Raw genomic sequence first — 57671 nt, 5'->3', positions numbered from 1 at the left:
TTTCCGCTGTCCGTGAGCACTTTGGTGAGAAGCTGTTTGACACTGTAATACCACGTAATATTAAGGTTGAGGAGGCTCATAATCAGATTGCCTGTCTTTTCGATTATGCTCCTAACAGCACAGGCGCCCAGGCGTACAACAAACTGATACAGGAGGTGCTAAGACGTGCCGAAAGAGCCTAAGAAATTTATTAACCCTCTCTTGCGCCCATCATCGGTTGCCGATCGTAGTGAACAGGCAGAGGAGAAGCCTGCGCGTAAACATCAGGCTGAGACACCTATTTTACCCTCGCCATCACCCACTGAATCGGCAACTGGTACTCCTGATCAGGAAACCAGGTCTGGGGAAGGGCGTGTGACTGAACAGGTCTCTATGGCACCAGTACGAGCTAGCGGAAAACGGGCTTCCAATTCACGAATAGAGGATGAGCATAAGGTGGAGACTCCTAATGTCCAGCCCTCGCCAAGACCTGTGAAAACAGATACGCAGACATCATCAGATACGTATACGTTTACTGATGATGCTGAGCATCATCAACGCGTAAATGCTCTTCCTCACCAGGATGAGGAGGCACCCTTGCCTCAGCGTAGTAAGGCTCAGACTTCCAGGCGAGGAACAACGCTGGCAAATGTGCTAGATTCCTCATCACAAACCGTTCCTTTATATAGTGATCAAATCGAGCCACAAAATCAGGTTGAAATTCCGTATCAGCGCATTGTTGATGAGTATCGAATGATACCTCAGAGACAGGCACCAAATGATGAGGATAATTTCTCAATTGAGCCGACTGCTTCTTCCCCATTTGCTCCTGCCGCCAATGGGCAATATCCGCGAGACTTGCTGGATGGCACGACATTTTCTGCTCAAGGTGCTGTCCGCCGCCGCCGTGGTGCTCAAACTTTTGAGAGAACACATGAACGTATCACGCTTTGGATTGATAAGCGCTTGAAACAAGCGTTTGATGAGCTTGCTAACGACAGAGAGCTTCCTAAGACGGCTCTGTTGAATGAGGCTATAGCGGACCTCTTACGCAAGTATCGTTCTTAAGAGTGGTCTCTTATGTGGCCCTGTAATCCTACCCCCTTCTCATAGCGCAGGCTGAATTGTACAATTTAGTCTGCGCTCTTTTACTCAGTTTTAAATTGAATGAATTATCTTGACTTTATCCATCCGAGATTTTCTACAGCAGGTATATGAACATTCTCCATATTTACTGTGTAATCTAAATTTCTGCTCGTTCTTACGAATACGTCAATCGCTTCATCCGCTTAAACGTATACGTTTACGAAAACAAATGTGTGTACATTTATCCCACCTTTTTCATATATCGTTAGCTTGCCTATGCCTCTCATCTTGCTATATAATACGCATCTGAGGCTAAATATACTTTTGGTATGCTTGCAGCTGTTTATGTATACGTAGACGTTTGCACAGACGTACCTGGCTACGTTGTCGACCATATTTTTTTACATATCTATTTGACTACATGTAAGTACACGTAAACGTACACGTTGCTGTTTACCAAATCGTAGATGTAAGTGTAAACATACACCCCAGCATCATCAGGTACGCAATCATAAACATATTTGTTGCTGTAAATGAATATGTAAACGTAGATGTTAACACTACCGTAAACAACAACGCGTACGTTTACGTATGCATTAATGTTTACGATAACGCAACATCTACAACGATGTAAATGTAGACAATGACGTTTATATCAATGTAAACGAAAACAAAAACGCCTATGAAAACGTTGTTGTAGGTGACTACGTTAACGTAGACGTAGACGTCTACAATTAAACGATGTATCCAAATACGCACCTGTCTACAGATATGTACTTGTTAACATCTTCGTAATCATCCACATCTACGATATCGTAGATGTGGATGATTACGAACACACACACACAAATGTAAACGTACACGTAAACATATGAGAATTACGATGACGAGTGCGAAGCGGTAATCATTGTCGAAAACGTTAACGAATGCGCAAATGTAAACGTGAGTGGTTATGAAAACGTACACGTAAAAGTCTGTGCAGATGTAAACGTATACGTAAATATCTCAGAATAAAAAGTATTTAAAGAAAGATATAGAGTACGCTAATCAGTATAAATACGTAAACGTACACGTAAAAGAATGCAGCGAATTGACTTGGAACAGAGAGGCTAATATACCATCTGGACGATTGCTAGTGCTGACATGCTCAGATGTTCGCGCAAGGTGCGTGCACTAGCCATGACAGCGGCGTTGTTTTTCAGATAAGAGTCAGGTGGAAAGGGAGAGAAATCTTTCTTGAGATATCCCAGGTGAGGGCGCGCTGATGCGTAAAAGTAAATACGTAAACGTATACGTTTGTGTAGTTGTATAATTATTAGCGAAAATGAAAGGCGAACGACCCTTTGGCGTTGGATCGTTCGCTGAATATGCTCTCGGCGAATTGGTGTAGCTGCGATTTGTAGAGACTGGGGATAGTCTCTACTCCCCATCATCGTAGTGACTCAAAGTAGTGTCCCTTCGTTAAGTCACCCCAAGAAGTCCTGGAGCCTGCGGTCACGACAAGGATGCCCCAGTTTCTTCAATGCGCGGAATTCCATCTGGCGTACTGCCTCGTGGCTTAAACCCATTTTCTTACCTGTCTCTGTCAGGCTATGTTCTCCATTACCGTTTAAGCCAAATCGGAGTTGAAGAACTTTCTTCTCTCGGGGTGTCAGACAATTCAAGATATCCTGTACCTGTTCCTGGAGGGTCTGGGTGAGCACAACACGTTCCGGTGAATAGATTGGATCATCTTCCAGTACCTCGCTTAATGAGATTTCGTCGTCACCTCCTTTGCGTGGCATGTCCAGGCTAATAGTTTCCTGATTCGTTGAAAGCAGAGATATGACCTCGGGTACGCTAATTTCCATTTGAACCGCTAATTCTTCAAGGGTGGGTTCTCCTGCCTCTCCCTGCTGCAACTTGCGTTTGATTCTTCCTAAACGTTTGATCTCTTCGATTTTATAAAGTGGTACACGGATCATATGGGCTTGCTCCGCCAGGGCGCGAGTAATGTACTGGCGAATCCACCATGTGGCGTATGTGCTAAAGCGATAACCCTTTTTGTAATCGAACTTTTCGACAGCATGCATAAGCCCCAGATTACCTTCTTGTATCAGATCCATGAGATCTACACCAAAGCCTCGATATTTGCGAGCAAGATGCATGACGAGGCGTAGATTGGCTTCAATGAGCTGGCGCTTAGCTTCCTGGGCTTCTTTGTCATCGAGACGTGCCGAGCGAGTGAGTCCACGTTGCTTCTTGCCAGTCTGACCTTTTTCAATACGTTCAGCCAGGTGTGCAACTTGTTCCTTCGAGAGGAGTTCGACCTGACCTATCTCGTAGCGATAGAAATGGGTCGAGTCGCTAAGACTGAGTATTTCCGGATCTGCCTGAATTCGTAGGGTATGAGCTTGCTGGCTCGCTACAGTCATGTCTATCATAAGGACTCCCTCCAACCATTTTCTAGCAAATACTGTTCTTTGCTAGAAAGTATAGGCAAGTCCTCTTTCTATGATCTCCTAATCTCCTTCCGCTGAAATTTGGATGCCTATCTCTCCAAAGAAGATATGATATATGCCTGGCTAAAGACATTTTCCATTTTCATAGCCATTAAGCATGTGCCTGCTAGCATATCAAATGACCTTGGTGGTGGTTGGGGGAGAGTGATCTAACTGAATTTGGGGCGGTTTTCCACATTTTCTTCTTCTTGTATTCTGAAGCTGCAACAAAGATTTGTTTTGTCTTATACCAGTCTTATCTAAATTAGTTCATTTTCTTCACTTGGTAGACTCTGAAGAGTTTGTATAGACTAAGGATGTGCAAAATGGGTGTTTTCCATTATTAAGCCTGAGGGAAAGAGACTTGCTGTCTTATTTATCGTGTGCTCAAGGTTGTTGGATACCTATTGCGGTGTTCACAAAGATTGAGCCAAATGGCAGGGGAACGTATCTCACATTCCCCGAGATGGTGTGATGGGCACGCTCAACCAGAAGGTGGTTCCCTGACCAGGAGCACTCTGCACCCCAACGCTGCCGTGATGCCGTTCCATGAACACTCGGCACAAATAGAGGGGCAATCCCCAGCTCAGATCCAGTTCATGTTGGACCGCACTGCCTTTGGCGCGATAGAAGCGGTCCCACAGATGATCGAGATCTTCTCTTGCCATGCCTGCCCCCTCGTTGTGGACGGAGACACGGGCGAGCGCCTCCTCCATCCCTAATTGCACCTCGATGGGAAGCCCTGGGGGAGAAGCGGTGCGTGCATTCGTTAGATAGGTGGTGAGCACATACGTGATCCGCCCGGCATCGGCGAGGATAGGCACGCCTTGTTCTGCAGAAGGAGCATCCAGCACGATGGAGTGCCTTGGCGCAGCGTATTGCTGCCTAGCTACCGCCTCTCTCAGCAAGGTGCCCAGATCCTCAGGGTTCAGGGAGAAAGGGAGCGTATTGGTTTGGATACGCGCATCATCGATCAAGTCATTGATCATTCGCTGCTGAAGTTGGGCACTCTGTGAGGCGGCTGCTAGAGGTTGCTGAATATGGGCAATAGGTTCGCGGACCTGAACAGACGGAGAAGCGAACTGCCCTTTGAAGGTCTGTAATCGGCGCTGTGCTAGTTGCAGATTGCCCAGGATCCCCGTTAGTGGGGTGCGCAGTTCATGGCTGGCTAGGGTCAGAAATTCGCTCATCAGGCGACGCACTTCGTGCTGAACGAGTGCTTTCTGCTGTTTCTCTCCCTGCGCGTACAAACAGTGGATCCCCTCAATGAGCAGCATGGTCTGCGCGGTGACGGCTTTCGCGAGCGTGATCTCCTCTGGCGTGTACATTCCTTCCAAACTCTCTTTGATAACCATCAGCGTCCCAACCCATTGCTGCCCTAGAAACAGAGGAACGAGTAGGACCGCCTCGGAGTCAGGAGATACGGCGTGAAGATGCGCCGGAAAAGGCAATTGTTTCCCGAGGTGTGCAATGGTGTGCATCTGATCCATCGCAAGCACGACCTCCTGGTTGGCGCCCAGGCGAGCGAATGCCACATCATCAAGCATTTCTCTGGGATGGAAGCGTCCCCGATGTCCCGCCACTACAGTTCATGTTCAGCAGTATAGCCACTTCCCGCGACAAAATATAGATGGCCCGTTGGATGGCCGAACGCGAGCATATTCACCCGGTGACAATTCAGAACAGACCGAATGACATTTGCCACCTGCTGGGCCACGAAGAGAACCGGTGGCGAGAGAAGGAAGGTTTCTTCTGGCAAGACGAGATCTACTTGCTCGGGAATATGTTCGATCGCAGCTATCAGCTCCAACATGGCCTCGTGGGCACGTTGGAGCTGGGAAACATCTTGAAGGCCATGCGTGAGTTCCTGGAAGACCGAGACAGTTTCTTCTACGTCGCGCTCTTGATCACTCACAGAAAAGGAGCGAACCGTGACCAAGATCGTGCGCCCGGAAGGCAGATGCAGCCGCAGTGTTTGTGCTTGCAAACCGGCTCCTGTTGCTCCGGCAAGAACGAGGTTCAACAGCCATTGCTCTCCCGAAACGCATGATGGCTGCTCATCAGAGCGGATATAAGATGTAAGAAATTGCTGGTAGTTTCTTCCTTGATATTGGGATTCGGAACCCACTTCAAAGAGCCTGCAGGCAGCAGCATTGATCCGGACAATTCGCTGGTGGCGATCACAGGCAATGAGACCCTCCGGGAAAGACTCCCAGATGGCTTCCAAATGGTTGCGTTGCTTGTGTGCACCCCCGAGAGAGCGAGCGTGAGTAATGGGTTTCCCTCCAGGCGCTCCATCTCGTTTCGGTTTGTGCTGTGTGACATGTTGCAAACTTTTCCCCACCTGAGAGCTCCTTTCAGAAAGGCTTAATTGTGTTGCAAGCTGAGAAAAAGAATACCCGCATACCGTTATTGTATGCGTCGTGAAGAAGAGATGGCAATCTCATCACATGGAGATTGCCAGGGCGAGCCCTCTGGTTTGAAAAAAAGGCCGAAGAACGAGGTGGCTCAATCTTTGTGAACACCGCTGTAGACAGATTGAGGAGTTAACCCCTGAGACCTTTCTGTAAGGCCTCAGGGGTTAACTCAAGGGTACATTTATGGTTTCCCCTGAAGGTAGGGGAAGAGGCGTTCGAGAAGTTGCTGGCGTTCGAGAAGGCGGCTCTGAGCTGTCGTGACCATACGCTCGGTAAGGGTTGTGCGAAGTTCTTCAGAATTCTGGTAGAAGAAGGGAGGGCGGTAGACCCAGCTTTGTGCGAAGAGAGGGCTATTGCGTAGACTCTGGGTATCCTCTTGTGTGGATGCTAACGGGATGATTGGCGTCTGATCTCGTTTTGAGAGTGTAATGAGTTCGGGTGCTATCTCCGGACCGCTGATATCGGCAATAATAAAGTTTACGACGCCAGAGAGGCGGTGAAGCATCTCCCAGGCAATCTCGGGTTTGGCCGCGCTCAGCTCAACCAGAATGGGTTGATAGCGTAACTCGCGCAGTTTTGTGGCGATAGTTTGTGCGATCTCATAGCCACCATCGCGTCGAGCAAGTACAAGTACCCCCGAGGCATGGCGCAGCCGAAGACGCTTTGAGAGTGCGTTTGTTTGAGAAGGAGGTAGAGCAACTGGCCCGTTTCCAGGTCATCAACAGTAATGGCCGGTTCGTGGGCAGCGGCGTTGCTGATGATGAGCTCTTGCTGCTTTGAGCCCTCAAGTTGAATATCCCAGGCATTGATACCATAGACGAGGCAATGCGAGAGGGTTGCATTGCGTAGGTCGCTCTGCACAAGGTTGGCGTTGCTCAGATCTACGCGCTCAAGGGTCGCATGTTGAAGCTGTGTGCCGATGAGGCTAGCCTTATTAAGATTCGTTCCGCGCAGGGTCGCGCCTGATAGGTTCGCTTCGTCCAGAATGCAATTATAGAGATTTGCCTGGTTGAGAAGGGCATCGCTGAGATTTGCCTGGTCGAGAAGGGCATCGCTGAGATTCGCATTGGTAAAGTTGGCCTGGCTGGCGTTTGCGCTCTGTAGGTCGATCCCCTCCAGAATAGCACCGCTAAGGTTGGCGTTGCTCAGGTCGCTGTGGTGCATACGTGCCATTGACATTGAAGCTTTACGCAGGTCGGCCTGACAGAGATTGGCTTCGTGAATCGTGCTATCATAAAGGTTGGCCCCACTGAGATTGGCGCGATAGAGAATGACACGGTGGAGATCAGATTTATGTAAATTGGCGGAACTGAGATTCGCTCCAGTTAGATTGGCATTGCGCAGGCTGGCTTCACTTAAATCAGCTTTAAAGAGACTGGCGCGGTAGAAGACAGCACCATCGAGCAGAGAACCCTGGAGTGAGGCACGAACGAGGTTTGCTCCACTAAAGTTTGTGTTGCTCAAGTTCGCGCCCATGAGATTAATTTCCCACAAGGTCGCCTCGCTCAAATCGGGCTTAATAGCGGGCTCTTGCTCGCGCCATTTGTTCCAGGCTTCAATGCCCTGGCGTAGTATTTCCAAATGCTTCTGTTGTGCCATAAATTTGATCTCCCCATATAGGCATTGCCATCAATAATGATACCAGAAAGATGATCCTTGAGATAAGAGGCTTCTCAGTTCTTTTTATGTATTTCGCAAGACTCATCAGAGAGCCACATACAATAAACTCCCTGAGGTCTCTAAATTTCCATCTAATAATATCCCCTAGAATAATAGACGAAGGGAAGGGCGAAAATAGTTAAGCTTTAAACGGCAACGTGATATAAAAGTTGCCTCATGATGTAATGAGTGACCCACAAAGAGCTTGCTAAGAGCGTAGCATTGGAAGGCTTTCTGTGTTATACTATTCACCAGAAACTGTATGGTGCATAGTTACTCAAAGTTGAGATAACCTTCTGTTATGAGACCCTTACCTTTTGAGGCTGCCGGCGCGATACAGAGCGTAAGTTATCGGGGAAATCCCCTTGTTAGAATCGAGAGAATTATATGGCCTTAACTGACCAAGTACTGTATTGCCGCGACTGCAATCAGGAATTCGTATTCACCGTAGGAGAGCAGGAGTTTTTCGCTAGCCGTGGTTTGACCAACACCCCCACACGTTGCCCCTCCTGCCGTTCAGCGCGCAGACAGTCTGGTGGTCGCCGTGATAGCTTCGGGTCTCAGGGTGGCGGTTATCGCGAACCTCGTCAGATGTACACGACTGTGTGTGCAAGTTGTGGCAATGAAGCTCAAGTTCCTTTCCAGCCTCGTGCTGATCGTCCAGTCTATTGTCGTGATTGCTACCAGGCCCAATCCTCGTCGCAGGGAGGCTATAGCAATGGTGGCGGTAATCGCAGATCGCGCTGGTAGATCTGATGAGTCAGGTAGTTGTTGGACCGGGAGACTCGTTTGAGTTCGCGCTAAAACGTTTTTCTCGTAAAGTGCAACAGGCTGGCATTCTCGCAGAGGCACGCAGGCGAAGATTCTATGAGAGTCCGCAAGCACGTCGTAAGCGTAAGGCCGATAGCCTTAGACGCCGTCAACGCCGCAGCCGTTAAAACTTTCTCAAGTAGTAAGCATAAATCATAGCATACCACAACAGAAGGGGCCTATCATCAAGGTTTGATGGTAGGTCTTTCTCATAGAAGAAGATCATACCCTGGTTTCAGATCTGAAACCAGGGTATGATCTTCTTCTATGAGAGGAAATGTTAGCTGTAGTATTTAGATGCCTTTTTGAGCTTTGACTACTGTACATTGTCACGCCCAAACACAGTGAGCCTTACCCCTTCGCGTTTCGCCAATTCAAACAATTTCCGTGCACCGATGGCTGCTTCTATAGGATCGAGATCAATACCATTCTCATTCAGGCGTGTCATGGGATCAAGCTCAGCCTCTTCGGCAGCCGTATCGATAGCAAGTAAGATAGGCCCCGTTTGTGGGAGATGAGCCTGTAACGCTCGATGTTTGGTGGTGTCAACGGAAGAGTTCACAAAAATATAGCCATTTTCCCTTTCTTCTCGTTTCTTCAGCGTTCCATTTTCTGAGTATAGAGAAGCTGAAGCGGGTAGGCTACAAAAAAATTGCGGCGCGTTTCTAAATTCTTGCGCACATTAGCCTTTTTGAAAAAGGTCTTAGCTGAATTGAGATTGAAGATCTTCACCCTGTTCAACAAGTTGAGCGAGATGGCAGTCACGAGCGTCATGGATGGCTGAGAGTAGATGCTCGTTAGCTTCAGGATGCTCTAATAAGGCTTCAACCTGGGCGAGCCCAAGGCGTGCGCGAATGCGAGTTTCAGTTTCAAGACCGTCGAGGGTAAGCGTGTATTCCAGATCTTTGCGCGCGTGTAAAAGCAAACGATGGTATATTGTGGGTAGTGCCTCCATGGTTTGGGCCTGAGATATACGGTGGTTGCCAAGGCTCACAAGGGCGCGGCCTAGGCTGGGGATATTATGTATGGCGCGGGCAGTGCGCATAGCAAGCATGACGCAACTGGAAGCCTCCTGTACCTTGCCCTGGGCGAGCAAGACGGTGGCGAGGCGGCTGTTCCACTGGCTGATATAGACTCTATCTTTATGGTTCTGAGCGTAAGAAAGGGCACGCCGATACCAGTTCTCGGCCTCTTCAAGCTCACCGCGTGCGGCGTGTAATTCGCCATAGTTGCTGCTGATCACGCCAATGAGAGGATCGTCATCAACGCTGCGGGCGAGAATGAGGGAGCGTCGCAAGGCAGCTTCGGCTTCTTCGAAGTTACCTGTCTTGAGGTGAACGTAGCTAAGATCACAGCAAACATGAGCTATCAAGCGTTTGTGATCGGCCTGCTCGAAGATGAAGAGCGCGGTTTCGAGATGCTCAAGAGCATCATTGGCTCGTCCATCGGCATCCGCGAGCGCACCAAGCAGGCGATGTGTATTACCCAGGTCAACAGGATCGCCCGCGAGGGCTCGTTCGATGCGGGTGGCCTGGATAATAGGTCCAACGAGATTAATAGTTTGCTGGCTGGCGAAGAAGTCAAGAGATTCGCTGGCTGCCTGACGAGCCTTAATATAATTCCCCTCCATATGGTAGATGCTACCCTGTTGGTAGCGTAGTCGGGCCCAGGCTGGCCCGCTGGTAATGCCAGCCTGGCGCAAAACAATTTCTCCGTGCTCGCAGCAGGTACGTGCCATGGCTGTATCACTGGCATTGCGCCAGCAGCGCCCAACCTCGCCCCATAGGAGGGCGCGCTTCTGTGCTTCATAAGTATTGGGAGGCTGCTGGATGTCGCGAATATTCAATACCTGCTCATAGAGTGAGCGAGCTTCACTGAAGTGTCCACGAATGATGGCGCATTCGGCGAGACGCTCTAGCAGGCTAACACGGAGAGAGGGAATATTTTCTAGTTCCGCTCTATGTTGCGAAATCAAGTTGGATGTGATGGAATCATTGGTGATGAGTGATGTGGCAGGTCGATCCAGATAGTCGAGAGCCAGGCGGTAATGGCGCTCGGCTTCGGCATAGGCCGAGAGCGCATAGGCGCGTTCGGCAGCGAGGCGAGCATAATAAACAATTGAGGCCGCAGGTGTATCGCCCAGGACAAGGTGATGAACGATGGTCGCAGCCACTTCATCTTCGCGCCCTGCGTACATATCCTGAAGCACACGAGCAGCCCGGCGGTGTAAGCGAGCGCGCCTTGTGGCTGAGACATGGTCATAAAGGTATGTGACAAGCATAGGATGCCAGAAGTGATAGATAGCGCGCGAACCGATAGTCTCTTCATTAAGGACGCCGGATTGCAGAGCCTCCTCAAGCTGTTCAATAACAGTGTCCTCATCAACCGTGCTGGTGGTAGATTCCATGGTGAAAAGGGTATTAAACTCGAAGGAGCCTCCGAGGACTGCGGCGCTTCCTAAGAGCTGCTGACAGGGGCGGCTCAGGTTTTGGATACGGTGTTCGAGCGCCGATGTGATGGTTGAGGGGAGCGTGGGTGGTTTAGAGCGGGCAAGTTCCTCTGCGAAGAAGGGATTGCCTGCTGCCTGAGCCTGGATGAGTTGGATACGCTCTTCGGGAAGATGTGAGACCAGGCGCGCAATCTCCTCACTGCTGAGCGGCTCAAGTTGGAGCGAGCGTACGGAATGCTCGCGCCGCATGTGGGATATGAGAACGCGGAGTGGATGAGGTGGCTGCTGCGATAGTTCACTATCGCGACAGGTTGCGAGGAAGAGGATTGGTCGGTCAGCGACATGGCGAGCTAGATACCCAAGCAGGTCGCCACTACTGACGTCGGTCCATTGGATGTCGTCGAGTACGATGAGCAGGGGAGCCGTTTCACTGGCGGTACAGAGAAGGTTATGAACCGCTTCGTGCAGGCGCAATTGCTCCTGTTCGGGTGAGAGGTATGAAGGATGCAGTGTTGCATGTAGGTTGGCATAGAGCGAGGCTAGCTCAGGTAGCAGTGTTGTAAGAGGTTGCCATTGGGACGAGGGCGTGAGTGTGGTTGTAGATGTGGTCTGTTCCTTGGGTGTCAAACGGCGTGGGCGTCCCCTGGTTGTACTGGATGAGGAGGGGCGCTCCTGAACGGCAAGGCGTGTATTTTTTTGTGTGAGTCCAGAAGGCGTGGTTGGTGAGAAGGAGGGTAGCGCTCCAAAGGACCCATAGAGCCCTGAGAGCAAACCACTCTCTGTCATGATTTTGCGTAGCGTATCGGTCCAGATATGATAAGGGATACCACTCTCCTGTGGGTAGCCTCGGCTCCATGTCACGGTCCAGCCGCGCCTCTGAGCCTGGCGCGAAAGTTCTTCGGCGAGACGTGTCTTGCCGATTCCGGAGTCTCCCATAAGAAAGACGCATTGAGGGCGGCGTTGTGTGTCGAGCGGGATGATGCCTGCGAAGTTTCGGCCTGGAGTAGATGGGGCGCGTTGCTGTTCAATCTCGTCGAGCATAGTGCGCAGTATATCAAGTTCAGATGAGCGTCCAACTAAGGGGCTCTGACCGGGACGTCCGATAGGTAGCCTTGGGAGTGCTGTCTGTGTCTGGATAGCAACTGCTGGAGGGGTGATGGGTTGTGATGATCCGGCATCCTTTGTGGATGGTATAGAATCACCAGAAGTAGCGTCAGAGGGAAAAGCGTGGGCGAAGGGCAGGAGTGGGCGCGGATCTCGCCCATGCTTTACGGCATCGAAGAGGTCGCGTGTAGTCTGATTTGGAATGCGTTTGCCATTATCCTCTAGTAGTTGTTCAAGGCGTTTATAGGCGCGCAACGCTTCGCCGCGTCGCTTAAGATGGGCAAGGAGGTAGATGCAGCGCTGTGTGGCCTCTTCATTGGTAGGCTCAGAAGCGAGGATGCGATCAAGGAGGGCTAACGCGCCGGGAGCATCCTCGCGTGCGATTGCGAGGTCTGCCTGTTCGAGCAGGGTCAAGGAGCTTTCACCTGCACTATTAGCACGCGAAGAACGCTGAGAAGCTTTCCGCTGTAAAGGTGTGCTTTGTTGTGGCTGGATAGTATCGCTATGCTCGGCCTGAATTTCAGCCTGGACGCTAGCGGGAAGTGTCTTGCCAATATAGGTGCGCGTGGTACGCCCATTTTCGGTTTTGTAGGCATACCAGTAGGGGCCGTGACCGATACCCTCACGGCACCTGCTGCATCGTGGCTTGCCACAATAGCTTATCTGCTGGTGGTAGGTCGTTTTGCTGTTCACGATTCCCTCTTTGCCTCCTTGCCGATGTGCTGCCCGCGCCTAAATTTCCCCTGATCTGGGGTCTATTCGATAAAATACCACATATTTCACAATTCTTCTATCTTTTAGCCCTACATAGTATAAGACGTTTTTCTAAAGTACTTTTTAAGCTGAAGCCTTCTCAGCATTAAAGCACGTCGTAAGAAGCTAAATAGAAGTTAAGATAGGCCTTGATTGATGAGAGGGTGATTGAAAGGAAACACGAAGACAAAGCTTATGTGCTATCTATGTGTCAGTAGGATATATAGCGGGGGGCATGGAGAGCCGAATGAGTAAGGCTAGTGTGTAAATGCGCTAGCCTTACTCGATAGATGTTAGCGGGTGATGGGTTTCTTCTCCTTGGTAAGAGACTTCATCATTTTCTTGTTGAGGTGGAGGTGAGCCTGAACCAGTTCTGGTGGTGTAAGGGCTAGCCATTGCTTGAGCGAGACATCAGCATAGTGATCGCTCTTGAACATTTCAAGGAAGCGGAGTGGAGTCTCGCCCGTATTCTCGATATAGTGTCCCATCGCGAAGGGAACATAGCCGACATCGCCTGCCTGATAATCGAAAGTGCGTGCTACGCCATTAGAGGCGAAGACAGTCATGCGACCCTTGCCCTCAATGTAATACTGCCACTCGTCATTATTAGGATGCCAATGGAGCTCACGCATTGCTCCGGGTTCCATCTCTACGAGCGCGGCAGCGATAGTTGAGGCAGCGGGGAAGTTATGGGAGTCGGTGATACGAACTGTGCCGCCATTAACACGAATGGGCTTCTGAGCCAGCATACGATGCGTAAAGCTTGTGGGAATGGTACCAGCAGGACTACTCACTTTGTCTGAGGATAGAGAGCCAGGGATCGCAGCTGGGAATATATAGAGTTCGTGTTCTGGAAGTGTGTCCAGATCGTTCTCACTGACCCCAAAATTCTTCGCTACCACGTCGCGAGGTGTATGAGCGAGCCAATCGCTGAGTAGAAAAGTTGAGTTCTCGGAGAAGTTGCCATCATCAAAGACAAGCAGGAACTCGCAACCTTCCTCAAGGCCCTGAATTGAGTGTGGAAGACCCGCAGGGAAGTTCCAGAGATCGCCGACGCCAACATCGTCGACAAAGTTGCGACCATCCTGGTCGACCGATGTGACGCGAGCGCGGCCATTGAGCATATAGGCCCACTCGGCTTCTTTGTGCCAGTGAAGCTCGCGCACAGCTCCAGGCTTGAGGCGCATATTGACCCCCGCCATAGTTGTTGCTATCGGCAATTCGCGTACAGTTACTTCGCGCGCCCAGCCTCCATCTTCAAGCCTGTTGTGTGCGTTAGAGAAGGAAAACTTGAGGTTAGGAATGGTGCCTGAATCTGTCTCAGGCGGAGTCAGGATATCGGGATTTAAGCGATCTATAGCAACATTGCGAGGTCCGGGATCGTTCGCGCCAGCACCATCTCTAATAGGCTGCGGAAGAGACTCCTCCGTTGTCGTAGTCGTAGTTGTATGACGGCGGGGAAGTATGCCCATAGTCGTTGTTCCTTTCATGATCATTACTGGTCTGAAAGATTCCGCTTCTCAAGCGACGCGGCTACATATTATGTTTATGCCATCGCGCGTGCTATAGCCTGACACGTTGGCGTATGAGGTTGCGTAACAGGGATGAGGTGTGAAGGATCGCTGCATTGAAGATGGAAGTGTGAGGGATCGTTGCATCAGAATGCCAGGTCAGGTGAACAAAGTGTGAGAGATTGTTGCATTGAGCAGAAGGATTAATGGGAAGTGTGAGGGATCGTTGCAATGGACCGTAAAGATTGAAAAGACAATATTGCCTTTGGTATTTGTAAAATCACCTATCCCTTCTCATGTTCGTATCACACTTTAAGCCGTTCATTCACTAATGAAGCAATTCTAGCGTGTTCAGGTTTCCAGGTATTCCAGACCGCTTTGCCCCATGCCTCTAGCGTGGCAGTGCGCTCAGAATCGGGAGTATTGAGGATGTCGAGGATGGTAATTGTAGCCTTGGCTTCTGGTGGGTTGAAGTGAGACCAATTCTTTGGTGTCCGCGCGAGTAGCATATGAGCATGTTGAACCTGTTTACCAGTATAGTTATGCTCATATCTCAGATATAATCCAGCCAGGGCGAAGGTGATAGCGATGGGTTTCATAGCGGTGCTCGCATGCTGGGCGGCATAGGCATCAACAACAAGCTGGTGAATGAACTCCTCATCACCTAGTGATAGGGTATACGCAGATAGTTCGCCGCACAGCTCCCGGCATGCATAGGAAGCATTGTAGCGCTCGTCAAGTTGTTCCATCTCAGAAGGCAGGTGAAGGCCACAGCCTGGACAGATAGTCGTTTTGCTCATGTGCTTAACTCTATCATTGAATGAGAGTATGGTCAATATGAAAAGGTCTAGTATTAAGTTAAGCGCAACTTAATACTAGACCTGGCAATGAGGATCAACTATAACACTTGGCAGAGAATAATAGAGCCCTAGTCTTCGAGGAACTGCTGAACAACCTCTTTATTAGGGTGAATGGAGAGGATCTGAAGTGGTTCATCGCCTGTGTTGATGAACTTGTGAGGTGTGTTGGGGGGAGCCACGACGATTTCTCCTCCATGTACAACGTGTGTCTCGCTCCCGATGGTAAAGGTTGCTTCACCATGCTGCATGACGAAGACCTCAGCATATGGATGAACGTGTAGACCTGGACCTCGACCGGGCTTGGTGAAGACCCAAAAGAAGGAAGCTGGAACATCGCCATATTCGGCCCCCTGGAAGCGGAAAGCCGTTTCATTGATCTGGATTTTCTCTTTCGGGATGATATAGGTCATGCTGCAAATCCTTTCGTGTAGCCATGCATCTCTTTGTGGTGGCAGCGCGCTTGCCGTTACTTGTGGTCAGTATACAGGGAAGTTGGAGTGGTGTCACTGTCCAATTTTACAGCTTAGAAGGGGGCCATTTGGAATGGCGTGAGTACATGGAGTAGGGAGGTGGAACGCGTTTGTTGATCGTGTTCGAGCAATGAAAAGAGAGCCATCCCCGGCTCACTGGGGAGGCTCTCTCGTTCGCGCGGTGGACGGGCGTGCCCGTCACGGAGTGGTGTCGACTGGGTGTTGTCTGCTAGCCCGGTGGCTGGGGGTCGCGCTGGCGCTGGACGTGGGCGCGACCTCCAGCTATCAGGCCAATACGTCGAGGTGGTAAAGCCCCGGACTGGTCTTGCACATGCAGGCACTTAGCAAGCGCCCTTTGTTTAGAGGTTAGTCGTAGTGAGACATGAGACCATCCTTTCGGTTGGTTGAGGCACATTGTACGTCTATGCTATAGATATGCGTATGTACTAATGTCTAGCCATGAGGATAAATCATATTTGGCTTAATGTCGGAGGCGCTGAACATGTGCCATACATCGACATGAGCGATGGTGGTGTAGGTGACAAGACCTATGACGACTAAGGTAAGAAAAGCAAGAATAACGAGTGCGAGCATTTGATTTTTGCGCAGCGCGAGACTCATAGGTGGCACATCCTTTCTGGGTGTGGGTGTGTCATGGGTGCCCGCCCTGGTCGACATTCCAGGTTTACGGGCCTAGCGAGCTAAGGGTGTTTTGTAGGCTGTTTGTAGATTTGACTATGGCGAAAGGTTTTATTTTCGCGGCTCGCCATCGTCATATCCTTGTGAGAGTAATAATACTGAAGGATGGGGTTGGAATGTAGCGTTTTGATATCAACATTTGCTAGACGCGATGGTAGCTCGCCAAGCGCGGAGGGTCATAGACCTGGACGGCTATCGTGCGGAATGTCGTGGAGGATTACAAAGTGTGAGTGACATAGCATTATGCGATGGACGTCGTCAGATTTTTGGATGTTTATCGTGCTGTGATAAATTGTAGCCTGCTGAACTCAGAGAGCAGATCGTTCGCCATCAAGAAGTTGCTCAACGTTATGAGCATCCTTTTTTGCTCCACATGCTTTAAAGATGCGCAAGGCGTCCTGTAAATGGCGTAATCCTCGCTGATAGTCTGTCTCTCTTTGATTTCGCTCTCCTAATTTGATCAAGATTTGCCCGTATGCTGAAAGCGTATGGCCTTCTTCCAGGCTCATTTCATATTTACGACAAGTGTTGAGGGCCTGCTCATAGTAGTGGATGGCATCTTCATTATTACCTAGATACCTCTGGATTTCGCCAAGGGTTCGCTGCCCACGCCCCTTCAGCCAGATCAATTCATATCTTTCAATGTCTGCTATGGCCTGGGTGGCTTCCTCATAAGAGTGTTTGATGTCTCCTAGCTGCAAGAGAATCACTGAAAGCAGGAGTTGAGCTTCCGATCTTGTTTCTGCTTCCAAGCCATCCAGCGAAAGAGATTTTGTCAGAGCTGCTTGAGCACGTTTGAGGAGCCTTAAACTTGTCTGTTTATCGTTTTCTGTGGTAAGTGCCTGTGTAAAACGCAGATGACCGAGTGCTAGCAATGTCATGCCAATATAAGGTGTAATATGCATTGAATAGCTTAATTTCAATGCCTGTTTTAGTGCTTGAGTGGCATTATGTAGCTTACCCAGTTCTTGCTGAACCATAGAAAGCGTAGCTTGCATGATGCTAAGAATTGCCATTTGATTAGAAGTGGTTGCAGTTGTAATGCCTTGAACCAATTCGTTTTCGGCATCGTGTAAGTTGCCCTGACGTGCATCTAGCACTCCAAGATTCCCTCGCGCAAATGAAATTAGAGGTGTTTCACCAACACGTTCAGCAAGATTTAGCGAGGTCCTGAGTGCTGATTGAGCATCTTCAAATTCAGCTCGTCGTAATAATACATCACCTATGTTGCAAGATAACAATGCGATGTCTCTGATGCGCTCATGCTGTTCAAAGATAGTTAAAGCCCTGTTGTAATGATCTAAGCCATCGCTGCTACGGCCACTTGCAGCTTCAATCATCCCTAGAAGATTGTGCATACGCCCTAGTATGACAGGGTCTCCTTGCAGAATACGCTGAATTTGAGTTGGATAATCTGGGGATGTTAAATGAGCGTTGGCAAGTGATGTGTCTTTGAAGAGATTAATAGCTTCTTGTATTACTTCTCTTGCTTTATCATAGTTGCCATCCCTCCAATGGTTGCGGCTCTCCCAATAACGGAGGTATGCCCATACGTAACTGGTTGTGATGTTGGCCTTTTGTAGTACCATTTCACATTGATTGTAGAACTGTTGGGCTTTCACGGCATTGCCTACATCGTACCAAGTAACACCAACTTCACACCAGAGTAGGGCCTGGATTTCTGCCTCTTCCTGTGAAAGGTTGAGATATGCGCTAAGCTGGCTGCGCTCTTGTAGGGCATTCTCGTATAACTGGCGGGCCTCCTCATATTTACCCTGAAGACGTGTGCATTCGCCGAGGTATTCGAGAATCTGGGCGCGTTGGTCGCGGGTGGTGGAGGGGAGGTGCTGAAGGGCGATTTTGTAGTGCTTCTCGGCGTCGGGATAGGCGGAGAGGGCGTAGGAGTGGCGCGCGGCTATTTCGGCGAAGTGGGCGATACGGTCGTCGGCGGCCCCTCCGAGTAGGAGGTGATGGGTGATGGTAGCGGCGTGCTCCTCTTCACGTCCAGAGTACATCGTCTGGAAGATGTCGGCGGCGCGGCGGTGGAGGCTAGCACGACGTGCCGCGCTCAATGTCTCATAGAGGTGGCTGACGAGTAGAGGATGCCAGAATTGGTAGGTTACGCGGGTGCCGGAGCCTTCCTCGGTGAGCATGCCGGAGCGCAGACCCTCTTCGAGCAGGTCGAGTACGATGTCTTCATCCATGCCGGGGGTGTGGGCCTCCATGGCGCTGATGATCTGGAACTCAAAAGAGCCTCCAAGAACGGCTGCCTTCTGGAGCAAGCTACGGCACTTCTGCGTCAGACGGTCGAGACGTAGGTTGAGCACAGCAGTAATAGTATCAGGTAGCATCTCCTCGCCATTAGCATTGACCTTGCTCAATGTGTTCTCGATATTCGTATAGGCATGGCCCTGACCGTTGCCGTTGCTTGAAGCAGTAGTGGCAAGTTGAGCGCCAATGGTACGGGCCAGCTCTTCGGCGAAGAAGGGATTACCCGCCGCACGCAGGCTGATGCGCTGGACGAGAGGCTGCGAAATGTGTGGGACGTAGGAGACAAGAGCGCTGATCTCCTCCTGTTGAAGAGGGGCGAGATTGACGGTCTCAACAGCATGCTCGCGTTGCAGGTCAGTGAGCAGGGCCTTGAGGGGATGATCCTGAGCAAGCTCGTTATCGCGACAGGTGCCAACGATCACGATGGGATGACCCTGAATACGGCGTGCGAGATAGGCTAATAATTCGCAACTACTGCGGTCGGACCATTGCAGGTCATCAAGCGCGATAATAAGAGGCGTGCTCTCACTGATGAGAACCAGAAGTTCGCGCGTGGCTTCCCATAGGCGCAATTGCTCCTGCTCTGGTGGGAGGGGGGTTGAGAGTGCCATCGGTGGTAGATAGTCGATTAACTCGGGCAGGAGCGCGGCGAGAGGCTGGAAGACGAGCGGGCGACGTGTCATCTCCTGGCGCTGCCACGCGCCCTGTGTTGTCGCTTTGCGTAGGATCTCGGTCCAGAGGCGATAAGGGATGCTTGTCTCTTGAGCGTAGACGCGACTCCAGGCCACAGCCCAGTTCTTGCCGCGTGCCTCGCGGCTCAACTCCTCGGCCAGGCGCGTCTTTCCAATGCCAACCTCACCCATCAGAATGCCGCATTGAGGGCGGCGCGGTGTGTCCAGGGTTGACGTGATAGTCTTCTTCTGTACGGTCAGCTTGAAGCGCGCAGCCTGTTCGGTATGCTCAATCATTGTGCGCAGAGTCATCAACTCTTCATTGCGTCCAATAAGGGGACTCTGGTGAGTACGCCCGATGCGTAGAGCTGGATTGGCCTCCATGTTAGTCGTGTGCGCTGTCGCCGTTCGCGTGTCTGCTGTAGAGGTGGAAGGCGTCGTATTGAGAGCAAGCGCGGCACTATTATTCCCTGACTTGAGCTCATCATATAACTGGCGTGTATCTGGCAGAGGCGCGATATGATAGCCCTGGCTGAGGACTGTCGCGAGGCGTTTATAGGCACGGAGGGCCTCACCTCGGCGTCCGAGATGAACGAGCAGCTTGATTAAGCGCTGGACCGCCGCCTCATTGGTAGGATCGACCAGTAGCAAGCGGTCAAGAGGCTCGATAGCGGCCTGGAAGGCCTCGCGGCGGATGCGTAGATCGGCTAGTTCTAGCAACATGCCAATCCAACTTCGCTGAAGAGACTCGCGGCGCGCGGAGGTCCACTCCACTTTACGAGCCTCGGGCAGGAAGATTCCGCCATAGAGGGTCGCGGCTTCATTGAATAACTTCTCGGCCTTGCCGGGGTCCTCGCGCTGAAGGGAATGAGCCTGTGAAAGCAGAGAATCGAAGGCATCAGCATCAACCCAGATCTGCGACTGGTCCGCGAGAGCCAGCACCTCGCGTTCAGTGAGCAGGAGGGGTGAGGTCGCAGGTCGGTTGCGCTGCGGTTCAAAGATCTGGCGCAAGCTATACACAGCGCGGTCAAGGCGGCTAGCTGCGACATCTAAATCGAGTTCGGGCCAGAGGTTGTCCATAATCTGCTCGCGCCCGAGCTTGCGCCCCGTCGCACTCACAAGAGATCCCAGCAGAGCACGTACTCGCTGATGCTGCCAAGCTGATTCAGTCACTGTCTGCCAATCGCCTGAGCGTGAGGCTCGGCGTTCGAGGCGGAACTGACCCAGAACGTATATGCGGATGCTGGCATGAGATTGAGAGTCGGCCTCGGAGAAGGCTGGATTCTCCGTATGGCCCTCCATCTGAGCCTGAACATCTGGCGGTAAGTTCTTACCGATATATGTGCGTGTTGTACGGCCATCGACCGTCTTATAAGCGTACCAGTAGGGGCCATGTCCGGTCCCTTCGCGGCACTTGCGGCAGCGAGGCTTTCCACAGTAGCTCACCTGCTGGTGATAGGTCACTTTGCTCTGCATGCGCAAACTCCTTCACCGGCAAAGTATACAACGAAATAGACGGAACGTCATGGAATGGGATGATAAGCGGTATGCATAGAACCGCTTAAATACCCTTACATTATACCAGAGGACCACATTAAAAAAGAACCAGCGAGAATAGGAGAATTGGGTGAGATTGGTAGATCTATACGGAATTTTAATACGCTTGGATGGTTGTGTTAGATAAAGTTGATGACAGTCACTGACTCGAACCCAGTATCTATCAATAATGGTAGGGAGTGGGGATGGGCTGGAAAGTAAGTAGGGATAGTGGATGAAGTGCTGAAAAACGTTGTAGCTGGGGAGAGAACCTCGTCAGAGGTCCTTCCCCAGCCACATACGCTGAGCGCTGACACCGCTTGAACGGTGGTTAACTGTTGTAAACCGCGACCGTCACCGAGAGGGTGACGGTGTGGGTGCCCGCCTTGCCAGCGTCGAGTGCGTCGGTGCAGAGGGCCTTGGCGAGCCCGAGAATGCTGGTCGCGACGTCGGGCAGACCCGGCGTTGCGACTGTGACGTTCTCCAGGGTATCCGTGCGGGAGTTGCTCCACACGCCGACTGTGAACGTGGCCGCGAGGTCCATGCGTCGCCTGGGGGCGCCGGCGTTGGTCTGGAAGGCATCGTTCACCTGACCAGCGATGTTCTGCGCGACCTCCCCCGCGAGCCTGGCGAGCTGGTCGCCCTGGCAGAGGTCGATCGTGTCTCGCTGGTTGTGCCACTTCAGGGTGTTCGCGGCCGTGACCGGGCTCGGCAGACGAGAAGACATTGTATTTCCTCTCCGTTCTCTATTTGAGTAGAGAACTGATCAGTATCTTCGATCACAAGGATGCTGGGACGACAAAATGCGCCCGGATTTAACCTCTATCTGGTGTACAACAAAGCGCTCTCACTCATGGATACTACGCGCCTTCAGGAGCTTGGTATGCGCAATAATGGATGCGCGATGACCAATCTATCAACCGTAGGAACGCAGGTACATTCGTGTAGGCTTTAGGTCACGAGTATAACAGTTCAAGCGGGAACAAGCGAGGGGTAAATAGGGAAAGTTTTGTGGATTCTGCTGACATGACCATATCCTTTCGATCTTTGCTTCACTTACTCTGATGTATAGATGTTGAACTTGAGTTGGCATTGGGCCAGAGGTTCTCGATGTAGAGTTTGATGAGCGCGGCATGGGAGAGCGGTTTTTGCAGGTTGGTAACATCGGCGTTGGTCTCGTAATCGAGGAGAATAACGGTTTCGTTGGCGGACAACTGGCGGAGGGTTGCGATTTCAGCCTGGAGGTTATGCTCGATTACCCAGAGATAGGTAGGAAGGTAAATCGTGTAGCGAGCGTCAAGATAGCCAAGCAGGCGAGTGCCGTGGACGCCCTCGCGATGCCCGAGAACAGGACCATTGGCACGGACCGAGCGTTTAAGTCCTTTCATTGTAGTCACGCTGAATTTGCTTATATCGACATCGGCGCGCTCAAAGACCTTGAGGCCTTGCCAGATGCCCTCCACTGAGGCGCCGACGTAACCGGGCGAGAAAGGCACTGGGATCGCGCCATGCGGATAGAAAGGACTGACGCGAATCCAGGGTTCAACCCCACGCGATGTCACATCGAGAACGCGAGCCTGACCATAACGGCGAAGCAGGGTCGCGCTATTAAGGCGATGGCTTTCAACGATGAGTGGCATACATTCACCTCTCTATCTGTAGCCACTGAACTCGCGGCTTTTAGCATTAACAATCAAGGAATCTTGCCCAGGGTAAGGTTTGTCAGGTAGACCCAGAACAATGTGGTTCCCTGGCGAATTTTGGTATCGCCTTGTTCAAAAGCAATAGTTCCACAATTATTCTTATCAATGGTCGCGTAGAAGGTTTGATTCACGGCAATGAAGGCTACCTGATAGCGACGCCCTTTTTTGTGTTCGCAGATTGGATGTTCAGGCAGGTGTGGAAGCGCCAGAATGCTTCTGTAGAGCTGTTGTGTTTCAGCGGGCGTAGAGAGAACGATCTTTGGTGCTCGCTGTCCTTTATCCTGGGTCAGAGGAGTAATCTCTGTTTTCGTGAACATCATGGGATGCTCTACCGTGCGTCCGGCATCACTACCACAAGCAGTTAGCAGACAGGCCCCCAGAAAGAGAAGCAAGAGGACATAGTAGCGCATGCGTAACGATCTCCTTAGGGGTTATGAGAAGAGCGGTTTCTGGGACTGAATGGGGAAGCGAGCATACTTACCTTCTTCGACCTTGATTACAAGCGCGCTGGCTCTGGTTTCGGTCAGAGGGGCGAGATGCATGCCACGGAAGTCAGGCGCGACCAGCACGGCTCCAGCATCGCTCAGAGCGAGGGCACGTTCGGAATCGTCCTGAATACCAATGCAAGTAGCTCCTGCCGCGACTCCGGCGCGAATACCGCTTACGGCATCCTCAAAGACAAGGCAGGCATCGGCTGGTGTCTTGAGAAGTTGAGCACCAAGGAGATAGCTCTCGGGATCAGGCTTGCCGCGCGTAATGTTATCAACTGCCACAAGGGCGCTGAAGAGGTTGGTGATACCCATTCGTTGTAGAGCCAGATCGGAGCGCCAGCGCCTACCACTGGTGACCAGGGCCGTAGGAATGCCCTGGCGCTTGAAGGAGCGCAGGAGGTCGATCACGCCAGGCATAGGGCGATAGTGAATAGAGCGCTCGTACTCCATAATTTCATCATGAATAGCCGGGTGGCGGTTGGCTTCAATACTTGGAAAGAGCATGGCGAGGGTATGTGTTGAGGGGCAGCCATAAATATGGTGCTTAAAGTCTTCTTCGCTGAGGGTAACATCCTCTCGGGCAGCGAGCGCGAACCAGAAATCGCGTACGGACTGATTGGTATCAGCGACGACGCCATCCATGTCAAATAGAGCGGCCTGATAGTTTTTCATATAGTAATTAATATCTCCTCAAATGCCAGATCGCTATTCCCTTTATCTTCGCACGGTACAGCGATAAGCGCAAGTGTAGTAGTAAGTATGTGAGGAGCTTCAAAGGGTGATGACGTCCAAAAATTTGACGAGGTCTATCGCAAAATGGCATCTCTCCCGATTTGGGTTCGGGGAGTACACAGTGGGAGGGTCGTGAGAAAAACGCTTCCAGAGCGCTGATACTCGTCTATACTGCTAATAGATCGTTGTATGACTCTGTGGAGATAGAGCCGGAGACGCGGTTAAGCGTGCGTGTAGCGCTGGTTAAGGAGTAACCGCGAGGTAAGGGAGACATTACTATGCGAATGAAGGTGCTGGCTTGTTGCGCTTTCTTCATCAATACCTTTCTGACCGGAACCTATTACGCGGTCTCGAAGGGATCGTTGGGGCGCATGGATCCAATTGTATTCACATTCTTCGTTATGGTTGCGCTCTTGCCCCTGGCGCTCTGTATCATCATTTATTCCTGGCAAGGTATCACGCGAGAGGTTGTCAAGAGTGGCGTCCTGCTGGGTAGCTGTATTTGTATTGGTCTCTTTACACTCTCAGTAGCGCTGAAGTATAACACTGCGACTAGCACCGCCTTTTTCCCCTCTCTGAATGGCTTTCTGGCTGCCATATGCGTATGGATCTTTCTGCGTCAGCCGATTCGTAAAGCCACATGGTTCGCCGGGCTGGTCTCGGCATGTGGCGCTCTGCTGCTTATCCTCAATTCTCCACTAGGCGGACTACGGGGCGCGTTGATCGCCTTCATAGGCGGCCTCTTCTGTACCTTCTATGTTTTTCTGGCGGACCATGAGCAGCGCGGGAAGACGGCATATATGCCGCTCTTTGGCATCCAACTACTCACAATGTCGGTCTGGGGTTGCTTTATAGCCCTGCTCTTCGGTAACTGGCAGGATATCCATCCCGCGCTACCGGAGGACTTATGGAGTGTGCTCTATATAGCCTTTGGCACGACCTGTCTGCCTACGCTGATTACTGTACGGCTACAAAACTACATCTCGCCCGTTACGGTCTCCTTCATCTACATTCTGGAACCTGTGCTGGGCGGCATTTTCGCCAACTACTATCTGCATGAGGTCCTACCATTAGATGGTTACCTGGGAGGCGCATTGATTGTCGCTGGCGCTCTGATCCATACCTGGGGAACCGCTGAGCGACCGGCGAGCAGTGGTACGCAGGGGCCATCACTCTTCCGAGTACGCTTGATGCAGGCGTGGCGTGGGAGCGATGGCGGCCTGATTCTGCCAGTATTAGGGGTGGTCGCAGGCGTCTTCGTTCTACTACGTCTGGATGGTTTTCCCCCAGCGACGTGGAAGTTGGCTTTGCAACTGTGGCCGGAGGTATCTAGCATTGTAGCGCGCGGACATGGTTCAGCCCTGGCCCTGGTCATCGGGCAAGCCTTTTGTTGGCTCCTGGCCTGGATGGCAGTTGGGGGCCTGGCAATCATCAGTGTATCTCGCCTGGTGCGCCTGCTACGTATGCCGGGGCCTGCCAGTCGGGAGAAGGCGATAAGCGAACAGGATACATTGGAGGTACCCGCGATGCCTATATCCACAAAGCATTATGAGATTGAAGAAGTCTCCATGAAAGAGGCTCCCGCACCAGCCTACACGCTGGAAGCATGGGATGAGCGTTCGTTGCGTCAATTGGGTGCTGCCCCTTCCAATGTCTACTGGCGACCCAGAGCCCGCGAGCGTCTGCAACGATTAGAACAACGTCGCCAGGAGCGACGAATGGGCTCGGAGGTAGCCAACCGAGCGCGCCTACGTCGCCAGACGATAGATCTTTCAGCAAAGCGCGATGATGCCATGTTTGACGAAGATATCCCCGCCTATGATCGCCTGCGGGGTTGAGAAGAAACGAGGGATAGGATGAAACGCAGCGACACGGGTGAATTCTGTGTGCTCTATTTGGAGGCCGCAGATGACAGAACGGCGCTCACAACTGAGATGAGTGAGTTGCGTAAGCCAGCGGTTATTATGCTAGCGGAACAGGTACGGCTCTTCCAGCGGCCCGACGACTTTAGCACTTTAAAGCACCTGAAGCGGCGCCTGGACATTCCCGTGGTCTTCGTGATTCCACACAATGGGCACGCGGCTCAGTTAGCGGCTCGCTTCGGCTTTCCTGTCTATCTCTCGATGGACGCTCTGGCAAATGCTCTGGCGGCGGGCCAATTCTCGCGTCAGCGAAGTCAGAGTGGAATGGCCAACGCACAGAGGATCACGGCGCCACTTAGTCCAGCAGCCTCGCTGGCTTCGTTGTCCTCTTTGAAAAAGAACGCGATTAGCTCAGGGCCACTAGGTTCTATCAGCCAGCCATTACGTCGACCGAAGGAGCCTGAGCCCGTACTGGAGATGGCGCAAGGCATAATTGAAACACATGAGGAGTTGCCTCCACGTATGACACCGCCGCTCTCGCCACGTGATGTCAATCCACCTCAGCGCTCAGGAAATCTTCCTGCGCGGGAAAATCGGAAGCGAGAGACACGATCGCTGCGCGCAGAGCCCCTCGACGAGTCTCTAGAGGAGTTCGCCGAGCCTGAGCCGCTGATCCTTGAGCGTGGCGCGACCAGGAGAGGCAATCAGGCTCGGCATGCTATCAGCGATCCCGCTATGGAGCTGACGCGGCCACAGCAACTACGCCCAGAGCCAGTCGCGCCTCCCAGGAAACCGCAGACAGGTTTCGCCAAAGTAGTTGCGATCCTGGCGATCATCGCCCTCTCGGTTGCTGGCCTGGGCTACTTTTTAGTAAGCTATCATCAGTGGCCCACCACAACGGGCGAGCAGATTGTAGGACAGATCACCTACGCCAGCAGTAATCAGGTAAGCGATAATAACAACCAGGGCATTTCGGATCAGGTTATAGTAGACTTTCAGCACATCAATCCGCCCGAGGAGGGAGCTGCCCTCTATGCCTGGTTGCTTGGTGATAAGCAGAGCGAAGCGCGTCCGATAGCACTTGGGCGTTTGACTCTCAACAATGGCAAAGCCAGACTCTTCTATCCTGGGGACGCGAAACACACGAATATTCTGGCGTTCACAAGCCGTTTCCTGATTACAGAGGAGAGCTCTGCAGTGACGCCTGTAGCTCCCTCGCCGAATTATAGTCAGTGGCGCTATTATGGAGAAATCTCACAGGTCCCCCTGAAGTCGCCTGAAGGCGGAAAGCAATATAGCTACCTCGACCATCTACGGCACCTGTTGGCGAGCGATCCCACGCTTGACAAGCTCAATCTACCAGGAGGGCTTAACACCTGGTTCTACCGCAATTCTGGGAAGGTGTTGGAATGGACAACAAGCACACGCGACCTGTGGCAGCAGAACAACAATTTTACAAGTGTGCGCAGCCAGGCGATGCGTACTTTGGAATACCTGGATGGAGCGACCTTTGTGTCGCGTGACCTGCCCAAAGGAGCGCCTTTGCTAGTCAATGAGCGGCTGGCGCAGATAGGAATGGTTCAGGTGGATGGACCAAACCAGGAACCACCGTGCTACTTCAATCATGTTATGAAGCATGTCGATGGGCTCTTGCAGGCACCTGGCGCTCCTGGATCATTACGTAAGGATGCTACAGAGATATCTAACTCGCTCAATGCCATTAACGGCTGGCTGAATCAGATACGCACGGATGCTAAGAAGCTGGTTTCTATGAATGACAAACAGATCCGCCAACCTTCAACGCTCAATTTGTTGAACGATATGATCGCTAATGCCAACTATGCCTACACCGGACATACCGACCCAGCCACAGGCAGCAATATCCACGGCATAACCTGGATTCATGAGCATATGCAATCTATCGCGACCTTTAATGTCTCACCCTATCAGACCAGCCCGCAGTCGACACAAATGATCCAGGACTTGTGGCATACACAGGTGTGAGGATACAGCCTTGTGCGGAAACCTGCCCTCTACAGAGGGGTCTGGCGCTACTGTTGAGGCAGGCGCTGATAGGCTCAGGTGTTCGAGAGGCAAGGAGATGAGACGATGACGAGACGCGTCGTGGCGATAACGCTCTTACTGATCCTGGTCTTGCTCGGATTGACGGCAGGGGTCTTCATGGAAACCATTCAGCGTTCGCTGACCCTGCCGGACATGCAGGACATGTTTCGAGGTAACGTGGGCAAGACGCCGACTACCATGCCAACCATCGCGCCGACGGCGAAGCCAAAAACGACGCCAACTATAGCTGTGAATGCCCTGGCACGTGACAGTTTTCAACGCCAGGATCAGAGTCTATGGGGCACGGCTAGCGATGGCAATACCTGGATGGGAGATGCCAACGCGCGCGCGAACTTCTCGATCAATGGTCAGGAGGGTACTATCGCTAATGGCACTGGTGCCCTGAACGCCCTGCTTGGCCCGGCGAAGGGCAATATCGACCTGCTCATTCACGGCTCACTCAACCGCTTTAGTGGCAACAACAACCTTGGCTCAGTGTTGCGCTGGCAGAACATCAACAATTGGTATAAAGCCTACATCAATGGCACAAGCCTGATTATTATTCGACAGATTAACGGAGTACAGAGGCAATTAGTGAGTGTTCCCTTCGCCGCGCGGGGAGGGATAAGTTACGCGCTCCGCTTCCGTGTCTTTGGTGGTACACTTCTGGCCCGTGCCTGGGAAGCCAACACAGCCGAGCCTGCCAATTGGCTAGCGACAGCTAATGACGCCTCTCTTCAGCAAGGGCAGGCAGGAGTGCGCGTTTTGATGGATGCTGGCTCAATTATAAAGATTACGACCTTTGAAGCTACAGCAGCGACCGGAGTAGCGTAAGGGAGGAGAATTATGTTAGATGACTTGAGACAGGCGTATCAGAGCCGATTGGTGGTGCGGATGGTAGTGTATGGCTTGCTGCTCCTCTGCGCGGTGCTGCTATACATATTACCGGGTGGCTTTCCGCCGTGGGCGTGGCGTTTCCTGGCTTCGCTTCTCCCGCGCCTGGACGAACTTTGGCGTGTACAAGGGACGGCGATGTTGCTACCTTTGGCGGGACTCATCTTGCTCTCGCTCTCGCTTCTGATCCTCTGGCTAGTTCTGCTCATGGTAACGTTGCGCCTGACCTTCCATCGCTGGCGTGAGCATTATGAGCAAGAGCGCTTTGAGCGCGAGTTAGCCGAGGCAGACTTTGAATCAGAGCGCCTGGCGCGCGAGGTCATAAATGAGGAATACACCGAACCCGTTCCTACCAGACATAGGACTCCTCCCCAGGAACAGGCGATGTATGCAAGTGCAGAGGAGGAAGAGGAAGAGCGGTTTAGCCACATAGGGGAGAGAGTAGTGGCACGTGAGCGTGAACAGGCTCCAGCGATCTGGAATGGGTACAAGGTCGCGCAGAAGCCCTTCCCTGAGATTGCACGCAAAGTACCACAGGCTGACAGCCCCTTGTTGATACCAGCACGCCCGGTCGCGGCCCCACATGGAATGGAGGTGCCTCCCTGGCCTGGAATCGCTTATATGCCGCCAGTAGTGAGCCAGGGGGCATCCTCCCTTGCTCAGTCCCATACCTCATATGGCATGCGTGGCGCTACTACAGATGAGAATGAGCGTTTACAAGTCGCGCGCGAGACTCCTCCCGCCATGCGTGCGCATATCCCTGTTGAGGAGCCAAGACCGATTAAGCTGGCGAGGAACGCGGGAGCGCGAATTGGCAATGCTTCTATAGGGAGTTTCGCAAGAAGATGCGATGAAGAGCAGGGTGAGCGAGTTGACTGGCAATTTGATGAGAGCGAGAGTAATGATGATGAGTTTTTTGAGGAGGAGGAAGCTAATGAAGATGCTCTTGATCAAGAGTTTGGCATTGAGGAGTATGAAACACGCCCCGTTGTAGTGGTAGAAGGTGAAGACGAAGAGGTGGTCAGCAATGGAGGGAGCCGTGAGCTACGCCTGCGCTTAAATGTAGGGATGGGCCTTGACCCTGGAATAGTGCGCAAAGATGATCCCAACGAAGACAACATCTTCGCTATGCAAGGTATTCGACCAGGGGCGGAAGGACCAGAACCAATTGGCCTCTTTGTCGTCGCCGATGGCATGGGTGGGCATGCAGATGGGCAAGAGGCAAGCCGACTGGCGATCCAGACCATCGGCAACGTTGTATCACCAACACTGTTGCGCGAGGCCGAGCTAGAAGAAGATTTTGGAGCCATCATCAAGGATGCCGCGCACCGGGCCAATCTTGCTCTTTACCAGCGTAATCGGCAACAAGAACATATGATGGGTACGACCCTGACGGCAGCGCTAGTCGTGGGGACCAGTGCCTACGTCGTCAACGTAGGTGATAGTCGAACGTATCGTTACCGTGCCTCCGAGGGGTTGACACAGATAACACGTGACCACTCAGTTGTAGCACGCTTGGTCGAGAATGGAATTATCGAGCCGGAAGATGTCTACACGCATCCTAAACGCAACCAGATATATCGTTGCCTTGGTGAGCATGCTACTGTTGAGCTTGATTACTTCAAGGTCGAGCTTCAAGAGCGAGATGTCCTGGTACTCTGCTCTGATGGTTTGTGGGAGATGGTGCGCGACCCGGAGATCGAACAAATCATTGCAGAAGCCAGTACACAGGCAAGCGAGATCAGCTCGCAAATGGTCCAGGCCGCGCTCAGTCATGGCGGAGCCGACAACATTAGCGTCGTCGTCTCCTGTCTACTTCCAAAGGGTGCGTAGGGCAAGAGCTGCTATTGAGGGGATGATCACTTGGCGCGATCGGTGAAGACTTTACGGGCGACACCGATTCCATTGAGAGCGGCAGGGAAGCCTGCGTACACAGCCATTTGGGTGATGGTCTCCACAATCTCTTCATTTGTCACGCCAACATTGAGAGCTGCATTGATATGTACTCCGAGCTGGGGCTGGGCCGTGCCTAACGCGGTACACATAGCGATGGTTGTGAGCTCCGTAAGTTTCGTGTCAAGTGTTGGACGACCGATTACATCGCCATAAGCAAATTCAACAACGAAGCGCCCGAGGTCAGGAGCAATATCTTTGAGGCTTTCAATAACAGCAGCACCAGAGCCATGGCTTGTCTGATCAAGCGCCTGCATACCGTGCTCATAGCGCGACAATTCCTCATCGTGAGCTACCTCGCTCGCTGCTGGCATCATGCCTTGCTGGATGAAGACTTCACGTGCACCTGTAATGCCATTGAGAGCGGCGGGGAAGCCCGCGTAAACCGCTGCTATGAGCATTACCTCAACGATCTCCTGAGCACTCCAACCAACATTGAGTGCTCCCAGAACATGATAACGGAGCTGGGGTGCGGCTGTTCCCATAGCAGCCAGGGCTGCGACGGTGCAGAGTTGGCGCGTCTTCAAATCTAGACCTGGGCGGCTGATAACATCGCCGTAGGCAAAATCGACCGTGAAGCGCCCGAGAGCTGGTGCTATATCGTCAAGCGCGCGGATTGGCACATCATAATTCTCTCCCCCAACCTGGCGCAGTAAGTCTACACCACGCTCAAAGCGGTCAGTGGCGCTTGCCTTTAATCCATCTTTGTCTTTTGAACTCATGCTATGTGTCTTTCTAGTTTAGATGATTATGCTTTTAGAATATCACACAGCGATTGGAGGGTTTATTGAGAAGGCCTCCGTGAAGTTTGCTTTGGCGCTAGGTATTTGCTTTCTCATGTTGTTTCTATAGGCAGCATAGCATGCAAACACAGTGTGATAGAGGGTTTGCAGATTCGCAGATACTTCTACAATAAAGAGAATTATGATATGATGGGCTACATTGATGAGCGTTTATGAGAGCCGCGAATGAAAAGCGTAGGTAAGGGGATTCGTATGGATTACGGGACAAGCCTGCTGCGTAAGCGTATTCGTATGGGTCTGGGTCTGGCAACCTTTGGCACGATGATCGTCGCCGATATTCTCTTCTTTGTGGGCCTGAGCAACCCATTGGTAACCCCCTGGATTACCATCTCTATCTTCGCGTTTGGCTTTGTGGGCCTGGCGACTCTGCTAGAATATCTCTTCGTCCATGCTCAACGCGCCATAGTCAATCGGCGTGGTTTGACATGGTTGATACGACCCGCTATGCTGGCTTTTGTACTGGCGGCGTGCGCGTATCTGCTGTTGGTAAGTGGTTATCTCCTCGGTATTTTCTCGGCCTTTAGCCATCCTCTGGTAATGCCTGTATTGACTGCCGCCTTTATTCTCATGGCATGTGTCGCCGCATATCTTATCCTCAGTTTCTGTCAATGGGCATACCGTAAGCTTGTAGCGGAGGGCTGATAACCAGGGTGACGGATTGTAAAATCGTCCAGGGTTGACCTATGCTCAAAGTCAGCCATACTAGAGATTTCGCGGTCAATTGGTGAAATAGGAAGTCCTCGCATCAAATCGAGTTATGAAAGTGGTGCAAGGCTTGGATGCGCCTGCCACCATACCCCCTTATGTTATAATGTGATGCGGTATCTTACAGTGAGCGTGGATTGTGGGTTCATAGACCTCGTATGTTTTTTGGACGCCCGTCCAAAATGAAAATGCATCAGCCGACAAACGACCTTGAATCATGGCGCGCGCTTCCGCTGAAAAAGGGGCTATTAGGGCGTCCCCTCATGGTACTTTTAGGAAGAGATAGATAGCGTGGACGTGAGCGTTCGCGTTGGTAATACCTACAGGTGTACGAGTGTTGAGTCTCCAACTCTTGCACAACATCCGTCCAGGTTTCCACAGAGCCATTGGCATGCTGTAGGTATTCCCTCTATTCCTTAATAGGCATTATTTTATGTACATTGAAGCAATTGTGAGTTAAGGAGATTTGGTGCGATGGAGAATGAGCAGCAGCGCGTCCCTGGACGATATGGCTTTGAAGAGATTGAAGAGAATCGCCTGGAGCCCTGGCCTAATCCACATCCTGAGAGCAACTACGTTGTCCATTTTGAGATTCCAGAATTTACATGTCTCTGTCCGCGTTCGGGCTTTCCCGACTTCGCGACCATCGTGATTGACTATGTGCCTGGTCCTTCGGTGGTTGAATTGAAAAGCTTGAAACTATATATCAATAGTTATCGTAACCGGCAGATCAGTCATGAGTCGTCAATCAATGTGATTCTCAACGACCTGGTAACACTGCTTTCGCCGCGCTGGATGCGCGTTGTGGGTGACTTCACGGTGCGCGGCAATATTAAGACCATTGTCTTCACCGAACATGTTGAGCCAGGATATGAGGGCCAGCGCCCCGAATACCGGCGTTATCAGCAGTCTCTCTAGTTCCTATCCGAAGAGCAGTAGAGTAGACTATTCTCTGAAATGGAGTATATGTACATGACTACAAAGCGGCGCGGGGAGCGCGCGGTCCTCATTGTGAGCGGCGGCATGGATAGCTGCGTGCTATCCCACTATTATGCGGCGGCAGGCTTTGATCTGCACCTCATCTCCTTCAACTATGGGCAGAAGCACGTCAAAGAGCTCACATATGCCGAGCGCTATATAAGCGCGCTGCGTGAGCGCTATAGCGAATTGGATATCCAGCACCAGGTCGTGGCTCTGCCAATCGCGCATCTCTCGCCCAACTCCAGTTCGGCGCTCCTCAATTCTGAGCAGCATATGCCGCATGGACATTATACCGATGATAGCATGAAGGCTACCGTTGTGCCGTACCGCAATCCAAATATGTTGCTCCAGGCGGCGACTGTGGCCTGGAACGAGAACGCGCGCGTCGTAGCCTATGCCGCTCACTATGGCGATTACTCACAGTATCCTGATTGTCGCCAGGATTTCGTGGATGCCTTCAACACCATGCTTGCCCGCGCGATGGACTCAGATCAAGTCACGGTAGAGGTGCCTTTTATGCGCTTCTCAAAGGCACAGATTGCGCGCCTGGGAGACAGCCTGGGTGTTCGGTTTGAATTGACGTGGAGCTGCTACGAGGGCGGTAACGAAGGTTACGGTGACAAGCATTGCGGGCATTGTGGTACCTGTGTTGAGCGCTACGAAGCTTTCAGACACGCGGGGGTTGAAGATCCTACTGAGTATGCCAACGATCCTGAGCAGTTTCTCCATATTCCGGGCAAGCGCGCTTAGAAGATGAAGCAACGCGATGAGAGGAATGTGGAGTCTGTCGTCTCCAGCGTTCCCGAACGCAGATCGAGAAGGAGAACATGAATGCCAAGGTATGCGCTTGTGAATCGCGAGTTCTCATTTGAGGCCTCGCATCATCTGCCCAATCATCGAGGGAAGTGTCGGCGCCCACATGGACACTCGTATCGCCTGGAAGTAACATTGCGGGGACCTATTATTGAGGCACCCGGCGAATCCAGTGATGGTATGGTGATGGACTTTGAGGATCTCAAGGATATCGTCAATCGCTGCATCATTGATAACCTTTCGGACGCGGTTCCACGTGGCCCTGGAGCCGGACCAATCGAGAAGGGTGGGATGGACCATAACGACCTCAACGCTCTGACTGGCATCCGCACGACTGCCGAGAATCTTGTCCACTGGATCTGGGACGCGCTGGTCAGTGGAGGTCTCCACGAAGAGCTACTCTATCGCGTGCGCCTCTGGGAGACAGCGAAGGGGTATGCCGAGATCACGCGCGCGGAGCGCGGATTGGAGTAGGCGTATATGAGCATAATAAGCGAAACCAACCGCTCTGAGCGGGTTTCCCTGCCCCAGGCACCTAAGAAGATTGCTATCTCTGAATGTTTTGGACCGACCATTCAGGGAGAGGGAGCATTGATTGGAAGGCCAACCGTCTTCGTGCGCACAGGTGGCTGTGATTATCGCTGCCAGCGCTGTGACACGCTCTATGCCGTCCTTCCTGAGCACCGTGAGGAGTGGAAACCGATGACGGCGCAGGAAGTTCTCAATGAGGTGAGACAGCTCTCGCAAGATCGACCCATTCTGGTGACGCTCTCTGGCGGTAATCCCGCTATGCAGCCCTTGGAGGAGTTGCTTGACCTGGGCCATGCCGAAGGCTATACCTTCGCTATCGAGACACAGGGGAGTATCGCGCAGCCCTGGTTCGCCAAGCTGGATTATCTCACCCTTTCGCCTAAGGCACCAGGCATGCGCAATCCGCATCCTACCAACTGGGAGCGCCTGGAGCGCTGTATTCAGTATGCACGCCAGAGTAAGGATGGCAAAACGCCGAACATCTGCCTGAAGATTGTCATCTTTGATGAGGAGGACTATCAGTACGCGCACGGGGTCGCGGACCGCTATCCAGAGATCCCTCTTTACCTGCAAGCAGGCAACCATACACCACCGCATCTGGCAGATAGCATTGATATTCAAGGTATCCTGGGGCGTATGGACTGGTTGATCCAGCGCGTGGTTGATGACCAATGGTTCGAGGTTACTATCTTGCCGCAGTTACATACACTGTTATGGGGGAATAAACGCGGCGTCTAAACACATATTCCTTATGCGAAACCTGAGTGCGTTTTTCTTGCTACGAACATCAACCCTCATTCGAGGGCACGGCGCTGCCTTTGCGGCAATTAGCGCTCCACACTCAGATGGTCGCGTAGGGAGTGCGTACGAGGCGCGATAGCGACGTTGGTTTTCGCATAAGATCTTAGCCTTCAGGTTTGGGGCCAGAAGCGTAAGCTAAGTGAGAACCTGGAACCACAAAATGTGATTTGCACAAGGAACAAAGCGAGGGACAACTATGACAATCCAGAGGGACAAAGTGCGACAGAATGGCTTAAATGGTGCCGATGAACCCCATCCAATAGGGACTCTACCCTTCTCCATTGGGCGCGAGGTTGATTACCCACAACTGCTCAAGCTAGGGCGCGAACTGCTCGTCGCCATCGGCGAGGACCCGGACCGCGAAGGCTTACGCGATACGCCGAGACGTTGGGCTGATTCCTGGCGTGAGTTCGTCGAATATGACCCTGGCATTACTGATACCTGCTTCTCGTCAGCTGAGACAGATCAAATGGTCTGTGTCTCAGGAATGCGAGTTTTTAGCATGTGTGAGCACCATCTGATGCCTTTCTGGTGCGATGTCGCCATTGGATATATCGCGGGTGAGCATGTGTTGGGCCTCTCTAAGTTCGCGCGGATCGCGCATCAGTTCGCGCATCAGTTGCAAATTCAGGAGCGCTTGGGGCAGCAGATCGCTGATGAGATTACGCGCATAACGGGGACACCTGATGTTGCAGTCGTTCTAAAAGGCGAGCATATGTGTATGACCGCCCGCGGAATCCGCACGCCCGGCAAGATGACTTCCTCTGTCATGCGCGGCGTCTTCCGCACCGAAAACGAGGCTCGCATGGAGTTTCTTCGCCTGATTGAGTAGACTATCGAGATGATAATGCAGATTGACGTAAGAGGTAATCAGATTAAGAACACCTGAGGTCTGAAAACAGGAGCAGATATCCACCACAATATATAGGCGCAGCGCTTTGGCCTGCGCCATCTTAATGCTCAAAATACATGTTATGCGCTAAAAATGATATCATGAAAAACCAATACCACTAGTCATAGCTAGCATTTATTCGCTCAGGCGTTCGGATAAAGAGTAGCTCCTAAAATCATGAAGGTTCGGCGTAAATAAACTATACTGGCTGGTGTGTAAAAGATCATAGATCCGGCATTATTATTATGAGAAGGAGAGAAGACTTGTGAAGGGTAGCAAGAGTCTCGACGCACCGGTCCCAGCTTTTTTGGAAGTGCCACCGGGGCGGCGCTATGTACGTTCATTTCTCTTTTCGCGGCGTATTGATGCTCCGTTTGCCCAGTTACACCTGCTGATTCGCTTTGTGTTGGTGGCCTGTATCTCCATTGTTCAGCTTCGCTCAATAGATGTCGCACATCCCGATCCACTTGGTGCTGCCCTACTGAGCCTGCTGGCACTAGGACTATTTCTGGGTAGCGGGATGCATGCGCGCGTGGCTCAAGTGTATATCTTGTTGACTATCCCCACCCTGATTAGCCTTTTCTCAACCTGGATTATTTTTAATGCTGTCCCTGGGCGTGTTATCCTGTTACAAACGCAGGTTTACGCGGGGCATATTGATCTGGGGCTCTCGGTCTGGTTGGGCCTCTGGTTGGTTCTGGTGCTGGGTTACTTCTTATGGACGCGTAAGCTATTGCTCGGCATCGTGCTTGCTACGCTAGTAGCCTTTGTTGGTTCGCGCCTCTGGACGCTACCGGGCTGGACCCTGGCCCAACTCCCCTTCTTTCATCCCTTGACGCTAGTTGTTAGTGATCGCGGATTGTATATCGCGATCACCAAGGTCATTGGCTATTCGGGCCTCATATTCTCCACAGTTGCCCTTGTTGTCTCCAGTCGCGACGCCGAATTGATTGGCGCGTTCCGTCAATTGCGTGTACCACAGCCAGTTATCTTCTTTATCAGCACTGTCTTTCGAGCTCTGGATCTTGCTCTGGTGGACTACCAGACCATTCACCAGGCACAGGTTGCGCGGGCTGTAAACTCGCGTCCACGCGACTTTATCCGCCAGTTGCGCGATCTGGCAAGCATCTCGGTTCCCTTGATCGCGGTCATGATTCGCCGTTCAGGTGAGATGGGTGATGCTCTGATGGCGCGTGGCTACAGAGTGAGTCAGGGGAGCGCGGACTTCTATGAGACGCAGGCGTGGCGTTGGTGGGATTGGGCTGCGCTCATCTTCTGTGTGGTGCTGCTCTACCTTTCTTTTGGTCCACACGTCAATCTAACGGACCTGCTCTGATGGATTGTGGCTCGGCGCAGACTGAAGTTCTGCGTCTCCATATGGAGGGTTCAGGCCTTCAGAGTTTTGTTGTAGGGTTTCGAGTGGTGAAGATCTTATGCTAAACCCTATGGCGTTTAGCGCGGAAGTGCTTATGAAAGTGAGAAAGGCGATATGATCAGTGCGCTCTCTATCTCTGGCTTGTGGTGGCGCTATCCGCATTATGGCGAGAAGGCACATCCGTGGACGTTGCGGGATATCACATTGCAAATTCAGCCAGGGGAATGTTTTGGCATTACAGGTCCAAGTGGCGCGGGGAAAACAACCCTTTGCCGCCTCTTGATGGGCATCCTACCCTATAGCGCTCGCCTGAGTAGTGAGCAGTTGCGTGCTTATTTTCGTGGCACCCTTCAACTGCTAGGAGAGCCAATTACAGAGCAAACTACCAGTAGCCACAAAGTTGGCATGATTATGCAGGACCCGGAGAACCAGTTTCTCCGCATGAGCCTGCTACATGAACTGGGCATTGGCTTGCAGATTCAGGGTGTGCCGAATGACGAAATTGTTGAGCGGGCACGCGCGGCCCTTTCCTGGGTTGGATTGGAGCACCTCTGGCATGGCGCTATTTATACACATCCGGCGGACTTATCGGGAGGTCAGAAGCAGCGCGTAGCCATCGCAGCCTTTCTCGCCATGCGCCCCCAAGTCCTTATCCTGGACGAGCCTACAAGTGACCTTGATCCAGTTGGCAAGCGCGAGGTTATTGAGACCATTGCCCGTCTGAGGCATGATTACCAGATTACAGTCATCCTGGTAGAGCAAGACCCTGAAATTCTGAGTGCCTTCTGTGATCGGATTGCCCTGTTACACGAAGGGAGAGTGGAACTGGTTGCCCCGCCTACCGAGTTCTACTCGTATAGGGATGTTTTGGAGCAGTGTGGTGCTTCCGTTGGCGAGCTTACGCGCCTCTCCTGGCAGAGTGGTCGCACCATCGAAGGACATTTGCCTCTCACGCTTGATGAAGCTGAGGAGGTATATACCCCGCTGCTGACAGCTTCCAGCGAGCTTTCCACACCAGTACTGAGAGCGCCTGAAGAGCCAGTTGTCAGCGCGAAGGGTGTTGAGTATCGTTATGGAGATGGTACGCTGGCTCTTAAGGGGATTGATATGAGCTTAAGGCGCGGAGAAATGCTGGCGCTATTAGGTCCCAACGGCAGCGGGAAGACCACCTTCGCGAAGATATTGGCAGGCATTTACCGCACCAGCGGAGGGCGAGTGGAGGTATTAGGAAAGGATCTAGCGCGGAGGCGAGCGCGAAGTGAACTTCCGGCACACGTTGGCTATGTTTTCCAGAATCCCGACCATCAACTATTCTGTCGCACAGTGAGCGACGAAATCGAATATGGCCTGAAGAACGTGGGGATGCCAGGGGGCCAGCGTCGGGAAGTTGTCAAGGACACGTTGGAAGCTGTCGACCTCGCGCAGTATGCCGATGAAGATCCCCTCTTCCTCAGCAAGGGACAGCGCCAACGCCTGGCGGTCGCCGCTGTGCTGGCAATGGGACCTGAGATCCTTATTGTTGATGAACCAACTACCGGGCAGGATTTCCGCTCGGTCAGTAGCATCATGCGTTTGCTTCGCACGCTTCAGGAGCAGGGTAAGACCATTCTTGTCATCACGCATGATATGACATTGGTCGCCGAATATTGCCAACGAGCAATTGCCTTCCGCGACGGACAGGTAGTGTTTAACGGTACACCTGGAGAATTATTTAGCGAAGAAAGGGCTTTAAAGGCAACGGGTTTGCGTGCGCCTGCCAGCGCGGCACTCTCTATCCGCCTGCGCCAGCGAAATCCATACCTTCCTCGCCTCATCACAGTAGACCAATGGCGCGAGGCGCTACGTTGTAGCGACCCCGCGCTTTAAACCGGATCGTTAATGGCACTTCTTAATATTTGCCTTGACGGCCTTATTCATGGCTGAGCGCATAATGCAGTTGCACAACGCCGTTGCCAAGGGGCTTACAATCCAGCAGTTGTACATCCTTATACTGGTAGTGTTCCTGGTCCAACAAGAGATTGTAGCCCTTCCCCTCCATCACGGGCGCGATATTGAAGATAGCCTCGTTAACGAGCCCTTGGCTTAGAAAGGTATTATGTAGATCAGCGCCCCCAGAAAGAAGAGCTGTTGTATGGCCCTTTGCTTGCAGGTAGTCCAGGGCTTCTTGAGGCGTGCTCACAACCTTGACGCCGGGAACGTCTTTGACGGTCTGTGAGAGGACAACAATGTTCAAATTGGCAAAGGGATTTTCACCGCTTGCCTGTCCTGACTGAGCCACGCGGCTTGCGTCCTGTTGCATACCCTCAAATGTTCGCCGTCCAACGATGAAGTTACCAGCAGCACTAGCTTGAGCCGCGAAATCGGCGAGTGTTTCTGGCTTGGGTGGATGCTCGGGGCTAGACTGTGCGTAGTTTCCGTTCGCGGTTAAAGTGGCCCAAAGAATGGTTTTCATGAAAATTCTCCTTGAATTGATATGATTCTATGAAAAGGGTTTTGATAATAAATGTGTGTTCATAACAAGCGTTAGCTTAGTTGTTGGAGCCAGTTCGCGATAGCCTGACCAATCTCATCGGGGGAATCCTCCTGAGGCGTGTGGTGCCCGCGTACGCTCACCTTGGTTTGTGCGGGGAATGCATGGTTAGGTGCATCCTGAGCGGTACCTTTTGTGCCTGGAACAGCTTGAATAAGCAACTTTGGAACGTCGCTGTGGGAAAGCCATTGAGCTGAGGTAGTGACAATCTCTGTCACGTCTGCTGGTTCGCCTTCAATAGGGAGTTGACGTGCCCAGGAGAGAGTCGGGCGCCGTCCTTCCCCTGATTCGGCGAAGGGGCGACGATAAGCGCTCATCTCTTCCTCTGTCAGTGCGCGAAGAACTGTCTTTGGCAGATTAAATTCGATGAAGGCGTTGTGCTCCAATACTAATTGCTCACCTTCTTGCGAGCGCATGGCCTGGAAACGTTGGCGCGCGATCTCGGGCATCTCGCTCCATGTGGATGTCTCGGCTACCGCTTCCATATAGGCAATACCACGTACGGTCTTCGGGTGTCGACGAGCCCAATCAAATGCCAGGGCTGCTCCCCAGTCATGCCCAACCAGGACGACCTGATCGCGAATATCCAGCGCTTCGAGCAGCGCGTCGAGATAGCGGCGATGCTCAATGAAGGTATAGGAATCAGGGCCGCTATGTGGCAACTTTTGGGAATCGCCCATACCGATGAGATCTGGCGCGATAATCCTGCCAGATCCTTGTACATAGGGAAGAATATTGCGCCAGACATAGGAATAAGTGGGATTGCCGTGTAGGAAGATAATAGGATTGCCCTGGCCCTCGTCAACATATGCCATCTCTAAGCCTAGAATCTGCTGACGTTTCTTTTGATATGGAAATTCTGCGCTTAACATGCTCTTTCTCTCTTTTCTGAAAACCCTGTTGTGTTTGTCTGAATCTTTGTGCCCGCTTCCTATCCTGGTTGAGATCCCTGGTATATCGTTGTATTGGGAAGCGATGCTTGTTTATGATCAAAGTATAGATGTCGGATGGATGAATTGACTTCATCCGTGGGGATGATAAATTGTATGAATTGTGTGCGGCTTGAAGAGGAATTGTTAGTGGTGGAAACTGAGATGTACCTGACCCGCGACGTTATCCGAAGCTAAGAGTGAGTATTCTTGAGTAGTGTGAGTGCTCTCTGCCAGCAAAAAGTAGGTATGTTATCCAACAACAATAAAGTATTCTGATCTGTTAGGCAACAAATTAGTCTGCCCTAAAAAGCATTCGCCAACGCTGCCGACCAGACGGCTAGCTTCGCCACCACATGGTACCGCTTCAAGCTGAGCTTGTGTTATGCGAGTTTGAGTATCCCAGGTGGTTGCGCTCAGGCGAATGAATAGCTTGCTATAGAGTAGTGAGTACTTCAGTTTTTTTGACAGAGGCAGGTAGACTCGTAATAGACTCTTATTGGATATTGGAAGGCTCATATCTCCAGGGAAAGCTATCCTCTCAAGAAAGGCTTAGACAACATGGGATTATTAGAGCGAAAGGTCGCACTTGTAACAGGCTCTGATAGTGGAATTGGAAGAGCTATTGCACTATTATTTGCCCGGGAAGGCGCGGATGTCGTTATTAATTATGTGCGCAATGAAGATAAGGCAGCTGAAGTGAAGAGTATGATCGAGGGGCAAGGAGGAACCTGCCTGGTGCATCAAGCGGATGTATCGCAGCTTCAGCAGGTTACCGAGTTGGTAGCGCATACCGTCGAGCAGTTTGGTCGCCTGGATATCCTGGTTAACAATGCAGGTATGAAGATCCAGAGCCCCTTTCTAAACGTGACCGAAGAGCAATTTGACCGTGTCATAGATGTTGATCTCAAGGGCGTATTTTTCTGCGCGCAGGCGGCGGCGCGTGAGATGGTCAAACAGAATATTCGTGGGCGTATCATCAATATCTCATCAGTGCATGAGGACCTGCCTATGCCTGAGAACACACCCTATTGTTGTGCTAAGGGGGGCGTAAGAATGCTGACACGTACGATATGTCTGGAACTGGCTAAGCATAATATTACTGTCAATAATATTGCATCAGGGGCAATCGATACCCCAATTAATGCCGATGTAAAGGCTGATCCTACAAAATATAAGGCGCTTCTGAATGAGATTCCTCTTCAGCGCCTGGGGCAGCCGGAAGAAGTGGCACATCTGGCGCTATACCTGGCTTCTGATGCGGCTGAGTACGTTACAGGCTCAACCTTCGTTATTGATGGGGGCTGATGCATAATACTGGCGGACTCTAAGAGTTTTTGTTAAAAGAGTGGGTCCAGAGGGCAGTTCGCGCGAACTGCCCTCTGGACCCACTCTTTTTTCTGGTAATGAAAAGGTCAGGCATTAATGCTTTTCTGTTCCTGGTTACGCAAGATTCTCGCGAAGTGCGCACGTAAAGAAGGCGAGAAGTGGCGCAACTCGGCAGCACGTTGGAGTGCTGTAAGATTACTTTTATCGCCAATGACCGCTGCGACCTCGGCGACAGTCATGCTTGTCTCATCACGTTCCAAAAGAGTCATGGTATCATTGGTGGCTATATCACCCTCTTCAAGTACCGAGAGATAGAAGCCAACCCGCTCGCTTTCCTGAAAGCGCTTAATAAAGTTGGGACGCTCCAGACGTGCTTCGAGCTTATAGCAAGGTGTGCGTGGCTGGGTGACCTTGAAGGTCGCATTGCCAATGCGGAAAATATCCCCGATTCTGACCTCATGTTCGTGCACTCCCGAGAGTGTAAGATTCTCGCCAAAGGATCCCCAGGGAAGTTGTTCGCGTGCTAGTTCATGTTGCCAGTAGGGATAATGAATTGAAGGGTAGGCGTATACAGCCTTATCCGCTCCCCCATGATTTTTTAGATCGCTTTGCCGATCGCCATCGAGGTTCATTTTTGTGACAGCTACCCGTCCCTGGGTGGGATATTTATAGATACTCGTTTGAAATTCTTTGCCTCCCCACTGGATTATGCGTGGCTGGCCTACATTTACCGAGATGACGCGCATGGTTTCTGGGTGCATGGCTAAAATCAACTCCCCACTATGCTATGTTTTGGACTATGCTACTCGTTCTATAGTACTTATACTGCCAAGTTTATACAAGGCTGGCGTATTGTCAATTAGAATCTGGTTAGTTGCTATGAGCATTATAACAGCGCTCTGGGCCTTTGTTCTTAAAACCTGAAGAGAGTGTCAGGATTAGAATCTGTCTATGTTATAGTGTAGTTGTACACAAGAGATGGTGGAGGGAAAGTGAAAAATGGTTTGATTAAAGGAGGCAAAGGAAATGCAGCTTTTGCCATCTGAGGCATATCAATTAGCGAAGAGCTATCATTTAGGTGCGCCCCAGGTGTGTTATCGGCGAGGATGGCTAAGAACATTAACTGGCCTGACCCTTTCTCTCTCTGGTTTGTATGGTGGGTATCAGCTGTTATTGTATGGCTTCCCACTTCTATTTTATTATTTCGGTGAGCGAGAGGGCAGTTTCTATGTCCTGGGGCCATTCACGCGCTATGATGCGGTATTTGAAACTGATGGTAGTGTAATTGATCTGGCGATCTGGGCGCGGTCGCATGCGTGGTGCTGGTTACTCTTATTTTTTGGCACCGTGTTGAGTGTGAGCGCATTCATCGTATTATGCAAGGTTACGGGAGAGCTGTTTATTCGTGAGCGAGTGTATGTCTGTGTGGAAGGTATTGTCTGGCTTAAGGGTGTGAGTAGGGCTCATATAGTCTTGCGCTGGGACGAGATACACGAGTTACGTTCCCAAAAGGAAGAGTTATATGAACGTTATCACATCCCACCAGCGCAACGTGTGTTCCTCTTAACAAAAGAGGGGCAATCGATCGCCCTCTCTTTCACCGGCTTGAGAGAGATTATTGAGGAGAATTTAGCAAAGACACGATTGACCGAAGTTAGCTCGCAAGTTTTATAGATAGAAGAGGAGCTTTTCGTCAAAAAGGTAGGAGACGAAGATGGATAGTGATGGAGCGCAAAGCGCGGCGGAAGGTTTACGGCGACCGTGGCGCTTGTGGCTGGTAAGGCATGGTACAACATCCCTGAATGAGCAGGGGCGTTACTGCGGATGGAGCGATCCGCCGCTTTCAACGTCAGGTGGTGTTCAGGCGCGCTGGCTGGCTCACCGTCTGCGGGATGCTAGACTGATCAAGATGTACTGTAGCGATTCTCTGCGCGCGAAAAATACCGCCAGCATCATACTTGAAAACGCGTCAGAACGAATTGAGGTTCAATACACGGCACAATGGAGAGAGCTCAATTTTGGCGCGTGGGAAGGTCTTACCTACGAGGAAATCCGTACCCGTTTTCCAGCGGAGAAAGGCTTCTTTCAGAAACCTCTAGAGATAGCACCTCCAGGAGGAGAGAGTTTTCCACAATTACTACAACGCATAGACGAGGGATGGAGGGTCATCCTAGCTGATGTTATGAGTCAAGAACAAGAGCGTAATGTGGAAAATGGATCAATACAGTACACGCTTGTGAGTCATGGGGGGCCATTACGCGCTCTTCTGTGCAAACTGCTGAACTGGCCTATGGAGTATCAATGGCAGTTGCGTCTGGAACCTGGTTCGCTGAGCGCCGTAGATCTGTTTTGGGATGGCACCTCGTTATTCGCGACACTTGTACTATTAAATGAGCAAAATAGCGATGTCGCATCAAGAGTATTTGGAGTAGTATCGGAAAAGAAAGGAAATAAATAGTGCATGAAGCAGGATCCACAACCTGATCGAGAGAAGTATATCTCTGAGGAGTCAACCGAGCGTGTGCAAGCACACCAAAACGGTGAGCCAGAACGAGGGCGTACCCCGTATCGCCCAAAGCGACCCATATTAAAGCCTGATCCTACAGGTGAGGGTAATACATGGTATGGATCTGCGGGTAGCAAGCAGCCAGAAGAGGTAGGGCCACGGGCTCATATACATAGTCCAGTGGGTGGCGTCGCGCCCGGTAGTCCCCAGGCGACGCATGGTGTAGGGCCACAGGGGGGAGCGAGGCCAATACAAACGCCTGCTTTTCTGGCAAATACCTCCTTAAGCGAGCAATTTGCTGAACTTGTAGCGGCTATACGCTTTCTCTCAATTCTGCCTATTCCGACGAGTTGGGGTCAGAAGCCGGGGCCGCAGGGCGTGCCTATTACGAGGATTGGTGGAGGATATTTTCCGTTTGTAGGGCTAATCTTTAGCTTGTTGTTATGGCTGATAACGTGGCTATTAGGTCTGCGCCTGCCTTACCTTGCTGTCACTGCGCTCAGTGTCGTCGGCATTGTCATCCTGACAGGTGGCTTGCACCTGGATGGATTGATGGACTCATGTGATGGATTGTTTGGGGGAAAGACACGCGAAAATAAGCTTGAGATCATGAAGGATAGTCGTGTGGGAAGCTTTGGTGTTCTCAGCGCGATCTGTGTTCTCCTGCTCAAATGGGCGTTTCTGGGCAGCATTCCAGGGGAGCACCTGATCCCCTCACTCTTGCTCACACTAGTCTCGGCGCGCTGGGCGATGCTCTTCGCGATCTTTGTCTTCCCAAGTGCCCGCCCTGGCGGTCTGGGCGCGACGTATCGGCAAGCGATAACCCGTAATCAGTTACTTCTAGCTGGAGTGATCTCGGTGGTCGTTGTGTTGATTGCCGGCTTCTGGCTGGCGGGTTGGATGGGAGTAGCGATAGGTGTTCTGGTATGGGTGTGCGCGATCATCTGCGCTCTATTGCTGGGGAATGGCATCGGCGCTATGATAGGTGGATTGACAGGAGATAGCTATGGAGCGATAGAGGAGATGACAGAGGTCGTACTTCTCTTCCTCCTGGCGCTCATTTAGGATGTAATTGATGAGACTTTGGATTGGATAGAAGGAGGTCCTTATTGCATACTGAGTTAGAGCACGTGTCGGCTATTCTCTCCACCACACCAGAACGCTGGCAGCGGTTAATTAGCGTACTTCCCGCTGATGTGCTGACACGTCCACCAGTCGCTGGAGAGTGGTCGGCGCTCAACTGCTTACAGCATTTAGTGGTCGCAGAGCGATCGCTCTTCCCTGTACGCTTTCAGTCGTTTCTAGCAGGGCAGGATTTTGAAAATTTTGATCCGCACCAGCGGCATGCGGACATTGATGTTCAGACACCTGAAGAACTGGCAACCGCTTTTGTACAACTTCGCCAGGAAAATCTGGTTAAGATCGAACAAGTGCGGGATGAAGACCTAAAACGGACGGTACAACATCCCAAGTTTGGGACCGTGACACTGGCAGAGATGCTCCATACATGGGCTGCTCATGATTTGAATCATACCATTCAGGCTGAACGGGCGCTTATGCAACCTCTTATGCTCAACTGCGGTGGTTGGCGTTCTTTCTTTTATGACCATGAGGTTGGCGCTTCAAAATCGTGAGATTTTAGAGGCATGGCATTGGCTAAAGCTCAATGTCTACATATTAAGAAGCTCAAGATATCTGCATACTACTACAAGTGCTAAAGCGCTTTGTAGAGAGTCAGGGGGTGAAGGTGTGCTTAATGTACACCCTCACCCCCTGATCTGTATGAGCTAGCGGGCGACCCGGCTAGAGAATTAGGACCTGAGCGTAGAGGCCAAAGCTGACGAGTGCGAGCGCGACCAGAACAACGATGTACTCAACTTTGCCTCCAGTGCGGAAACTAACAAGGGGGATGCGTTGGCTCTTCTGATAGAAGGGATAGAGCCAGGGAACTCCTGCGACGGTCATGGTATCCTCGATACTGTGAAGCACACAACCGATCATGACCGCAGCATAGAAGGTATAGGTTGCGCGAATATTCACAGGATCAAGTTCTATACCAGCCTTTGTGAGCCCAAAGATGGCAAGCGAGATGACTAGCCCCCAGAAAACCACAGCTAGTAGGATACCGAAGAGGCTATGTGTCAGGGTTCGATGCTTGAAGTATTTTTTGACGATGGGCCTGGGTAGCAGAATAAGTCGGCTAATGCTGCTTTGGGGATGGTCAATGTCAGGTAGGAGAGCACCAATGATAATGCCGCTGTAGAAGACCATTTTGAAGAGCAGGTCTGTTGTGCTAAGCGGGTGTGGGGCCAGAGGATTTAGCGCGCCAGCGTTGTTCAGAGCCAGAGGGGCCCCTGACAGCGAGAAGTGAGTCGTGGCGTCAACAAGGGAGTTGAGAGCGATAGCTGCCGCCGCGCTGAAGAGCATATGGCTGTGTCCTAACATCCAGGTAATGTCCTCTCAATTTTAGAATGGTGGGTGAGCACTTCTCACACGTTGCTTTGGGTAGGTCTCCCATATTCAGCAAAAAGGGTTCATTAATTACATAGACGAGGTGATATTTATCAGTATATCCTGCTTATTATTACGGCTGTGATGCGCTTTTGGCGTCATTTTTGTGTGGGATTTAAGCGTGAGGAGTTACAGGTCCTTAAGGAGTGATCCGTGGTACGATAATGAGCAACTTATGATAAATGTGGAGGATCGGTATAAATGACTGGACAGGGTCTGAGCCCGCACCTGATGCTCATTCTTGGTGGGCACGCAGCGGAAAAAGCGCCTTCGCTGAGCGCCTGGCGAGGACGAGTGGGCGCTCGGTTGCGTTTATCGCGACGGCGACGGCTGGCGATGAGGAGATGAGAGAGCGGATTGAGCGGCACCGCACTGAGCGTCCTGCAAATTGGCTCACCATTGAGGAGCCACTAGATATGGTTGCGGCTGTGCGGCAGGGAGCAAAGGTCGCGGATGTAATCATACTGGATTGTATGACACTCTGGCTGACGAACTGGCTTTTCCGCGATGGCTCTATTGATGTTGATGGTGAGATGTCGCGACCGGGAGAGCTCTTTAACGAGGAGGTCGCGCGAGAAGTTGAGCGACTTGTGAGCGCTATACAAGAATTACCTGACAGCAAGTCGCTGCTGATTGTCTCGAATGAGGTTGGGTTGGGATTAGTGCCTGACACGCCGCTGGGCCGCGTCTACCGCGATATCCTGGGGCGCATCAATCAGCGAATCGCGACTGAAGCTGATCTGGCTTACCTGCTAGTGGCGGGTCTGCCTATCGAACTCAAGCATTTGCAGGCGAGCTATCCCTGGTGATAGAATGACCAAGCTGTATATTATCAATTATCGATGCTGCTTCGCTGATATACACGGTTTGCGGAAGCTAGAGTGCAGTAGTGTTGGTAAGTGCTTCTTATAGCAAAGAAAAGTACATTGGGTGACCCATAAAGCCGCAAGGCGAGTGGGTTGAAAAGGGAAGCCGGTGGAAATCCGGCGCAGTCGCGCTACTGTAACTGGTGAGCGCCTCACTCTCCTCATAATAGATGAGGAGACGCAAAATCACTGCTCTTTTACGAGAGTGGGAAGGTTTGGTGAGGAGTGTTTGAAACCAGGAGCCAGGAGACCTGCCCAATGCTAAAAGCTCTTATCCTTCGCGTCAAAGGAGCGAGTACATGGATGAAATATTGAGAACAGGCGATATCGAGCCTTTGCCGCTTGATAATTCGAAACACTCTCCCATGTCTTCCCCATATCTCCAAAGGACGCGAGGTGACCAACGGGCAATGTTGTTGTCTATCGTGACATATTGGAGGAGTTCGACTAGTGTCTACCCGTGTCATCTCTCAACGCCTGTTACCCCTGGTGCTTGTCGCGCTGTGCGCGCTACTCTCCGCTTGCGGTGGTGCTACAGCCACCCAAAATGGGACTAACACACCAACTGCTACACAGGCACCAGCGCTTGACTATTATGGCAAGCCTATTACAATGCCCAAGACCGCTCCACAGCGTATCATCTCATTGACCGCCAGTACGAGTGAGATCCTGGGAGCTCTTGGACTACAAAGCAAGGTTGTAGGCGTGGACGCCTTTACAAGCTATCCTGCTGACCTCACGAAGCTGCCCAAGGTATCCAGCGCCAACGGCTATGATGTAGAACGCATTATCGGTCTTAAGCCTGACCTTGTGCTCTCCAGTGGGGGCCTGACAAAGGAATATGATAGCAAGCTCAAGGATCTTGGGGCGAACATTGTTGACCTGCCTACAGTAAATTTCACCCAGACCTTTGATCAGATTCAGCTTGTTGGACGGATGACCTTTACGGAAGAGAAAGCGAATTCGCTGGTCACTGAATTGAAAAAGGAGCGCCAGGACATCAAGCAGAAGGTAGCAGGCACTGATTCGCCCAAGGTGCTACTAGAAGTTGATGACAGCACTCCCGGTAAGCCCTATGTCTTTGGCGGGGGATCGTTTGGTGATGAACTGGCTCAGGATGCCAGCGCGACCAATATTTTTCATAGCAATACCGCCAACGAAGGCTATCCACAGGTGACTGACGAGTCTGTTATCAGCGCCAATCCTCAGTTTATTATTCTGACGGAAGATCCCGTGTATGGAGGCAACCCAGAGAGCGTATATAAGCGCACGAACTGGGGAACTGTAGAGGCGATCAAAGCGCATAAGGTCTATCATATTAACTCTAATATTATGCAGAGACCTGGCCCAAGGCTGGTGCAGGGTTTGCGCTGTCTGGCACAGGTAGTGCATCCTGATAAGTTCACAGAGACTTTACCCGCTTACTGTTCCGGCACAATCTAAGTTCTTATTAATCCGAGTGTACTCTAGTTCTTGTAGAAAATGCCTTGAACGACGGAAGTCCAGAGGCGCGGAGACCTTCTCCGCGCCATCTTACCATAGAGAGGAGTGAGATTATGTCGGAAGATGAGGTTATCAAGGAGACGAAAGGATACGATCCCGAAGAAGATGAGGAGCTAAGTGAAGAGGAGCGTCTCAAGAGGCAGAAAGCGAGCCATGTCGCGAGGCGCGAGCGGGCTAAAACCGCCATCAAGAAGGGGCTGGTGATTCTGAATACAGGCAAAGGGAAGGGGAAGACGACGGCGGCTCTAGGGCTGCTCTTCCGTGCCTGGGGTCAGGGCTTGCGCGTATGTATTCTTCAGTTTATCAAGGCTCGCACAGCGAATTGGGGAGAGGAGAAGGCGGCGCGCAAAGTCGGGATCGAGATATATCCTCTTGGCGACGGCTTTACCTGGCTCTCCAAGGATATTGAGCATGATAAGGAGCTGGCACGTCAGGGATGGGAATTGTGTAAACAAAAGATCCTTTCGGGAGAGTATGATCTGATCGTGCTCGATGAGTTAACATATACCCTCAAATATGGCTGGTTGGAATGGCGCGAGATTCAAGAAGTACTTGATAACAGACCTGAAGGCATGCATATCGTGATTACGGGTCGTTATCCGATTCCCGAATTAGTCGAGTATGCTGATACTGTCTCGGAGATAACGGACATCAAACATCACTACGACGCGGGTGTCAAAGCGCAGAAGGGAATCGAGTTCTGAGTGAGCAAAGTAGGAAGCGAGTATGATGGCAGGAGTGAGGGACTGGTTCTCCTGCTAGCCGTGGGATTTGATCTTCTCGGCGAGCCACCAGCGAGGTTCCATCCTGTCGTATGGTATGGGAAGCTTATTCGCATGCTCGAACGTAGGGCACCGCATAGCAATAATGCTCGCTTGCTTTATGGTGTGTGGATGCTACTAGTTGCGTGTACCATTGTGCTGGTCATCGTGAGTCTCTTTCAACGCTTTACGCAAGGATTAGCAGGACTGACACAACGCTGGGGAGAGTGAGAGCAGGTTGGCTTGGTGTAGCGTTTCTGTATGGAGTGGCGCTCAAACCCTTCTTCGCATGGCGCATGCTGGCGGAGGCTGGAGCAACCGTGAGGCGTGCTCTAGAGCGTGAAGACCTAGAGGCCGCACGCGAGGCATTGGGGAGCCTGGTGAGCCGAGATCGCTCCCAACTGAGTCGTGAACTAATTGTGGCGGCAGCTATCGAGTCATTGGCGGAGAACTTGAGCGACTCGGTAGTTGCTCCTCTCTGCTATTACGCGCTTTTCGGCTTGCCTGGGGCTGCCCTTTATCGTCTCGCAAACACATTTGACTCCATGATTGGCTATCACGGCTCGTATGAGCATCTAGGGAAAGCTGCGGCGCGCCTGGATGATACCCTCAACCTGCTACCATCGCGACTGACCGCTCTCCTCATCATTGCCTGCGCGCGTTTGTATGATGGTGATCAACGTCAAGCCTGGGCCATATGGAGGAGTGATGCGAGTAAGACTGAGAGTCCGAACGCGGGTCAGCCAATGGCGGCGGCGGCAGGTGCGCTGGGCTTGCGCCTGGAAAAGGTGGGACATTACGTGCTTGGCGTCGAGCGGCGATCGTTGACGCCCTCCGCCATAAAGCGCGCGGAACAGATGGTCTGGTGGGTTGGAGGATGCGCCTTTCTCTGTGCACTGGTTGTCAGGGTCTTAAGAAGGCGGGTGAGGTAGATGTATGACTAGAGAGCCGGTTGTGCATGGCGCGTTTGATTACGCTGAACTTGAGCGCCTAGGCTTGAGCACGAAGGATGTACTGGACTTTAGTGTCAATTCCAATCCCTACGGACCCTCGCCAGCGGCGCGCGAGGCTCTAGCTACGCTAGCCCTTGAGCGCTATCCTGACCGCGAATGCCTTGCGTTAAAGCGTGCGCTGTTAAGCTACGAAGTTACCAGCACAGGAATTGAGCTTGAGGGGTTAGTCTGTGGGAATGGGGCCAGCGAATTGATATGGACGATAGCACGCGCCTTCTTGCGATCAGGAATGGTCACCGCGCGTCTGTCTCCGACATTTGGTGAGTATCAAGCCGCCTCGCGAGCGATAGGAGCTCTTGATTTAGCATATAGACTTGACCCCATGTGTGGATTCGAGGTCAATCTAAATGCTCTTCTAGAGTGGCTTGAAGTGGAGAGACCCACGCTCTTCTGGCTCTGTAATCCCAATAACCCGAGCGGAGGGTGGTTACCTCTTGAGCAGGTGCGAGAACTGGCTCAGATCTGTGAGCACCTTGGAACGCTGCTCGTAATAGACGAATCATATCATCATTTCCGCTTTCCTAGAAAAGCAGCAAACAACTCCACGAAGCCACAAGATGATACCGCACTCACATTATTGAGTGAGGGTTTGAGCGTGCTTATTCTCCGCTCGCTTACCAAGGACTTTGCCCTGGCGGCGTTGAGGCTTGGCTATGTAGTGACGACCTCAGAACTGGCTACACGTCTGAGTGCTCATCTACCATCCTGGAACGTCAACGGGGCCGCTCAGGTCGCAGCGACAGCGGCGCTCTCTGATAGAGCACACCTGGAACGTTCTTTAAACGCGCTGGAGGTGGAGCGTAATGCCTTCTTTGCTGCTTTGCGAGAATTGGATGTGGATGTCATACCATCAGGTACACACTATACGTTGGTGCGCGTTGGAAACGCACCGGCCTTGCGCACGGCGCTGTTACGTCGAGGATTACTTGTGCGCGACTGTAGCTCCTTTGGTCTGCCACAATATATCCGCGTTGCCACGCGGCAGGAGCAAGAATGGCGGAGATTAACGGAAGCTCTGACAATACTAAAGAGAGAGGAGCATGAACTATGGAGCGTTTAGCGCCTACATTGATGGTGCAAGGAACGGCTTCGACCGTAGGTAAGAGTACCCTGGTAACCGGGTTATGCCGCCTCTTCGCGCGCGAAGGGCTACGTGTGGCCCCTTTCAAGGCGCAGAATATGGCCCTCAACTCATTTGTAACGCCGAGCGGCGGTGAGATTGGACGAGCACAGGCTGTTCAAGCTGAGGCAGCAGGCATTGAACCAATTGTCGAAATGAATCCCATTCTTCTCAAGCCGGAAGGCAATTCTCGGAGCCAGGTCATTATGCTTGGTCGGCCCTTGAGTACAATGGAGGCGAGTGAGTATTACAGGCAGCGCAGTGGTTTTGAAGAAGTGGTCAAAGAGTCGTTGGCGAATTTGCGCCGCGAATTTGATCTGGTGCTCATAGAAGGCGCGGGCAGCCCGGTAGAGATCAACCTGGCGCGCTATGACCTTGTTAATATGCGTGTAGCTCGTTGGGCTGATGCGTCGGTCTTACTAGCAGGTGACATTGATCGAGGAGGTATCTTTGCGTCGATGCTAGGCACACTCATGTTGCTTGAGCCTGAAGATCGTCGCCGTGTTAAAGGGCTGATTGTGAATAAGTTCCGTGGTGACTTGAACCTGTGGCGAGATGGAGAGCGAATGCTCGCCGAACGTGCAGATGTACCTGTACTTGGAACTGTGCCATACATGCAAGATCTGGGAATCGCAGAGGAGGATAGCGTCGCACTAGATGAAGGGTCGGCTCTGCTGATGCGCAGCGTGAAGGAGACAGGCGGCGATAAACTGCATATCGTCATTTCGCGCTTTCCTTATCTGAGCAACTATGACGAATTTGATGCTCTGGCAGCGGAACCCGGAGTACGTCTCTTCATGGTTGCCTCACCTGAGGAGTTACCTGAGCACGTTGATATGTTTATCTTGCCGGGCAGCAAGAACACGCTAGCAGACCTGGACTGGCTCTGGCGCAGTGGCTTGGGGACGCGTATACGTTCCTTGGTGCGCGAGGAGGTGGCTATTCTCGGTATCTGTGGAGGTTATCAGATGCTTGGTGAGTGCCTGCTAGATCCGATAGGGGCTGAGGGTGAGGCGGGAGTGGTTGCGATGGGCCTGGGCCTCTTGCCGCTGGAGACGACATTCGCAGCCCTCCATGAGAAAGTAACCTGTCAAAGTAGCGCGATCATTACAGATGCGGCGCGCCAGAGACTTGGCTTGCCGCTCATAATGGATACCTTACACGCTTATCAGATTCACCTTGGGCGAACCGAACCATCTGGCGACACTGATAAACTGAAGCCATTCTTCGAGTTACAGGGAGCATCCGAGGGATGGCTAGCAAGAGATAGCTGGTGTGGAGGATGCTATCTGCATGGTCTCTTTGAGAATGATGCCTTCCGGCATGGAGTACTACAAGCTCTTTGGGAAAGACGTGGTGTTAACGCGCCAGATATGAAACCTTTCGCGCGTGAGCAAGCTTATGATCGATTGGCTGATATGCTTGCCGAGCACCTTGACCTTTCCCAACTGCGCTCCATGATCGGATTATAGACTACCTTTCTCTATCAGGCTTTCTCCGCCATCTTGCGCAGAACGAGGCCGCAACCCATATCCCAGAAATTACGCACAAGACAGTGTAGTTTGGGATACCAGTAAGAGCGGGATGAGCCGTTGGTCTGGTCCCAGATAGGATCGAAGAGCATGAAGGTCACCATCATCTGGTAATCGCGCCAGAGTTGGGGCCAGGTATAGAAGTCGACGCCGAATTTATAAAGGCGTTGAAGGTAGCGATGGAGGAATTGCTCCTCACGGCGAGATTCCTTACGCTGCTCTGGTGTCCAGAAGGTCGCGAGGAGATAGGCAATATCGTAAGCGGGAATGTTCGCACTGACGGCTTCCATATCATAGATGTAAGAAGGGCCCTTCGGCTCCTGCGCCTCTCCGGCTACTTCGCGTGGGCACAGAAACTGGGTGAGATAGCAGTCACCCTGTGTAAGCGTGATTTGCTTGCGTGGCACTATACGCTCTTCCAGATACTGTTTCCAGAGAGACGGCAAGCGTTTCAAAACATATTCATAGGTTGAGCGGATCTGAGAGGAGATCTCGTCTCCGGTGGTGCGCTTAAAGGAGTCCCACTCGCGATGACAGCGCTCAATATGTTGTTCATATGCCTCTTTATCGCTATACCAGGGACGAACAGCAGTAATATGGTTCTGTCCCAACTCGGCATGTTCCCACCAATGCGCGTGAAAGCCTGCCAACGCGTCAGCAATACCATCCATATGGTCTGCGCGAGGCAGGCCGTGTCCCGCCAAAAGCTGCTGGCGAGTTGTGGGCTCGACATGAGTGAGCGAGAGATCTTCGAGCAGCAGATAAGAATTCCCGCTTTGCGTATTATAATCCTGAGCATAGCAGTGAACCAGCATATTCATGTTCTGATGCTGTGTTGTAACAAGATGATAGAAGCCAGCCTCATGTCTACCATTTTGTTTCTGCTGAAGTTTAAGAATGAGCAGGCGTGGTGCCGCGCCATCAGCGTCCTCACTATAGCAAGGTCGCAAATGAGCGGTCAGGGAATTAAAGGCATCGGTTGGAATTTGTTCTATCGTGACAACGCTCCCATGTGGAAGATAGCCGTTCTCACGCAAAGTCTGCGTGAGCCACTCGGGCGTAGCTTCCTCAAGCCGGGATATGACTGAACTCATAGGTTGGATGTTAATCCTCTCTCGTTTTCCCTTATGGTACCGTGTTTCGGTTTCCCCCACAAGTCCTATAAAGAATTCATGTAATTTGACGAGTATCTCTCGTAAGCATACACTATTTTGATCAATGTGTTTCACAATATGTCAAAGTAGGTTTTTTCGTAATTTTGTAGCGTGATGTTTTGTTGCCAAGGCACAGGCCATTTGGGGGGTTATAATCCTATGTCTATGTCTACACTATCTGTTGACCTTGTGGCGGGTGAGACACTGGGTGAATACCGGGTTGAACAGTTATTGGGGCGGGGAAACCTGAATGCCGTCTATCAGGCGCGACATCAGGGGTCTTCGCGCGAAGTGATGCTCACAGTTTTTCTCTTGCCTTCATCCTTCTCTCCTCAGGCGCGAGCGCGGTTCATCGCTCGATTTACTATTGTGGCGTCAAATCTCTTAAAATTACGTCACCCATATATACAAATTGTCGAAGATTTTGGCGAACACTGTGGATTACCATATATGGTATCACCACTGGTAAGTGGTAGTACACTAGCACGCATTTTGAGCGCGCCAAAGCGCCTGACACCATTACAGATATCGCGCATACTAAGAAAAATGGGCGAAGCATTAGACTACACGCATAGCCGAGGTGTCGCGCATGGTGCTTTGCGGCCTCTCAATATCTGGCTGGATGAGCAGAAACTCCAGATTGTGGGCTATGGCCTGGGACCAATGCTGGCGCTACAGGGATTGGTAGGCTCAGACCATCCATATGCGCACCTCTTGAGCATGACAGGATCGTTCCTGGGTGCGCCGGAGTATATCGCGCCAGAGGTCGTCCTAGGGTGCGCCATCAATCCGCGTGCTGATGTTTATGGGTTGGGTGCGATGGCCTTTGAGATGCTTTGCGGACAACCGCCTTTTACCAATAAAGACCCTTTCGTGCTTGCGCGTATGCATGCTGAAGAGCCTATCCCCTCCATGGCCTGTTTGGGCGCGGAGGTTCCAGAAGCGCTTGAACTAACGGTTCAGAAAGCGCTGGCAAGAAAGCCGGAGGATCGTTTCCAAACGGCTGGCGAGTTCGCGGCCTCCTTTACGCGAGTGGTCAAAATGCTTGAAGCACCTGAGCATAAATTAGAAATTGATAAACAGATGGTGGCAGGCTTTTCAGGTTCGTTGATTACAGGTCCACTTACTTCGGGCTCGCTCTCATGGGGAGGAGTTCCACCGCGCCCGGTGAGTGGCTATCTCTCAACGACATCGCACAAACTCCAGGCAATGCCGCATAAAGTGCATTTTGTTCCACCAACTGTAACCACTTCTTTCGAGAGGCTGGGCTCCTTGCAGGGATTGAAGGAAAGTGAGCTCCCAACCATCGCGAAGACACAGCCACTTAACTCAGGTGGTGGCATAGAGCAGCATACTTCGGGAGAATATGAGCACGTTCAGAATGGCTTCGCGACTGTTCCGATGACTCCTCTGAATTGTCCTCAAAGCGCCGTGGAAACGCCTGAGAAGGCCATATCAGAGAACAAGATCAAGCCTCTGCCTGGATCAATGAAGGTAGAGGAGTGGATGAAGTCTCTCAAGAAGCAAACTCGACAAGTGCCTGGTCGAGCGTTGGATATGAGCGTTGATATGTGGACGAGCCAGGATAGAAATAGTCGTAAGCGTATGCTTATTGTTCTAGCTGCCGCTCTACTTGTCCTGGTGATTGGTGGCGTCAGCCTGGCATTCGCTTCGCATGCCACAGTGCAGCGCGCGAGTGGACCTCGGCAGACCATTGGCAAGCCGATCAGTACTCCTCCACCCGTGACAACTACACCTGAGCCAGCGAAGAAAGAACCAGAGCCAACTAGCACGCCAGCGCCTCAGAAGATTGTTATTGGTAACACCAATCAAGGATATGGAACAGCATTAGACTTCAATAATCCCGCCGATGGTAAGAAGAGCTTGCTTATTCGAATGAATGACGGCAACTTTGTGGCCTATGAGAGCAGTTGCACAACTGATGGAGGGCAGCTCACGTATGACGCGGTGAACAATAAGTTGATCTGTGGAGCCGATGGATCGATCTTCGATCCCGCTAATGGCGGCAACGTCGTAAGTGGACCCGCGACAACTCCGCGAAAGCAGATCCCGTTGATTGTCAACACTGACGGAACAGTTACTGTTGATCAATAACCAGGAGATATCCCGGCGCTTGCATTCTCAGAAGGGAATGCAAGCGCCATTTTATTGTCTCTACTCGCTCCCGAGCTGTTATCGTAATCAGCAATGAAGAATGTGAAGCTATTTGGATTGTTGATTCGTACAATAACTACATAGATACAAGAGAAGATACAGTGAAAAGAGTGAGAGCTGTTAAATCTCATTGTACATATGAAAAAGGAATCAACATTCTTCAAGGACTTTGCCGCAAAAAAGCTATTAGATGCCACTCTCGTAATAGAGGGAATTATTGCTCCTCTCAGAGTAGCAATCCAATAGTATGAAATGTCTTTGCACAGACATTTCAAGAGAGTCAGAAAGGATTAATTGAGGTATGGTTACTGCAAGCATTCTTGGTACACTCTGGGCCTGGATTGTCTGGATAGTTATTGGCGGTATCGCTGGCGCAATCGCTGACCG

At 51.7% G+C, this 57671-nt stretch carries 53 protein-coding genes and 1 riboswitch (2 of these 54 cut by a window edge); of the genes, 30 read left to right on the top strand and 23 right to left on the bottom strand.

Annotation, left to right across the window (positions count from 1 at the left end; translation table 11 throughout):
- Positions 1-182: the 3' end of a ParA family protein gene (locus tag K3T82_RS22650; RefSeq protein ID WP_220195824.1), read on the top strand. The gene continues 577 nt to the left of window position 1, outside the view; the window shows 182 of its 759 coding nt (coding positions 578-759); its start codon lies beyond the left edge, outside the window; it ends in the stop codon at positions 180-182.
- Positions 166-1047: a hypothetical protein gene (locus K3T82_RS22645; protein WP_220195823.1), complete on the top strand. Its 882-nt coding sequence runs from the start codon at positions 166-168 to the stop codon at positions 1045-1047. The genes K3T82_RS22650 and K3T82_RS22645 overlap by 17 nt, the downstream gene beginning before the upstream one ends.
- 1484 nt (positions 1048-2531) lie before the next feature.
- On the opposite strand, the gene K3T82_RS22640 is transcribed toward K3T82_RS22645, so the two are convergent.
- The 5 genes from K3T82_RS22640 to K3T82_RS22625 all read right to left on the bottom strand — a co-directional run bounded on the left by K3T82_RS22640 (position 2532) and on the right by K3T82_RS22625 (position 7561).
- Positions 2532-3488, bottom strand: coding sequence for a sigma-70 family RNA polymerase sigma factor (locus K3T82_RS22640; RefSeq protein ID WP_220195822.1), 957 nt, complete (start codon positions 3486-3488; stop codon positions 2532-2534).
- 509 nt (positions 3489-3997) lie between these two features.
- Positions 3998-5128: a sensor histidine kinase gene (locus K3T82_RS49615; protein ID WP_307811113.1), complete on the bottom strand. Its 1131-nt coding sequence runs from the start codon at positions 5126-5128 to the stop codon at positions 3998-4000.
- A complete protein-coding gene (locus K3T82_RS49610; RefSeq protein WP_307811111.1) occupies positions 5128-5889 on the bottom strand; it encodes a PAS domain-containing protein in 762 nt (253 codons plus the stop codon). The genes K3T82_RS49615 and K3T82_RS49610 overlap by 1 nt, the downstream gene beginning before the upstream one ends.
- 254 nt (positions 5890-6143) lie before the next feature.
- The gene (locus K3T82_RS22630; protein ID WP_220195821.1) at positions 6144-6467 is read right to left on the bottom strand and encodes a hypothetical protein; all 324 of its coding nucleotides are present in this window, start codon (positions 6465-6467) and stop codon (positions 6144-6146) included.
- 29 nt (positions 6468-6496) lie between these two features.
- Complete coding sequence (locus tag K3T82_RS22625; RefSeq protein WP_220195820.1) at positions 6497-7561, bottom strand: pentapeptide repeat-containing protein; 1065 nt, start codon at positions 7559-7561, stop codon at positions 6497-6499.
- 447 nt (positions 7562-8008) lie between these two features.
- Here K3T82_RS22625 and K3T82_RS22620 point away from each other — a divergent pair, with 447 nt between their 5' ends.
- The gene (locus tag K3T82_RS22620; protein ID WP_220195819.1) at positions 8009-8371 is read left to right on the top strand and encodes a zinc-ribbon domain containing protein; all 363 of its coding nucleotides are present in this window, start codon (positions 8009-8011) and stop codon (positions 8369-8371) included.
- 5 nt (positions 8372-8376) lie between these two features.
- A complete protein-coding gene (gene rpsU / locus K3T82_RS22615) occupies positions 8377-8559 on the top strand; it encodes a 30S ribosomal protein S21 (RefSeq protein WP_220195818.1) in 183 nt (60 codons plus the stop codon).
- Between the two features lie 188 nt (positions 8560-8747).
- Here the strand turns inward: rpsU and K3T82_RS22610 are convergent, their stop codons facing one another.
- The 12 genes from K3T82_RS22610 to K3T82_RS22555 form a co-directional block, all read right to left on the bottom strand.
- Positions 8748-8993 (bottom strand): hypothetical protein, encoded by a 246-nt coding sequence (locus K3T82_RS22610; protein WP_220195817.1) that lies wholly within the window; start codon positions 8991-8993, stop codon positions 8748-8750.
- A 141-nt stretch (positions 8994-9134) separates the two neighbouring features.
- Positions 9135-12677 (bottom strand): DUF6788 family protein, encoded by a 3543-nt coding sequence (locus K3T82_RS22605; protein WP_220195816.1) that lies wholly within the window; start codon positions 12675-12677, stop codon positions 9135-9137.
- Between the two features lie 353 nt (positions 12678-13030).
- Positions 13031-14209, bottom strand: coding sequence for an oxalate decarboxylase family bicupin (locus K3T82_RS22600; protein ID WP_220195815.1), 1179 nt, complete (start codon positions 14207-14209; stop codon positions 13031-13033).
- Between the two features lie 344 nt (positions 14210-14553).
- Entirely contained in the window at positions 14554-15048 is a 495-nt protein-coding gene (locus K3T82_RS22595) for a DUF5946 family protein (protein WP_220195814.1), read from the bottom strand.
- A gap of 128 nt (positions 15049-15176) precedes the next feature.
- Positions 15177-15518 (bottom strand): cupin domain-containing protein, encoded by a 342-nt coding sequence (locus K3T82_RS22590; protein WP_220195813.1) that lies wholly within the window; start codon positions 15516-15518, stop codon positions 15177-15179.
- Positions 15519-15631: 113 nt separating this feature from the next.
- On the bottom strand, positions 15632-15919 hold the full coding sequence (locus tag K3T82_RS22585; protein WP_220195812.1) for a hypothetical protein: 288 nt from the start codon (positions 15917-15919) through the stop codon (positions 15632-15634).
- 112 nt (positions 15920-16031) lie between these two features.
- Complete coding sequence (locus K3T82_RS22580; RefSeq protein WP_220195811.1) at positions 16032-16199, bottom strand: hypothetical protein; 168 nt, start codon at positions 16197-16199, stop codon at positions 16032-16034.
- Between the two features lie 386 nt (positions 16200-16585).
- A complete protein-coding gene (locus K3T82_RS22575) occupies positions 16586-20695 on the bottom strand; it encodes a DUF6788 family protein (RefSeq protein ID WP_220195810.1) in 4110 nt (1369 codons plus the stop codon).
- A gap of 391 nt (positions 20696-21086) precedes the next feature.
- On the bottom strand, positions 21087-21482 hold the full coding sequence (locus K3T82_RS22570; RefSeq protein ID WP_220195809.1) for a hypothetical protein: 396 nt from the start codon (positions 21480-21482) through the stop codon (positions 21087-21089).
- Positions 21483-21807: 325 nt separating this feature from the next.
- A complete protein-coding gene (locus tag K3T82_RS22565) occupies positions 21808-22395 on the bottom strand; it encodes a DUF6939 family protein (RefSeq protein WP_220195808.1) in 588 nt (195 codons plus the stop codon).
- Positions 22396-22448: 53 nt separating this feature from the next.
- Positions 22449-22868 carry a hypothetical protein gene (locus K3T82_RS22560; protein ID WP_220195807.1) on the bottom strand — a complete coding sequence of 140 codons (420 nt, stop codon included), beginning with the start codon at positions 22866-22868 and terminating at the stop codon, positions 22449-22451.
- Positions 22869-22889: 21 nt separating this feature from the next.
- Positions 22890-23621 carry an HAD family hydrolase gene (locus tag K3T82_RS22555; RefSeq protein ID WP_220195806.1) on the bottom strand — a complete coding sequence of 244 codons (732 nt, stop codon included), beginning with the start codon at positions 23619-23621 and terminating at the stop codon, positions 22890-22892.
- A gap of 338 nt (positions 23622-23959) precedes the next feature.
- Between K3T82_RS22555 and K3T82_RS22550 the strand changes: the two genes are divergently transcribed.
- The 4 genes from K3T82_RS22550 to K3T82_RS22535 all read left to right on the top strand — a co-directional run bounded on the left by K3T82_RS22550 (position 23960) and on the right by K3T82_RS22535 (position 30334).
- The gene (locus tag K3T82_RS22550) at positions 23960-25519 is read left to right on the top strand and encodes a DMT family transporter (protein ID WP_220195805.1); all 1560 of its coding nucleotides are present in this window, start codon (positions 23960-23962) and stop codon (positions 25517-25519) included.
- Between the two features lie 18 nt (positions 25520-25537).
- On the top strand, positions 25538-27547 hold the full coding sequence (locus K3T82_RS22545; RefSeq protein WP_220195804.1) for a hypothetical protein: 2010 nt from the start codon (positions 25538-25540) through the stop codon (positions 27545-27547).
- Positions 27548-27652: 105 nt separating this feature from the next.
- Positions 27653-28441, top strand: coding sequence for a hypothetical protein (locus tag K3T82_RS22540; protein WP_220195803.1), 789 nt, complete (start codon positions 27653-27655; stop codon positions 28439-28441).
- A 12-nt stretch (positions 28442-28453) separates the two neighbouring features.
- Positions 28454-30334, top strand: a complete 1881-nt coding sequence (locus K3T82_RS22535) for a PP2C family protein-serine/threonine phosphatase (protein ID WP_220195802.1) — start codon at positions 28454-28456, stop codon at positions 30332-30334.
- Between the two features lie 26 nt (positions 30335-30360).
- Here the strand turns inward: K3T82_RS22535 and K3T82_RS22530 are convergent, their stop codons facing one another.
- On the bottom strand, positions 30361-31176 hold the full coding sequence (locus tag K3T82_RS22530; protein WP_220195801.1) for a carboxymuconolactone decarboxylase family protein: 816 nt from the start codon (positions 31174-31176) through the stop codon (positions 30361-30363).
- Positions 31177-31449: 273 nt separating this feature from the next.
- Here K3T82_RS22530 and K3T82_RS22525 point away from each other — a divergent pair, with 273 nt between their 5' ends.
- From K3T82_RS22525 to K3T82_RS22490, 8 genes are all read left to right on the top strand, one after another.
- The gene (locus K3T82_RS22525; RefSeq protein WP_220195800.1) at positions 31450-31899 is read left to right on the top strand and encodes a hypothetical protein; all 450 of its coding nucleotides are present in this window, start codon (positions 31450-31452) and stop codon (positions 31897-31899) included.
- A 537-nt stretch (positions 31900-32436) separates the two neighbouring features.
- Positions 32437-32880, top strand: a complete 444-nt coding sequence (gene queF / locus K3T82_RS22520; RefSeq protein ID WP_220195799.1) for a preQ(1) synthase — start codon at positions 32437-32439, stop codon at positions 32878-32880.
- Between the two features lie 54 nt (positions 32881-32934).
- Entirely contained in the window at positions 32935-33693 is a 759-nt protein-coding gene (gene queC, locus K3T82_RS22515; RefSeq protein WP_220195798.1) for a 7-cyano-7-deazaguanine synthase QueC, read from the top strand.
- Between the two features lie 81 nt (positions 33694-33774).
- Positions 33775-34230: a 6-pyruvoyl trahydropterin synthase family protein gene (locus K3T82_RS22510; RefSeq protein WP_220195797.1), complete on the top strand. Its 456-nt coding sequence runs from the start codon at positions 33775-33777 to the stop codon at positions 34228-34230.
- A gap of 6 nt (positions 34231-34236) precedes the next feature.
- The gene (gene queE, locus K3T82_RS22505; protein ID WP_220195796.1) at positions 34237-35025 is read left to right on the top strand and encodes a 7-carboxy-7-deazaguanine synthase QueE; all 789 of its coding nucleotides are present in this window, start codon (positions 34237-34239) and stop codon (positions 35023-35025) included.
- Positions 35026-35284: 259 nt separating this feature from the next.
- Positions 35285-35920, top strand: coding sequence for a GTP cyclohydrolase I (folE, locus tag K3T82_RS22500; protein WP_220195795.1), 636 nt, complete (start codon positions 35285-35287; stop codon positions 35918-35920).
- A 325-nt stretch (positions 35921-36245) separates the two neighbouring features.
- The gene (locus K3T82_RS22495) at positions 36246-37316 is read left to right on the top strand and encodes an energy-coupling factor transporter transmembrane component T family protein (protein WP_220195794.1); all 1071 of its coding nucleotides are present in this window, start codon (positions 36246-36248) and stop codon (positions 37314-37316) included.
- A gap of 153 nt (positions 37317-37469) precedes the next feature.
- On the top strand, positions 37470-39221 hold the full coding sequence (locus tag K3T82_RS22490) for an ABC transporter ATP-binding protein (protein WP_220195793.1): 1752 nt from the start codon (positions 37470-37472) through the stop codon (positions 39219-39221).
- A 43-nt stretch (positions 39222-39264) separates the two neighbouring features.
- On the opposite strand, the gene K3T82_RS22485 is transcribed toward K3T82_RS22490, so the two are convergent.
- Both K3T82_RS22485 and K3T82_RS22480 read right to left on the bottom strand, forming a co-directional pair.
- The gene (locus tag K3T82_RS22485; protein ID WP_220195792.1) at positions 39265-39807 is read right to left on the bottom strand and encodes a dihydrofolate reductase family protein; all 543 of its coding nucleotides are present in this window, start codon (positions 39805-39807) and stop codon (positions 39265-39267) included.
- A gap of 71 nt (positions 39808-39878) precedes the next feature.
- Entirely contained in the window at positions 39879-40757 is an 879-nt protein-coding gene (locus tag K3T82_RS22480; RefSeq protein ID WP_220195791.1) for a haloalkane dehalogenase, read from the bottom strand.
- A 618-nt stretch (positions 40758-41375) separates the two neighbouring features.
- Here K3T82_RS22480 and K3T82_RS22475 point away from each other — a divergent pair.
- Positions 41376-42122 carry an SDR family oxidoreductase gene (locus K3T82_RS22475; protein WP_220195790.1) on the top strand — a complete coding sequence of 249 codons (747 nt, stop codon included), beginning with the start codon at positions 41376-41378 and terminating at the stop codon, positions 42120-42122.
- A gap of 107 nt (positions 42123-42229) precedes the next feature.
- Here the strand turns inward: K3T82_RS22475 and K3T82_RS22470 are convergent, their stop codons facing one another.
- Positions 42230-42904, bottom strand: coding sequence for an MOSC domain-containing protein (locus K3T82_RS22470; RefSeq protein ID WP_220195789.1), 675 nt, complete (start codon positions 42902-42904; stop codon positions 42230-42232).
- Between the two features lie 265 nt (positions 42905-43169).
- Here K3T82_RS22470 and K3T82_RS22465 point away from each other — a divergent pair, with 265 nt between their 5' ends.
- From K3T82_RS22465 to K3T82_RS22450, 4 genes are read left to right on the top strand one after another with little or no spacing between them, the layout of a single operon-like run.
- Complete coding sequence (locus K3T82_RS22465) at positions 43170-43817, top strand: hypothetical protein (RefSeq protein WP_220195788.1); 648 nt, start codon at positions 43170-43172, stop codon at positions 43815-43817.
- Between the two features lie 40 nt (positions 43818-43857).
- Positions 43858-44601: a histidine phosphatase family protein gene (locus tag K3T82_RS22460; RefSeq protein WP_220195787.1), complete on the top strand. Its 744-nt coding sequence runs from the start codon at positions 43858-43860 to the stop codon at positions 44599-44601.
- 3 nt (positions 44602-44604) lie between these two features.
- The gene (gene cobS, locus K3T82_RS22455; protein ID WP_220195786.1) at positions 44605-45714 is read left to right on the top strand and encodes an adenosylcobinamide-GDP ribazoletransferase; all 1110 of its coding nucleotides are present in this window, start codon (positions 44605-44607) and stop codon (positions 45712-45714) included.
- 44 nt (positions 45715-45758) lie between these two features.
- Positions 45759-46283 (top strand): DinB family protein, encoded by a 525-nt coding sequence (locus K3T82_RS22450; protein WP_220195785.1) that lies wholly within the window; start codon positions 45759-45761, stop codon positions 46281-46283.
- Positions 46284-46452: 169 nt separating this feature from the next.
- Here the strand turns inward: K3T82_RS22450 and K3T82_RS22445 are convergent, their stop codons facing one another.
- Positions 46453-47094, bottom strand: a complete 642-nt coding sequence (locus K3T82_RS22445) for a metal-dependent hydrolase (RefSeq protein WP_220195784.1) — start codon at positions 47092-47094, stop codon at positions 46453-46455.
- Between the two features lie 248 nt (positions 47095-47342).
- Between K3T82_RS22445 and cobU the strand changes: the two genes are divergently transcribed.
- The 7 genes from cobU to K3T82_RS22410 all read left to right on the top strand — a co-directional run bounded on the left by cobU (position 47343) and on the right by K3T82_RS22410 (position 53895).
- Positions 47343-47969, top strand: coding sequence for a bifunctional adenosylcobinamide kinase/adenosylcobinamide-phosphate guanylyltransferase (gene cobU / locus K3T82_RS22440; protein ID WP_220195783.1), 627 nt, complete (start codon positions 47343-47345; stop codon positions 47967-47969).
- Positions 47970-48071: 102 nt separating this feature from the next.
- A riboswitch (cobalamin riboswitch) is annotated at positions 48072-48299 on the top strand.
- A 177-nt stretch (positions 48300-48476) separates the two neighbouring features.
- Positions 48477-49469 carry an ABC transporter substrate-binding protein gene (locus K3T82_RS22435; RefSeq protein ID WP_220195782.1) on the top strand — a complete coding sequence of 331 codons (993 nt, stop codon included), beginning with the start codon at positions 48477-48479 and terminating at the stop codon, positions 49467-49469.
- A 113-nt stretch (positions 49470-49582) separates the two neighbouring features.
- A complete protein-coding gene (cobO, locus tag K3T82_RS22430) occupies positions 49583-50233 on the top strand; it encodes a cob(I)yrinic acid a,c-diamide adenosyltransferase (protein ID WP_220195781.1) in 651 nt (216 codons plus the stop codon).
- On the top strand, positions 50234-50521 hold the full coding sequence (locus K3T82_RS49185; protein ID WP_220195780.1) for a cobalamin biosynthesis protein: 288 nt from the start codon (positions 50234-50236) through the stop codon (positions 50519-50521).
- Positions 50518-51222, top strand: coding sequence for an adenosylcobinamide-phosphate synthase CbiB (gene cbiB, locus K3T82_RS22420; RefSeq protein ID WP_220195779.1), 705 nt, complete (start codon positions 50518-50520; stop codon positions 51220-51222). Before K3T82_RS49185 ends, cbiB begins: the two co-directional genes overlap by 4 nt.
- A gap of 4 nt (positions 51223-51226) precedes the next feature.
- A complete protein-coding gene (locus K3T82_RS22415; RefSeq protein WP_220195778.1) occupies positions 51227-52363 on the top strand; it encodes a pyridoxal phosphate-dependent aminotransferase in 1137 nt (378 codons plus the stop codon).
- The gene (locus K3T82_RS22410) at positions 52351-53895 is read left to right on the top strand and encodes a cobyric acid synthase (RefSeq protein WP_220195777.1); all 1545 of its coding nucleotides are present in this window, start codon (positions 52351-52353) and stop codon (positions 53893-53895) included. Before K3T82_RS22415 ends, K3T82_RS22410 begins: the two co-directional genes overlap by 13 nt.
- 14 nt (positions 53896-53909) lie before the next feature.
- Here the strand turns inward: K3T82_RS22410 and K3T82_RS22405 are convergent, their stop codons facing one another.
- Positions 53910-55049, bottom strand: coding sequence for a protein kinase family protein (locus K3T82_RS22405; RefSeq protein WP_220195776.1), 1140 nt, complete (start codon positions 55047-55049; stop codon positions 53910-53912).
- Between the two features lie 219 nt (positions 55050-55268).
- On the opposite strand from K3T82_RS22405, the gene K3T82_RS22400 reads away from it, so the two are divergent.
- The gene (locus K3T82_RS22400; protein WP_220195775.1) at positions 55269-57224 is read left to right on the top strand and encodes a protein kinase domain-containing protein; all 1956 of its coding nucleotides are present in this window, start codon (positions 55269-55271) and stop codon (positions 57222-57224) included.
- Between the two features lie 361 nt (positions 57225-57585).
- On the top strand, positions 57586-57671 hold the start of the coding sequence (locus K3T82_RS22395) for a GlsB/YeaQ/YmgE family stress response membrane protein (RefSeq protein ID WP_220195774.1). It continues 211 nt past the right edge of the window; the window shows 86 of its 297 coding nt (coding positions 1-86); it begins with the start codon at positions 57586-57588; the stop codon falls past the right edge of the window.

The organism is Ktedonospora formicarum, assembly GCF_016587355.1.
GTDB classification, from domain to species: domain Bacteria; phylum Chloroflexota; class Ktedonobacteria; order Ktedonobacterales; family Ktedonobacteraceae; genus Ktedonobacter; species Ktedonobacter formicarum.
Note: the sequence above shows the minus strand (reverse complement) of the source record. Positions and strands in the feature narration are given on the sequence as shown.

What these genes read in the sequence shown, in the direction of transcription:
- K3T82_RS22570 (WP_220195809.1), bottom strand. Translation starts at nt 21,482, where the DNA reads ATGTCTTCTCGTCTGCCGAGCCCGGTCACGGCCGCGAACACCCTGAAG.
- cobU (WP_220195783.1), top strand. Translation starts at nt 47,343, where the DNA reads ATGTGGAGGATCGGTATAAATGACTGGACAGGGTCTGAGCCCGCACCT.
- K3T82_RS22485 (WP_220195792.1), bottom strand. Translation starts at nt 39,807, where the DNA reads ATGAAAACCATTCTTTGGGCCACTTTAACCGCGAACGGAAACTACGCA.
- K3T82_RS22565 (WP_220195808.1), bottom strand. Translation starts at nt 22,395, where the DNA reads ATGCCACTCATCGTTGAAAGCCATCGCCTTAATAGCGCGACCCTGCTT.
- K3T82_RS22550 (WP_220195805.1), top strand. Translation starts at nt 23,960, where the DNA reads ATGCGAATGAAGGTGCTGGCTTGTTGCGCTTTCTTCATCAATACCTTT.
- K3T82_RS22560 (WP_220195807.1), bottom strand. Translation starts at nt 22,868, where the DNA reads ATGCGCTACTATGTCCTCTTGCTTCTCTTTCTGGGGGCCTGTCTGCTA.
- K3T82_RS22510 (WP_220195797.1), top strand. Translation starts at nt 33,775, where the DNA reads ATGCCAAGGTATGCGCTTGTGAATCGCGAGTTCTCATTTGAGGCCTCG.
- K3T82_RS22460 (WP_220195787.1), top strand. Translation starts at nt 43,858, where the DNA reads ATGGATAGTGATGGAGCGCAAAGCGCGGCGGAAGGTTTACGGCGACCG.
- K3T82_RS22530 (WP_220195801.1), bottom strand. Translation starts at nt 31,176, where the DNA reads ATGAGTTCAAAAGACAAAGATGGATTAAAGGCAAGCGCCACTGACCGC.
- K3T82_RS22445 (WP_220195784.1), bottom strand. Translation starts at nt 47,094, where the DNA reads ATGTTAGGACACAGCCATATGCTCTTCAGCGCGGCGGCAGCTATCGCT.
- folE (WP_220195795.1), top strand. Translation starts at nt 35,285, where the DNA reads ATGACAATCCAGAGGGACAAAGTGCGACAGAATGGCTTAAATGGTGCC.
- K3T82_RS22625 (WP_220195820.1), bottom strand. Translation starts at nt 7,561, where the DNA reads ATGGCACAACAGAAGCATTTGGAAATACTACGCCAGGGCATTGAAGCC.
- K3T82_RS22595 (WP_220195814.1), bottom strand. Translation starts at nt 15,048, where the DNA reads ATGAGCAAAACGACTATCTGTCCAGGCTGTGGCCTTCACCTGCCTTCT.
- K3T82_RS22620 (WP_220195819.1), top strand. Translation starts at nt 8,009, where the DNA reads ATGGCCTTAACTGACCAAGTACTGTATTGCCGCGACTGCAATCAGGAA.
- K3T82_RS22475 (WP_220195790.1), top strand. Translation starts at nt 41,376, where the DNA reads ATGGGATTATTAGAGCGAAAGGTCGCACTTGTAACAGGCTCTGATAGT.
- K3T82_RS22540 (WP_220195803.1), top strand. Translation starts at nt 27,653, where the DNA reads ATGACGAGACGCGTCGTGGCGATAACGCTCTTACTGATCCTGGTCTTG.
- K3T82_RS22580 (WP_220195811.1), bottom strand. Translation starts at nt 16,199, where the DNA reads ATGAGTCTCGCGCTGCGCAAAAATCAAATGCTCGCACTCGTTATTCTT.
- K3T82_RS22545 (WP_220195804.1), top strand. Translation starts at nt 25,538, where the DNA reads ATGAAACGCAGCGACACGGGTGAATTCTGTGTGCTCTATTTGGAGGCC.
- K3T82_RS22490 (WP_220195793.1), top strand. Translation starts at nt 37,470, where the DNA reads ATGATCAGTGCGCTCTCTATCTCTGGCTTGTGGTGGCGCTATCCGCAT.
- cobO (WP_220195781.1), top strand. Translation starts at nt 49,583, where the DNA reads ATGTCGGAAGATGAGGTTATCAAGGAGACGAAAGGATACGATCCCGAA.
- K3T82_RS22640 (WP_220195822.1), bottom strand. Translation starts at nt 3,488, where the DNA reads ATGATAGACATGACTGTAGCGAGCCAGCAAGCTCATACCCTACGAATT.
- K3T82_RS22535 (WP_220195802.1), top strand. Translation starts at nt 28,454, where the DNA reads ATGTTAGATGACTTGAGACAGGCGTATCAGAGCCGATTGGTGGTGCGG.
- queE (WP_220195796.1), top strand. Translation starts at nt 34,237, where the DNA reads ATGAGCATAATAAGCGAAACCAACCGCTCTGAGCGGGTTTCCCTGCCC.
- K3T82_RS22470 (WP_220195789.1), bottom strand. Translation starts at nt 42,904, where the DNA reads ATGCACCCAGAAACCATGCGCGTCATCTCGGTAAATGTAGGCCAGCCA.
- queF (WP_220195799.1), top strand. Translation starts at nt 32,437, where the DNA reads ATGGAGAATGAGCAGCAGCGCGTCCCTGGACGATATGGCTTTGAAGAG.
- K3T82_RS22480 (WP_220195791.1), bottom strand. Translation starts at nt 40,757, where the DNA reads ATGTTAAGCGCAGAATTTCCATATCAAAAGAAACGTCAGCAGATTCTA.
- K3T82_RS22555 (WP_220195806.1), bottom strand. Translation starts at nt 23,621, where the DNA reads ATGAAAAACTATCAGGCCGCTCTATTTGACATGGATGGCGTCGTCGCT.
- K3T82_RS22465 (WP_220195788.1), top strand. Translation starts at nt 43,170, where the DNA reads ATGCAGCTTTTGCCATCTGAGGCATATCAATTAGCGAAGAGCTATCAT.
- K3T82_RS22400 (WP_220195775.1), top strand. Translation starts at nt 55,269, where the DNA reads ATGTCTATGTCTACACTATCTGTTGACCTTGTGGCGGGTGAGACACTG.
- K3T82_RS22525 (WP_220195800.1), top strand. Translation starts at nt 31,450, where the DNA reads ATGGATTACGGGACAAGCCTGCTGCGTAAGCGTATTCGTATGGGTCTG.
- K3T82_RS22590 (WP_220195813.1), bottom strand. Translation starts at nt 15,518, where the DNA reads ATGACCTATATCATCCCGAAAGAGAAAATCCAGATCAATGAAACGGCT.
- cobS (WP_220195786.1), top strand. Translation starts at nt 44,605, where the DNA reads ATGAAGCAGGATCCACAACCTGATCGAGAGAAGTATATCTCTGAGGAG.
- rpsU (WP_220195818.1), top strand. Translation starts at nt 8,377, where the DNA reads ATGAGTCAGGTAGTTGTTGGACCGGGAGACTCGTTTGAGTTCGCGCTA.
- queC (WP_220195798.1), top strand. Translation starts at nt 32,935, where the DNA reads ATGACTACAAAGCGGCGCGGGGAGCGCGCGGTCCTCATTGTGAGCGGC.
- K3T82_RS22415 (WP_220195778.1), top strand. Translation starts at nt 51,227, where the DNA reads ATGACTAGAGAGCCGGTTGTGCATGGCGCGTTTGATTACGCTGAACTT.
- K3T82_RS22410 (WP_220195777.1), top strand. Translation starts at nt 52,351, where the DNA reads ATGGAGCGTTTAGCGCCTACATTGATGGTGCAAGGAACGGCTTCGACC.
- K3T82_RS22600 (WP_220195815.1), bottom strand. Translation starts at nt 14,209, where the DNA reads ATGGGCATACTTCCCCGCCGTCATACAACTACGACTACGACAACGGAG.
- K3T82_RS22630 (WP_220195821.1), bottom strand. Translation starts at nt 6,467, where the DNA reads ATGCTTCACCGCCTCTCTGGCGTCGTAAACTTTATTATTGCCGATATC.
- K3T82_RS22575 (WP_220195810.1), bottom strand. Translation starts at nt 20,695, where the DNA reads ATGCAGAGCAAAGTGACCTATCACCAGCAGGTGAGCTACTGTGGAAAG.
- K3T82_RS22405 (WP_220195776.1), bottom strand. Translation starts at nt 55,049, where the DNA reads ATGAGTTCAGTCATATCCCGGCTTGAGGAAGCTACGCCCGAGTGGCTC.